This is a genomic window from Mycolicibacterium sp. XJ870, from assembly GCF_053483975.1.
The window spans coordinates 171,220-228,890 of record NZ_JBEFTI010000003.1; the positions used below are offsets into that span (position 1 = coordinate 171,220).

Here is a 57,671-nt window from a genome sequence, read left to right on the forward strand (position 1 = left end):
TGCCCTCCAGATTGGCGTTCTTGTTCACGTCGTTGATGGGCAACCGCGTCCAGGTATCGCCACCGTCGGTGGTCTTGAGGATCGCACCCTCGCAGAAGTTCTCCAAGGAGATGAACCCGACCGTTTCGTCGAGGAAGAAGATCTTCCATCCCCACTCACCCAGTGGGAACTGGGATTCCATACCTGCCAGTCGGTTGGTCCAGGTCTGACCGCCGTCGGTGGTGCGCAACACCACCGGCTTGATCTTGGACCGGGCCAAGTTCCTGCGGCACTGGCGGTCGGCAGGGGTGACGGGGTGCTCCTTGCCGCCCACCACCCAGCCGGTGTCCGGACTCGTGAAGTAGATGTCGATGAGGATGGATGCGTGTGCGGTCATGTCCCGCGCCTGCCAGGTCTGCCCGCCGTCGACGGTCTTCATGATCCGCGGAGTGTCCGTCGGTTCGTTGGTTCCCGATGCGTAGACCACGGATTCGTCGACGACCGAGATGCCGCACACCTTCGCCGGAGCCTCGGCGGGCAGATCGGTGACTGCGGTCCACGTCGCGCCGCCGTCACTGGTCTCGAACAGCTGCGCTTCGCCTGCGGTGGTGCCGACCCAACCGCGGGTATCGGTCGCGAAGCCGATGCTGCGCAGCCACAAGCTTGAAAGGTCGACGGGAGCCTGAAACTGGACCTCCCAGTGCTTGCCGCCGTCGGCGGTCCGCAGTATCTGCCCCGCACTGTTGACCGCCCAGCCGAGTTCGGTGTCGCGGAACCAGATGTCGTCGTAACGCTGTGCCGGTGGCGCGGTCGTCGGCCGCCACGCGAACTCCCCGGCCATCGGCTCGTCGACCTCCGGGCAACCATCGTCGATCCAGGTCTCGATGAAGCCGATGCCGTTGTCGGGCACCGGATCCAGTCCGAGTGGCATCCGGGGCCACCGCGCGCCCGACGGTGGATCGTCGAGATCCTCACCGAACGGGAACTCGCCCTTGAGCGACTTGACCAGGTTGGACGCGGCACCGTCACCGACGATGAGCAGCTGGTGTTGGCCGAACACCTTGAATGCCACGAACTCGTCGCGCGTGAGGCCACGCCAGAACGGACCGTGCCCGGCGAAGCCGGCATCGGGACCGCCGACCGACTCGTCGAGAATCTCGATCACCCGCTGAAAACGGTTCACATCGTGCTCCTGGCTGGGACTGAGCGGTGCGTACCACCAGAGTCAGGCCGAAGGGCATTCGCGGGCACGCGTAGGGGACTACTCGATTTCCGCACCGTCGCGTCGCACCGTTACCCCACGGGGATGGCCGCGGCATCCCGGCAGAGGTGAATCGAGTAGTCAACTACTCGTTCGATGCAGCTCAAGGACCATTACCGTCTGTCACGAGCCCGCGGACAAGGAGTGGCCATGATCAATTTCATTCCCAATGATCCACTTGTCGTCGATGCCGTGCCGATGCGGCGGGTGACAGCCAGACCCGAGCGGGCCGCGGGCACCGCCGGAATTGCGTTGGCAAGTAACACCTCCGAGGGAACGTTCGACCCGGGGAGCCCCGATTTCGTTGTATGGCAAGCACGTCAGGCGTCGATCCTGGCGATCGAGGCGTGGGAGGAAGTGCTCGGCCAACCGTTGGCGTCGTGGGCCCAGGACGCGGTCAATCCCGCCTTGCTGATGCTCATTCCCGACGCCGGCGAAGAGGTCAATGCCTACTACGACCGGGAAAGCCTGTCGTTCTTCCACGCCAACAACGGCCACGGGGTGACGTTCACCGGTGCCAGCACCGACGTGGTGGCCCACGAGGTCGGGCACGGCGTGCTCGATGCACTCCGTCCGGATCTGTGGTTCGTCAATCTATTGGAGGTCGGTAGTTTTCACGAAGCGTTCGGGGACATCACGTCCATCGTCACGGCACTACGCGACAAGCCGACGCGCGAAGCGCTGCTGAGCGTCTCACCGGATCTCAGCAAGCCGAATTTCGTCGAGGCCATCACCGAGGATCTTGCCGACACCGCCCGCAGGCTTTTCGGCGCCAACTTCTCTGCGGCCAAACCTCGCCGCGCCCTCAACACCTTCAAATGGCAACTGCCGCAGACCATGCCACAATCGGGCGGACCCGATGTGATGATCGCCGAGGTCCACAGCCTCGGCCGGATCATCACCGGCTGCTTCTACGACATCCTGCGCGGCATCTTCACCTCCGGGAGCCGGCAGAACCAGGCTGCGCTGTGGAAGGCCACCAAGACCGCCGCGGCCCTCGTCTACGAAGGCGCCCGCACCGCGCCCGCAGTGCCACGGTTCTTCCGTGCGTTCGGACGCGCGATGGTCCTCGCCGACAACACGCTCCACGGTGGAGCCCACGGCCAGCTGATCGGGCAAGCATTCTTCAGTCACGGCATCGCGCTCGGCGCACAAGCTTTCCTCGCCCCAGAACTGGCGCTGGCCGGCGGGTCACCGACGCGCAGTGGCGACGAGGTCTCGCTGGAGCGCGCCACGATCAGCGATCTGCGTAGACGGGTCGGCGCCGGAGCCAGGTCAGCGGCCAGCGTGAGCCTGGTGGAGATGGGCGGGACAACCATGGCGAACGTATCGATTCACGACGAGGTGCCGCTGGACAAGGTCGACAAACGGTTGCGCGGCGTGGTCGCCGGCGTGGACGCGGTGGCATTGGTCGGCGAGTCGGGTGGCTCGGCTGCGCTGATGACCGCACCCCGAGCCGGTGCGACGTCATCGGAGGTTCTCGACTTCGTCGGCAGCCTGGTGAACCACAATCAGCTGGATTTCGGTGCCGCAACCGCCGAGAAGCGCGGTGCCAAGAAGCCCGAGTCGAGCGCAGGAACCACCACGCACGCGGTCAGAAAGCGTGGCCGCAAGAAGGAATTGCGGCGGGTCCGGTTCTCGTGCGGCTTCTCCGGCGGAATCTCAGATCGCTGAAAAACGCTTTCGCACTACCTTGCGCTCACCGGATTCATCGGTCGTGACCTGATGGGTGGACCCGGCGGGCGGCTCGTCGGATTCGGATTCGGATTCGGCGAGCTGGCCGTGCTTACGCAGGGACTTCTCGAAGAGCTCTTCCTCACCAGGTTCATCAGGTTTGGTGGTCAAGTGACTCGCCTCCCACCCATCACGGTACCCACCTATCCGGCTGGGCGGCGGTCCGGATCAAATGCAGCGACCCGCTCGGAAACTGCGAGGTCGGCGGCCGAATCCGAAGCTGCCAACCCGGCAATGACGCCTGCCCGATTTCGTGCGGGCTGGTTCTGCGACATCTTGGCCTTGGCCTCGACCCGCTCGATGGGCAACTCCACCCCGACGATGCCGTTGAGCTGGGCCCGCGTGAAAGACGCCGGCGCGTCGGTGACCCGCCACGGCTGCGCCTGACTGGCTTCGTGGCGGTCGGTCAGCCTGGTCACCAAGCCGAGGACCCACTCGGCGTCGTCATGCACCTCGAGCCGCCCGTACGCGTTCAGCACCTCGTAGTTCCAGGTCGGCACCACTTTGCCGGTCTCGGGCTTGGTCTCGTAGAAACCGGGCGACACATAGGCGTGCGGCCCCGCGAAGATGGCCACCGACTCGGCCCCGGCGGCATGCCAGTGTGGGTTGGCGCGCGCGACGTGCCCGATCAGCGAATGCCGCTCGCCGTCATAGAGCAGCGGTAGCGGCGTCACCACCAGGCCGGATGCGGCGTAAGTCACGAGGTGTGCAAAACCGGCCTGCGCTAGGGCGGCGTCGGTCTCCTCGGCGGTCAACGCGAACTTCGGGGGCAGATACACGGGCGCTCCTATTTCCGGTTTCGAGCCTACCCACGAGGGCCTAGCGGATGGATCCGGATTAGCTGGACTGCGCATCTACGCCGGCGAAGTTGTCTGCGACCGTTGCCGCGAAGTCCAACAGGGCCTTACGGGTACCGCTGGCGACCAACTCGAGGTCGATCTCCGCTCCCTCTGCCAGATGATCGTCATACGGAATCACATGCAGCGCCCGCACGCGAGGCAGGAAGTGGCTCGACAATCGGGCGATATCGAGCCCGGTTGCGCCCGGCCGCGAGGCGCTCACCACCACCGTGGCCCCCGGAACCAAGTGCGCATACCCCTGCCGGTCCAACCAATCCAAGGTGGCCAGTGCGCTACGAACGGAATCGACCGCCGGCGACGCCACGACTACGACTCCATCGGCCTCACCGAGGACCCCGGCCATGGCCGAATGCACCAAACCGGTGCCGCAGTCGGTCAGGATCACGTCGTAGAAGCGCTGCAGTACCCGCAACACCCCGCGATAGTCAGCCTCGGAGAACGCTTCTGAAGTCGCAGGATCTCCAACCGACTTGAACTCTGCGACGTATGGCAACGCATGTCGGAGTACCGAACGATGTTCGGGTCGACCAGCACGTCCCGGCGGAATGTTCCCGTCGTTACGGGGCCAGCAGGCCGGCCAAGCTGAGTTGGTTTATCGCGGTGTCGATGTCGGCGTCGGACCGGTTGGCGAATACCGCTGCCACATCGGCAGGGGTCGCAGCGCGATTGGCAACCGCGACCAGCAAGGACGCGCATTGCGCTTCTGCGTCGGTGCCGATTTGCTCAACCATCGCCCGAATCGTCTCGTCCGCGGTGAGCACAGGTGGCGTGGCCGCACCGAGTTCGCCGGACGTGTCGGTGACACCCCGGCACCACCCGCCGTCCATCCACCAGAAGCAGAAGGTCAACAGGCCGTTGCGGTTTCGATAGTTGATGACACTATCGGTCACCCATGCAGGGGCGCCGGTGTAGAGCTCGGGCATAGACTGGCCACCGTTGTAGGCGGCATCCAGCAGCTCGGAGTTCAACTTGCCCCCCGAGAGCACTGCGCGGTCGCCGGGCAGCACAAACAGGGTGGCGCCACTGCGGTCGTCGTTTTCGTACGAGGCGTAGCCGGGGTGGATGCCAAGCCGTGCTGCTGATCCGGTACCGGCGTGGACCGCAGACAGCACCGCCCAGCGGGCCCACAGGTCGTTCAGGGCAGGCAGGTTCTCTGCCGGAACTGCAACGTGGCCAGCATTGCCGGCCGCCGCGGCGGCCCGGGCGTCGCGACCCTGCGCTTCGGGTCCCGCGACATACCCGGCGAGCCACACCGGAACGTGTGCACGCGGATAGGTTTCCAGATCAGCGCGGTAGTGTTCGGCGGCAACCAACTGTCCCTCAGGGAAAGGTTCGTCGCCGTAGTCGTAGTCAACGGTGGCCTCGCCAGTGTTGGTGGAAGTCAGCAAAAGCCGCCACCACGGGCCTGCTGGAACCGTCGCCGTTCCTTGCCGGTGTTGACGGACCTGTTCGGCAATCGACTGCGGTACCGGAACCAGGCCCGTGCGGTCACCGGAACGGAATTCTAGTTGGGCGACCTCCGAGCTGGCTGTCAAGGCGAACTCCGCGGTGAACTCCTCCCACCCGACCGGGCCGAGTGCGGCCAGTTGCTGCACGATCAGGTCGAGCAGGTCCGGCCCGTCGGCAGTTTGGGCAACGGTGGTCGCCGAAACCGGTTGGCCGATATTCAACTCCCGATCGAATTCTGCTAGGCCCGTGTTGGTTTCAGCAGAGGTGCCCTTCATCGCCCGTTCCTCTGCAGCGAACTCCGCGCGAGCCTGCCGCGGAGGAATCGAGGAGGTGGTCTCCTTGATGCGTCCCGAATCACCGATCAAGAAGATCGACCGACCCACCGGGATCTTGAGGAACGACATCGGATCACTCTCGTCGATCTCCACCGGCGCGTACACACTCCAGCCGACCGAAAACCGCTCGGCTTTCAATCCCTCGGTCGGATAGTGCAGTCCCCGCGACCGGATCCATTTCGTCACCAGCGAGATGGCCTGCGAAGCCTCCATCGGGGCGTCGTGATGCCCGTTGACAGTCGTCGCGTTCGATCGCGAGCGCTGTTCGGCTTCGATCTCCTCGGCCAGCGCAGCGCGCTCAGCCTGGTGCCGAGCCAAAAGTGCCGCGCTGTACGCCGTCCACGCCCCGCCACCCGCCTCGGGATCACCGATGACGTCGATATCCGCATCGGGGTTCTCCTCCAGGAACTGCGTGAACAGCAGCCCCATCTCGTGGGTGTGCCTGCGGCTCAGCTCAATTCGTCGCGGATCCATCACTTCTCCTTGTCGGATTGGTGATCGGCGAACGCTGTGGCATCGGCGACGTCGCCGGCGCCCGCTCTCCCACCGCCGGTGGGTGTCGGGCTGGTCTGCAGGAGTGCCTCGGCCAGGGCAGCACGCTCGGCCCTATGGCGAGCGTAGAGCCCGGAGCTGAATGCGTTCCACGCGGCCTCCTCCGCATCGGTCATCGGAGCGATGATTCCGGATTCATCGGAGATACTGTCTTCAAGAAATTGGGCGAACAGCTGTCCCATCTCGTCGCAGTGCCTGCGGCTCAGCTCAATTCGTCGCGGATCCATCACTTCTCCTTGTCCTGCCCGCTGTGCAGTTCGGCTGATCGCCGCTCGCTAAATGCCGACATTGGCCTCGATCGACGAGTCCTCGATGTCGGCGAGGTTCCGCGTCGTGAAAGCGCTTCCGGTATGCCATCTTTCAGTCATTGCATCAAACGCTGCCCGGGCTGTTTCACCGTTGCGGTTCATGACCCGAAGGGTAAGCGCGGTCTGCGTGTAGAAAACCGGATCGGTGTTAGCGGTATGCAGCAACCCGCATCCGTCGGCATCGTTGGTCCACAGCCGACCGACTGCCACCTTATGAGCCGAGTCATAGAACAGGTCCACATACGTGCCCGCACCCCAACGCGGGTCGGGGTAATCGGGCCAATCGTAGGCCTGCCCCAACCTGGCGTCGATGTAGTCGTAGGCCGCGTGGGGCATCCACCGCATCGGAATCGGACTAGTACTAGGCATGTTGCTCCACCACTTCCACTACCACGTCGATCTCAAACTTAGGATCCTCGCTGTGGAGGATTGACTCCCTGACCTCCAGTACGCGGAACGTCTGGTCCCGAGGCCCGATGACCTCCCGCTCGCCCGGTGACCTTGAGAGAGAATCGCCCCTGTGCGCGCCGCCTACGTAGATGCCACGTTGGCCAGGCTTCATCCTGTAGATCACACGCACTCGACCGTGAACCGCGGGGACTGTCGACAGCGACATCGACAGGAATGCCCGCGACATATAGGTCGCACCGACCAGCACCCGCAGATCCTCAACGGTAGCGGTGGGCGGAAACGTTAGCTCCAAACTGTTCTCGATGAACTCCAACGCCGTCGTACCGCGGGTCAGAACCACCCATTGCTCAAAAGGAGGGTGCGCATCGAATGCTGCATCCAGGCTCTCGATCTCGGGCGGCTCGTTACCAGCCCGGTCACGCAGCCAACCGTTGGCGCGTCCAAAGCCGGTAAATGTATGGCGCTGCACGACGTCGTACTGCCGTGGATCCCAACGAGCGATACCTTGCGGAGTCATCAAGCTACCGAAAGTTTTCCAGTCGCGTAGATTCTGTTTGCGGAAGTAGTGCGGATTCTCCGGGGAACCGACTGGAGCACCACGATCCGGCACCACGCTACTGCCCAGCCGATGGTATTCGTCAGCCACCGGATTCACCCGCAGCGGCGTGTACTGGGTGCCGGGCATTACCAGGCTTGGCTGCTCGACATTGCGTAGCGCCGCAAGCTCGGCCCACAGCCCATCTGGGCTCATCGACACGTACTTGCCGTACTGTGCGGTGCTGCCCGTCCGTTCCGCCGCCAGCCGGACCAACTCCAGAAGCTCGATAGCAAGGCGCAGCCGGTCTTGCGTTGGCGGCTCCGAAAGCGGCGTGGCGTCGAATTTGGAAAGCCAGTGCTCCCAAACCTGCTCCCTGGTGAGCTCGTTCAGTATGCGGCAGAGAACGATATCGCCTGCACTCTCAGCGAGACGCTCTGCCGAAGCGGCAACCTGGCCGGCGAATTCGAGCTCAGGCGCACCGAACCGTGCCACCAGCACCTTGCTACGAAATTCTGCAGCCCGCCAGTAAAGGGCGCTCATGTCGTTACCAAGGTTGTTCTTGCGGAGAACCAACGCCTCCAGAAAAGCCTCGACCTCATTGGCGGCACGCGTCTGCGGATCCAGGTTGTGGTCGCTTCCACCGGTCAAGTCGGTTACCACATCGACCGAACCCAACGACGACAGATCCAGTGTGCCGCCGACCCACAACTTGCCTTGTTCAGCAGCACCTTCGGCATAGCGCCGAAAGATATCCCGCAGATGATCATCCGGAATCTCTTGCAAAGCCTGGGTAAAGGCCGCCAGCTCTCCTTGCGAGGGATCCAGCAGTTCGCCCGGCTCACCATAGGCAAACTCGGCCCACAACGTGTTATAGACATGCTTCGCACCGCCCTGTAGGGGGGTCGGCAGGAAGTACCAGTCCAGCCTGTCCTGATCGACGAATTCGAATGCCTGGCCCTTGCCGGCGGCGACGATCTCACCGGATGGCAGGCGACGGAACTGGCCGGTGTGGGCATCGTGACGTGACATCAGCCAGTCCAGGATCTGATGCTTCTGAATGGTCAGCAGTTCCTCAGCAGACAAGCTGCCCAGCTCCAACTCATGCCCAGGAAATGCCGGCTGATGCTCGGGCCCCGCGAACATGTACTGCACCGAACTACGCGTGCCATCAACCATCATGATGAACGTCGCTGGAGTCTTCAGGCCAGATAGCGCCTGCAGCTTCGCCGTTGCCACATCCAGATCGACCAAGAAATTCTCAGCCTCGTTCTCTGGCCGCCTCACCCGGCACTTCTGACTCTTTCCATCCTCGTAGACCGCAGCGCCATCCATTCCTCGTACTTCACCCGTTGCAGTCAGCACATCCGGTGGCAAGCTGTCTGCCTCAACCACTGCCGTAACACAGCGTGTAAGCGACACCGGGTCAATCGCTCGCCCGCCGTCGATAAGCCCGACACCAGACTCGCAGGGCCCTAACTGGAACGGAACGTCGACATCGGACAGCGCGTCCTCAGACGTAGCGGATGCAAGCTGGGGCACAGATTGTCCCGGTTCTTCCAACTCCACAATCAGGTCGATCTGGAATGGGAACGCGTAAACATCTCCCGCGCTTGAAGAACGAACCTCCAGCACCCGCCACGTCTGATCCCGCGGCAGGATAACCTCTAGCTCACCCGGATTAGACGAGAGAGCATCACCGTCGGGCGCACCGTCTACGTAGATGCCGCGTTGCCCCGGCCTTATTTTGTAGATCACACGTACCCGGCCGGGAATCGCCGGGACTGTCGACAACGACGTCGACAGGAATCCGCGCGACGTATAAGTCGCGCCGACCAGTACCCGCAGATCCTCAAGCGTGGCGGTTGGAGTGAACTGAATTTCAAGGCTATTGTCGTTGAACTCCAACACCGTGGCGGCTCGGGTAAGAACGGTGTGCTCCTCAAACGGATTATGTGCAGACATCGCGGCGTCCAGAACGTCGATCTCTCGCGGCCTGGCACCCTCGCCATCACGGAGCCAACGGTTAACCGATTCGAAGTCGCCATCGGTGTAGTCCTCTATGCCGACGAGTTGCTCACGCTCCCAGTACCCTTCGTCTTGGGGAGTTATCAAGCTGCCAAAGACTTTCCAGTCAACCTCATCCTCCATGCGGAAGTAGTGCGGGTTCGCAGCGGAGCCCACCGGCGCATAGATATCGGACACCACGCTCTGCCCCAACCAGTCGTATTCAGCCACCGGATTCACCCGCACGGGCGTGTATTCCCTGCCCGCCTTGATCGCTATCGTCGACAACGCCTTTGGTCCGTCGAGCGCCGATGCGTCTCCGGTCGACGACGACCCATTTTCGGTAGGCTGTGCTCCTCCACCATCCGCAGGTGTGCGCCCCGTGGTGGAACCGATTACCTCGCCATTGGGGGGACTGCCGATCGCGAGCGCAACATCGTGCTTTTCTGGCTCGGTGACACCACTGGTCGCATCGTGCGCCGGGATCGCCCGACCGTAGTCCTCCACCGATTCCACAATGACGTCGATCTCGATCTGACGGAAATCATCTCCCGCTGTCGATTTGCGAACTTCAAGCACGCGCCACGTTAGGTCGCGGGGAAGAATGACCTCCCGTTCATCCGGCGAGAGCGAGATATATTCGCCGGCTGGCTCACCGCCAAGAAAAATCGCTGGCTGGCCGCGCTTGAGCTTGCAGATCACGCGTATCCGACTTTTCTTGGCTGGGATCGTCGATAGCGATGTGGACGAAAACCCGCGGGTCTTATAGGTTTCGCCAACCAGCGCCTGCAGGTCCTCGACTGTCGCGTCGGGCGCAAACTGAACTTTGCCCCCGTTCTCGTCGTTGAGGCTGTTGTCGTTGAACTCCAACGGCGTGGTGCCGCGGGTGACGACCGCATGTTCCTCGAAAGGACGGTGCGCAGACATGGCCGCGTCAATAGCCGTGATTATGGAAGGGACAGCGCCATCGGGTTCATGCAGCCACGTACTAATGGGCGAGTTGTCGACTATGTACGCTATCACCGCCTGAAGTTGTATTGGATCCCATGCGTCCCGACGCTGTGGCGTCATCGAGCTGCCGAAAGATTGCCACTCCGTCGCGTATCGGTGGTCGAAGTAGTGCGGGTTTTGCTCGGTGCCGACCGGCGCTGCCGGGTCAGGCACCACGCTGGGTCCCAGCCTATGGTGCTCGCTAATCGGGTTCTCCCGTACCGGCGTGTACTGGGTGCCCGGCTTGATCTCGATCGGCTTGTTGTTCAGCTCAGTGTCAGTCGGCGCTGTCACATGTGTCCAGCTTGCCCAGAAGGCGATTGGGCTCATCGCGTCGTACTTGGCAACTGCGGCATCTTCACCCTTGGCGAGTGCTTCCTGCTTTGCCGCCTCCAGGGTGGCCGCCGCGTACTCCAACTCCGCCTTGTCCGGCAACGTGGCGAGCTTGCCCCACAGCCCCTCCTTAACGGCCTGCAATGCCGTCTCTGCGATGGAAGCCAACGTTGACGCGTCCAACTGGGCTGTGGGCGGCTGGGCGTCGGTCGTCCCCGACCTGTCGGACGCGGTACTGGTGTAATAGGCCTCCATGTCGGCAGCCAGATTGTTCTTGCGTGCTACCAACGCGTCGAGGAAGGCGTCAACATCGTTGGCGGGCAATGCCGGTGGTGTCGAGAAGGTCTCCGACCCAGCGGTGGCCGCCCCCGCAAAGAAGGACAGGTCGAAATGGTCGGAAGTTCCTATCGCCAGTTTTCCGTGAGCCGCGGCAGCTTCCGCGTAGGGCCGGAACATGTCGCGTAGCGATTTGTCCGGAATCGCCTGTAGACGCTGAATGAAATCAGCCAGTTCGCCTTGCGCCGGGTCCAGCAGCTCCCCCGGCTTGCCATGTGCAAACCCGGCGAACAATGTGTTGTAGACCGGCGTGCCTTCGATGGGTGGTGTCGGCAGATAGTCCCAGCCAAGCCTGTCCTGCCCGAAGAATCTGAAAGCCTGCCCCTTGTCGATACCGACGATTTCACCGGACGGTAGTTGCAGAAACTGGCCGGTATGAGCGTCGTGATTCGATAGCAGCCAATCAAGGACATGATGCTTCTGTATGGTCAACAACTCGTGGGCTGACAGCCTGCTCGCGTCAACGATCATTTCAGGAAAGGCTTCCGAGGCCCCCGGAAACATATACTGGACCGAGCTGCGTATGCCCTCGACCGACATGATGTAGGTCGCCGGAGTGGTCAAGCTGGCCAGCGCCTGGAGTCGCGCGGTCGCTGCATCGAGGTCGACACGGAACTGCTCAGCGTCGTTCGTCGGCGCCTTCACGAGCCACCGCTGACCGTTATCGTCCACATACACGGTCGCACCATGCGACCCAAGCGTCTCTTCGGTGCGGGACAACACATCTGGTGACAAACTCGCCGGTCCGACGACGGCCGTGGCATCACCAGTCGGCACGTCTCTGCCCCCGGGTTGCCCGCCCTCGGCATCACTTGGCCCAGAGCTCGATTCCCGCGGCAGACCCTCACTACGCGGGCCGCCTTTGAAGTTGGGGAAGACGTCGAGAGCTGAGAGATCACTGCCTCGGGTGATCGGTTGACCGTCGGGGCCAAGGTAGGCCGCGACGGCCAAGGCCACCTGGTGGCGCCAGGCCGGCGGGAACGGTTCATGGCTGCCGTCGCTGAACTCGAGATAGAGCTGGCCGTGTTCTTTCACAACCGTCACGACGTGACCAAAGGCGCCGTCGAGCCAGGACACCGCCAACACGACCACGGACCCATCGGGCAGGCCGTGATCGTCCGGATCCTCGAGGCGACCCAATATCGTGTCTTCGATGTCAGCGAGGGTGACGAAAACGACCTCGGCACCGAGCTCGGCGAATACCCGGTCCGGCCGGTAACCGCCGTCGTCGTCTTCGCGCCGCAACAGTAGGGGATCGGGGTCGGGCTCCAGGCTCCTGAAGCGCCGGCGCAGGTTGGATTTCACTGCCACAGCACAATTTACGTCGTCGGAATGCACTCCGCCCGGCACTGAGCCGTCCGCGGCCCCAAACACCCAGTCGATATCCGAGAGGCGGTAGTAACCGTCCATGGTGGTGCGCAGCGCCCGCTCAGCGGCGCGACGCAGGTCCTCGGACGGAGAACTGTCAAAGGTGAACTGCTGCTCCACAACCCAGCCCAGTTCATCCTGATGGGTCATCCGCACCGTAATGCTGCCGTTTTCCTGGCCGACGGCGAATGATCCCGTCAGGTTGAGCGAGGATTCCGTCGCCTCAGCGGATGTGAAGTGAAGTTTCACATTCGAGTGCTCGTGGCCGCATACACCGGATAGGTCCCACCGCAGCTGACGGAGGGCTGCTTCCAGCCTTTGTGCTCCGTCGGCTTCGCGGGCAGCGGCCATGATGTCCGCGCGGCGCGGGGCGAACTCCGGTTGGATGACGCGCGACTTCGGATCCTGCGAACGGTATGTGGCCGGGTCGCGGTCGCCATCTCCGAGAATATCGTTCGGTAGATCCGGCAGTGGTTCCAGCCCGAACAGCGCGTAGGAAGCGTGGGGCGGATTGACCAGCCGTGCGGAGTGGACGTGGTAATTCAGGCCGTTTCGCCAGGCGTGACCCACGGCCTTCGCCCCCTCGCCGTAACTGACAACGATGGTCGTGGGGCCACGGTCGTCCTCGCTCGCCCTGGCGCTGCGGCCGGCATTGCGTCCAGCTATGTCGCTGAGCAGTATCTGACCGGCGGTCTCCGCATGCTCGGCGCCGTTGAGCGACACAATCACCGCGACCGGTTGGTCGCCCGGCGCGGAGTTCACCTGCTTGAGCGCAGCGGTGGTCAGCGAGTCAAAGTTCTCGAACGTCGGTATAGTTCGGCCCGGCGCCAGCCAGTACTCCAATGGGGACTTGGGGGACTTGTCGGGATCGACATCGTGGACCGCCTTGGCGACCCCGGCATCCTGGCACAGCTTGTCCGGATTGCCGAAGCTGACCAAAGCATGGGCATGCCGGTCCGGCGTGGCGGGTTCATATCCCAGCAGATACAACGGAGTCTTCAGCTGACGAGACCGCTCCTCCGCTTCGTACAATGCAAGGCCAAACTGCTCGTCGGGGCTGAGTCGCTCATTCGCGTCATTTCTGGCCCGTAGCTGCTCAGGGTGGAGAAGAAAGCTCACCCCTATTTTTCTCCGGTTGGCAGTATCACGATCGATCGCCGGAATACCCTCGGCGTTACCGATGAACTCCGGATACGCCATGATCAGCGCGTCCTTCTCGTCGTCTGTCAACTCGGTGGTCCACCAGATCGCGTTGTCCCGCGCGCGACGCTGAGCCAACTCCACATCGCCCAGCGGACGCAGCAGCACGGCGACGGCGATGTCCGGTCGCTTACCGGGAAACCTGCGCGCCAACGCCGCATTGGCCAGATTCTCCATCCGAGCCCAGTCGGGATCGCTGTCGTTCTGCGCCGGCGCTCCATCGGTGTCGGAGGGCTGCCGATCGACGTCTCCCCGGCGAGCGTGGAGTTCGACAGTCTCACCGGTCGCCGGCCCGATACCGAACAACGCCCACGCGTCGTCAGGGGGCTCGATCCCGATCACGCTCTCGACATAGTTGGAGAGCCCGTCACGCCAGGCGTGTCCGACGGCCCGCACCGCCTCCTCGGCGTAGACGACGATGAGATCGTGACCCATAGTGCGAGAATGTGTTTCGCTACTGACGGCGTCCGTGAGTAGCTCGCGGCCGGCATAGAATCCGGCCACGTCGCACTGCAGGAGCCGGCCGATCGATTCCGGGTCCGCCTGGGCGTCCCAGCACATCCAGGCGATTGTGGCGCTCTCGTCGGGGTTTTCGCTCAGATAGTCGACTGCCTGATGCACGCCGGTGAATAGCACATCTCCGACAGTCGAATCGATATCGACGTGCCAGGACAGCGGTTCGACCACATCCAACGCGGACAACTGCTTCGCCGCACCGTCGGCGTCATCCGTTGACTTCGTATATCTCTCGAACCCGACCATCACACGCCTGATCCCACTCGAACCTGGGTTTGGATGCGCCAGCAGGCGCATTCTCAGCCCGGACTGCTCGGCTAGCCGTGAGGCAGCCCGCAGCGCGACGACCATCTCCTCCACGGCGTCAAGCTGCTCGAGACGCATCTGCTCGAAGTCGTCAAGCGACTCACCATTCTCACGCAGCGCCTCACGTTTCTCGCGCAGCGCCTCCAGCTCCGCCATAAGAATGCGAAGCAATAATTCGTTAGCCCAATGGCGATCCTTGGCGTTGATGCCCGCGGCATTGCCGATCTCCGACGGAAAGATCAGCTGTAGCTCCGATTTGTAGTCCTTACCCAAGAGGGGCCACCACTCAGCGTTGGCACGGGCTGCCTCGACCGACAACTCCACGTTGTCTGGCGAGCCGACCAACTTATCCACGCTGTCCGCGGCCAGGGCGCCGGGCGGCACGTCGGGAAACCGCTGCCGCAGCGCCTCTTCGGCTCGTTGGGCGGGACCTGCGTCACCCAGCTGCAACATTAGATACACGTCGGTGTCGGCCAGCAGTTTGGCACGCAGATCGAGAGCGCCGGCACTGCCCAGCGTCGCCACCTTCTGGAAAGAAGGGAAATTGTCGTCCGACAGCAATTCACCACGTAGGTTCTGCAGTTCAGCACGGTCAGCGTCGCCGAGTGATGAATCGTCCTCTAGGAGCCTGTCAATCCCGCTCAGCAGATTCAGCACCGTCGCGCCCAGTTTCGCCGGATGCCAGACGTAGCCGTGTCCCGCCAACGACGAGGCGTTGCGCGCACGAACCTCGATGCGATCGACGTTTCCTTGACGGCACCAAGGCACCCACGGGTCATTCAGTGTGGTAGCAAACCGCTCTTGTTGAGCCAGCTCTTGAGCCCAGGGCGCCACGTCCGTGAGCCAGTTATTGACGATGATCTGCTCATCTTGGGCGCTGTAGTACACCAAGCGCACGACCTCACCCGCCCGTCGGCCACCCTCAGACCGGATCTCGCCATGCAGCACCAGAACGAACCCGAGCGGCTCCGACAGCGCGTGGGTGCCGAACTGCGGGTACAGTTCATCTATCTCGGTCACGGCGATGACACGCACCTTGAACTCGACAGAAAACGGCCCATAGCGGTTCGACAGGTCGTTGCCTAGCTCGCGCAACACCTGCTCCGCGGCCGCTGGGTCACCGTTCGAGTAGGCCTCCCCCACGATTTCCAGCACGACATCCAGCGAGTGGGCGAATGACAGGTCGGCGTCACGGTCTCGGTAGTCGAGCCGATGCAGCCCGTGGGTGAGCTCGGAGAGCGGCGGGGCGTCGATGCGCTGGCCGTGGTCGACGGCGGCGGCGACGATCGCGGTGCCGTAGCCATAGCCAGAGATCTTGTTGTTGGTGAACTGGCTGCCGTCTGCGGCCCAGGCGTCACGCCCGGCGTTGGACGCCGAAACCGCGCCGTAGAGGCTCGCACCGGCGATACGCGCCAGCTCCGGCGACTCCTCCAACCGGGTGTCGTAGACCGCCCAGGCCACCGTGGCCCGCTTCTCGGCCCCTTTAGCCAGCAGCGTGCGGTCCTGGTGGTGCTCCAGCGTCGCGCGCAGCCGGGTGGTCAGCTGCTCACTGTCAGTCATCGTGGTGCACGCCCCGACAAGCCAATCTTGGGACTGCTGCAGCTCATTTGGGTCGTCAAACTCATAGGGGTCGTCGCCGAACACCACGCCGATTCGCCCGTCCCCGCCATCTTCGACGGGATCGAACGCCACCACATACATCGGGACGCCCGCCCGGTCGGCGGCCTCCGTGGCCTGCTGCAGCGCAGCGTCGCGCTCGTTGAACAGGGCTGTGGGGACGGGGTCTAAATCGGGAAGGACGCTTTCCATATATTGGTGCCGCCAGGCTTCATACGCCCGGTGACGATCCTTTAGAGGAATACCCTCCGCATTGACGATGTCAAGCGGAGCCGCCGCAATCAGCCGGTCCCGGTCCTCAGAGCCCAATCTCCTCCACCACGGTGCGTTGGCCTGCGCACGCGCAACGGACTCCTTGGCGTCCCCTGGGACGTGCCGCAACTCCTGCGTGAAACGCACCCCCCGCCGGCGCAGCAGCTCCGCCACCACCGGATCGTTCTCGCCCCACCAATCACCTTCCCCGTCGTCGGGGTGTCCGGCGGCGAGGCCGATGGCGTCGGCGGCTCCCAGCTGGTTCGGCGCATCAACGCTAATCCCCTGCACCGCAACGCCATAGCGATCGAAATAGCCAACAACGGTTCGCGATACGGCAGCTTGACCCCAGTGCGGCGGCCACAGCGAAAAACGTTTCGTTCGAGTGTCAAATAGCCAGATCGTGCCCTGAACATTCTTAGCGAGATAGAGGTGGCCGGGCTTACCGCTGCCCGCCCAACGTGACGCCAATAGCGCCGCAGCCCCGTGGCCCAAGTCCAGCAGCGTGTTTTCTACGTCGGCATATGTCGCGAACTGCGCGCGCGATCTAAGGCCTGCAAAGACCGCCCCAGACCGCAGGCCCATCGGGCTAACCGCCGCCGTAAGTTTCGCAAGCGCGCGCTCAAATCCTTGCCTAGGAAACCACTTGGCAAATGTCTCGACCGCAATGTAACCGCAATTCGCCCTTGCGCCGGCCTCATCGCCCCGTGACAACGCACCCCTGCCAGCAACTGGGATACCCCCCAGATACTTCACAAGGTGAAGGGAAGTGTTGGCGAGCCACTTTTGGCCGAGGTCCTCATGGCCGTCGGCGCGAAGATTGAGAAGATCGATGGGCTCAGGCAGCACCACAACCTCGCCATCCTCACCGCGCCGTGGAAGACCAATTTCCAGCGTCTTCACCGTGGCGTCGAGAACAGCCTGAGCCTCGGCATTGACGTGATCGCGCAACTGATACGCCGATCGTTTGATGTTGACCAGAGACTCCTGGAGCCGGTCTGGGTTCCAGGTCAAACCCCGACGGGCCCAGACGATGCTGCCCTCCCAGTCAGAGTTCAGCTCGATTCGGTCTACGCCAAAATATGCAAAGAGCGACTCTAGGTCGGACAGGTGCGCCTTGGAGAACCCCTTGCGCCGCAAATGTTTATTGGCGGCATTGATCTCCAAATAGCTGAGATCGGCGACGAGATTACGGTCATCGTCACGTCGCAGGTTCCATTCGATCGAGCCGATGTCCCTACTATTCCGGTTGAGGATCACTCCCTCGAGACGAACGCTGTCGCTTCCGGGTACCGCGTCTGCACGAAACTCGACGCGGTACGGCCCATATGGGCGTGAGAGAAGCCCCGCCAGCATCTGACCGCGCCGCGAATCGGGGTGGTCGACAAGCTCACCCAGGAATGCGGGGTCAATCTCGTCGTATTCGCTCGACAGCTCGCCGTCAGAATGCAATCTCGTCCACCACGGTGCATCGGCCTGCCCATGCGCGACCGACTCTTCGGCATCGCCCGAGACGTATCGCGACCCGTGCCGGTCTGCGTCAACGCTCGTACGGCTAGCGTCGCCGGGGTGCCCAGGGAGGGCATTTCCTCTCCGTGAGGACCGGCCCGAACGTTTCCCGGGAAGACCCGCGACGGCCGTCGTCGGGACCGCCTGGCGGACCGCGTCTTGGAGATGTCCGATCGAATTTCCGTCGTGGTCGAGATAGGCCGCAAGCACCTTAGAGATGGAATGGCGCCTATAGGGCGGCCATTCGTCAACCAACTGGCCATCGATATAGACGTTCTCGCCCTCGCCCAGCTCCAGGTGGAAGGCATGCGCGCCGTAGTCTGAACGCGCGTCCCCCCAGTAGACGATGACGACAGCCGACGACCCCGGCGCCATGTCTTTTTGGGACAGCCGGGTCTTCACGCCGTCGAGCGTCGTCTCGTGCACTTCGGCTTCTAGTTCCGTGAACACATCCCAGCCCTCGGCCACCGTTTGGCCAGGCGCTAACGAAAGGCTGAACTTGCGTCCCGGGTACGCCTCAGACAATCGCGTCATGAGCCGATACGCACAGTCGTTCTCGACACGAGATTTGTTGCCGCCCAGGACACTCTGGAACGACGAGCGCACCAACCGGCCCGCGGCATTGACCAGATTGAGCGGGCCACGCATCAGTGAACTCGCGCGCGGCTTGTCCTCGCCTACACGTGCGACTCGGGCCTCGGCGAGGCCCTGGTCTGCCACCGGATCCTCCAGCTGCGCGGCGATGGGCGCCGCTGCGCCAGTGTCGCCTAGGCGACCAGCCGACGTGATGGCGGTGACAGCGGGTCGCGTCAGCACCGCGGCCAGTTGTCCAGGATCGAGTAGATGCGGATTTGCGACGCCCAACCGCTCGGCCGTCCGAAAACGCTCCACCCCTGCGGAATCGAGCCGCGGCATTCCCCGCAACGCGCGATACAACGCGTACTGTGGGGACCTCCAGTCCGAATCCGGGTTGCCAAGCATATAGACGGCGCTCTCGGCCTGGGCTTCGCACTTGTTGAGCCTGAATGTATCGGCAGGATCGCGGCTGTAGCCCGAGCACTGCAACTCCCACCCAACCCGGTCATGGGGAGTTTCACCTGCCGCCGTAACGGCGTCGAAAGCAGCATCGAGGTGCTCGTCGATGCGCCGCTCCGCCCACGTGACCGGATCGGCTCGGCGCACCCCGGCGACGGATCCGTCCCAATTCCCGCTAGCGCGCTGCCAGCCATGACCGCAGATTTCGTGCAGCATCACATCGGTCCATGCGTCGCCGGTGCCCTTCTCCGCCCGTCCGCTCGCCTGGTCTCGGGCGTGTGCATCGACGAATCCTTGCGGTTGAAGCACTTCCCGCACGCTGATGTCAACTGCAAAGACATTGAGCGCGAAGTCCCCGTACGCCAGCGACCACGTGCGGGCGGCGGTACGAGTCCCTTTGGAACTAGAAGAGCCAAACTCACCGAAGCTGATCTGGTGTAGCGGGAGCGTCGGGTCGTGGGCCAGCGCGTTGCGGATTGCGCGCACGATGCGCTCGGCAGTATCGACAAGAATCGGAGGCTGGCCTTGCGGCGCTGCCGCGAGCGCGGCCTCCAACTGCCAGAGGCCATCGATCTCGACCCAGTTCGGATCCTCTGGAACGGTCGCGCCACGCACACCAGTCAGTTGCCCGATGACCTCCCAGAATGTGCGCAGGTCAGGATCGACGACCCCGACCTCGTCCTGACCCGGCATCAGCAGGCTCACCAGACCACGCTTGAGCGAAACAACGTCAACGCCCCGCGCAGCCAGCCACCGCGATCCGGATTCGATATGGGACGGCATCTTCTCCAGCGCCGAATCCCCCAAACCGCGTTTCGCGCCAAGGAACCGAGTAAGCATCCCCTCGTGGTCGGTTTCAACCTGCTCGATCCGAGCTCGCAGAGCCTCTAGCCTGGCTTCATCCTCAGCACTCCGCTGCGCATCGTGGCTCAACGAGGATCGCACCGACGCGATCTCGCCTCTGATTGCAGCGATCTCGGCTTCGAGTTGAGTCCGTTCGGCTTCGGTAACGCCATCGAAGCCGGGTTGGCCTGCCTCGCCGAAGCTGCCGTCGCCTTGCCCGGGAAGGCCTTTGGCGCCAGGCAAGATGTCGCCGTACGCTTTTGCGTCCGGGTCATCAGCTCCGAAGAACCGCGGATGCTCCGCTGACCCCTTCGACGACCGGATCCTGCCGACCACCTTTGGATCCAATGTGTCGGATGGATCCTTCGGCGACAAACGCGCCTCCCTGCCCTCATCGGCGGGTGGGGTGGGCGTGCCGGTGACATCGCGGTGACCGGGGTGCGGGCCGCCGCGTTGCGGGAGCTGCGGACGGCCGCGGGCGTGGCGCCTGGGAGGGGCGGAGTTCTCCTCCATGTCCTGCCGAACAGCCGGCCAGCCCGGGCGCGAGAGCGGCACTGTCGTGCGTGTCTGTGCGTGGGCGTTCGGCGCTTGAGGCTGCGGCCGTTGCTGCAGGCCCAATTCCGGGCCTGGCAAACCATCGACGTCGCCGTCGGCGCTGTCACCTTCGAATTGGGGCCACCCGGACGGTACAGGGCCGAACAGAAATTTCACGCCTTCCTGTGGAAACACAATTCCGAATTCGGCGAATTTAGGAAGACCGTACAACGCCAATGAGACAGTCGAAGGATGGTAATGGCCACTGTGGTTATCAATAATGATCCCTTGGTAGCCTTCATCGGTCTTTTTGATTTGTGCGTATCCGGCTGCCTTTACGAAGTCTTCCTCCGCTGGTACGTCTCCAGTCAACGTGCCATGAGAAGTTGGGATCTCAGGGCTGCTATTGCCGAACAAAGTCCAGCGCAGACTGTCAAGCTCGTCCGGTTGAGGCGTCGAGCGCCCATCCATTCCAAGCTGTGCCGGCAAAGCCATCAGACGGCCATCCATCAGGACGGCCCACTTAATCTTCTCCTCGCCATTACCAATGTACGAGTCGAACTCAGTTGTTCCGGGTTCTGCTGGAGCAAGTCCGGCAGCACGCATATCTTCGAGATCCAGGCGCTTTATTTCACCATATTCTCGATTAGGGAATGGTCCTTCGAGGATCCCGTCACCAGCGCGTGCCGCATCCTCGGCGCGCGGGTAGCTGAACCGGACGATCAACGCCTCCGACGCTATTGGATCCGGCGGCAAGGTGGACTCCAGTCGGTTAAGCGCCCGCCCCAGGAACGGCCAAAGGACTTTGCTGTCAACGCGCCGTCCGGGCTCAACAACGTCGCCAGCAGAACGCGGATCTAGATCGGCGCCGACAATCACCGCGCCCTCAAACGAAAGTGGGTCAAACTCAACCAGACGCGGACCACCCACCCCCTTCTGGCTGGCGCGATCGGCGGTCCTGCGCAGCACATGATGAAGCTCGTTGAAGCGATCCAGCAACAACTCTTCCTCGAGGCTTAGACCAGTACCAACGCCCAACCTAGACTGCAGCTCATCGCGAAAACGCCCAAGCGACAGCATATTGGCCTCGTGGCGTTCCCACGTCGACTCATCTGCCACAGGATCACGCTGCGCTGCACTAGCTTTCGGTGCCGTCTCTCCCAAATCCGGGTTTTGCTGGTTGCTTTGGTGTTCACCGACCCGCCACGACGAGCCCGCCAGTTGGCCCTCGCCCTGATCGTCATCACCACGACCAGGTCCGGGCAGACCCGCGACGTTGCCATATGCGGCCAGCTTGAGCGGAATACCTTGCCACTTTTGTTGCGAGTCGCCGCTATCGTCAAGATAGCCAACCCATACATGAGACACCGCGCGTTCATCCAAATCACGGTCTGGATCCTTGACCTGGACCTCACCGGGCTTATCGCCCCTAAGCATCGTAAAAACGTGCCCACCCGCAAGCTCACCGATGTCGTCGTCAGACAGCCGCCGCGCCGCCAATTCGTCTTCCGACCAGAACACCATCACCACAGCGCGCGAGCCAGACGACATCCCGCCCAGGTGATCTCTCACCTCCTGAAGCGTCGATACCGGCATCGCACGGCAGTTCAGCGCTTGATACAACTCCCAACCGGGCACTCCCGCAGCGGTAGGCTCGTTGGGCAGCCGAAAGTCCCGACCCTCATACGCCTCGTTACACTCCTCGACCACACGCACCGCGCAGTTCTGCCGACGACGATTCCCCTTGTCGCGCAGATCGACACGCCACGTCGAGCCAGCAAGACCCTCGGCCACAGGCTTGCCATCGGGCGCGTCCTCGGAGCGCGCTGCGCTCTTCTCGGGGGTGTTGGGAGGCGGGTGTAGTTTCTCCGCGGTCGGTGCTTCGTGGGTTCGCTCGCGGTCGAAAGCCGGTGGAGCATTGGGCAACTTGCCGGTAATAACCGTCGAGGCACGCAGTTTTCGGGAAGCGGCCTCCTGCAGTTGCGGGGTCAGCGCGCGCAGCCCGTCGGCTGCGGCCTCGACCTCGACGCGGCGTTGATCGCTGGGTTCGACTGCATGCTCGGCGATGGCGTCGGTGTAGCGAACGACAGCGACCTCGACGTCGGAGTTGTGCGAAAGCTGTTGATATAGGGCATCTTCGGGCGATGTGTAGTACTGGGCACTGCCGTTCTGTCCATTCCGCGCGGTTCGGTTCTCGGCCTGGACGTCGATATCCCGCGTCTCCGCCGACCGACTTGTCACCACCACGTGCAATCCGCCGTCGGCATTAACCTCGTCGCTCACCGGGATGTCGACTCCCCGGCCGCCCTGCCGGTTGATCACCAGCACCTTGCCCGCTTGTCCGGCGTCGTCGAAGATCGCCTGTAGGTCGGCCTCGGCGTTGATGCCGTGCTCGAGGAACCACTTCGCGTCCACCGCCACGTGCTCGACGCCCAAATCTGTAAGCAAGCCCGACAGTTTCGCCACCTCGGTGTTCCGGTTGCTGATCACCAGCTGTGGCCGCCCACTCTTCTGCATCGCGGCAACGTCGCGGGCGATGTCCTGATGTTTCGCCGCTTCGTCGGGCGCGACCCGATCATCGCCGGTCTGCAGCTGCGACTCCTTGAAACGCGGGACCTTCACGACGGGTTTCATCCCGTAACCGTGTTCCAGCCGATCGGCCACACCGACAGCTGTCCCAGACGCACCGGTCAGCGAGTCGTAGTTCTCCGACGAGAACAACTTCGTCGCGGTGACACTCTTCGAGGTGCCGGGATCGTCGCGGATGACCAGGCCGTGCTTGGCTTCGATCGCCTGGGCCAGCCCGCCGTTCCAGCGGCTCTCGGTCGAGGTCTCCGGATCGAACATCACCTTGTGGGTGGTCTGGTCGATGATGAAGACCTTGCCGTCGTGCACGACGTAGTGGTCGCCCTCGACGTACTCCCATCGGGCGGTGGCGGCCATGTTCAGCCGCTTCAATTCGCTCCCAGTCAGTTCCCGGCCCAGAATTTGTTCCGCCTTGGCTCGCCCCGCTTCAGTCAGTGCCGCCGGTCCCGCTATCTGACCGGGTTCGCGACCGAAATCCTGCTCGGTCATCGTCCGAGTGCGCAGCCCTTGGTCCAGGAAGCCATCGGCCTGGGTGGCCTCGGCCGCAATCTCGGGACTCGCGTGTTTACCCGCCCCCTCGGAAAGGATGTAGTTCGTGTTGGCGTGTACGAGCGCCTCGTCGATCTCGTCGAGCGCAGCGTCCCTCCCCGGCACCGCATGATCCTTCAAAACTCCGAAGCCCGCGTCGTTCTGCGTGCCGATATAGATCGTCGGCGTTCCGCCCACCGGATCCGGGTGCGGCGCATCGGGATTCATTCGGACAATCTCGAACCCATACGCGCCGAGCACCTTCACGTACCTGTCGAACTCGCGGTTGGCCAGCGTATCCCGCGTGGTGAACACCTGTACCGATCCGTGACGAACCGCCGCCCACACCGCATGCGCCAGAAAAACGAGCGACTTACCCTCTCCCGCATCCATATTCACCGGTGCATACCGCATCGCCAGAGTCGCCATCACCTGCGTCCACCGCAGGGTCTTACCCTCCTGACGCCGGATCACCTCGACCGTCGCCACCAAAGCGTTGCCCTGATCACCGCGCAGCATCTGTGCCAGTTGCTCATCGGACACGACACTCCAATCACGTGCCGCATGATCGGCGAGCACCTGCTCAGCCAACGCCTTGTAGTCCTCCTCACTGGTGAGGCCGTCCAGCGGCCGGTGTGAGTTGCCGAACCCACCGACGAACGGCCGCAGCGACGAGCTCACCAGCCGGCCTGCCGCATCCAGCAGACGCCCCAACGCCGTCCCACTATTGGTCTCGCCGTCGTGGTCGCCGACGGCGGCCGGCCCGGCCGGCTTGGCGGACGTGCCTGCGAGGCGGGCAGCCGGGGTTGCGACCGCAGACGATGACGGTGCAGCGCTCGACGGCGACGAAACATGCGCTGAGACAGGTGTTTTGTCGCCCGTTGGGGTCGCAGTCACGATAGAAACCGGAGCATTCGGGATCGGTCCGGTTACCGGAGCCTTGCTGCCCACCGGCCCCGGTGTGGGAGCCACGGGCGCCATGACCGTGCCCGACTCGCCCGGCCCGGATTCAGGGACCACCGGCGCGTCCAGGGCGGGGGCGCCGGCCACAGCCGCAGGTGCCGGGTCAACCGCCGAAGCTGCGATCACGGGGTCGACTAACGGGGCGGCAGAGACCGGGTCGCCGGCGTCGACAGCGACCGACACTGGGTCGGCGACCGGGCCCTGCTCTGCCGACACTTCGCCGACGCTGTGCGCGGCGACCGGCGCCGCGCCTACCGCGGACGGAGCGCCGCGATCCCCAGCGTCGGGCGCGGCGCGACTGGCGGCGCTGTTGTCGGCCAACCCGGCCGGAGCCAGCCCTGCAGAAGGGGTGACGTTTGCGCCCGAAAACTGCTGTGTGGCAGTTCCGTTCGTATGTTGCGTCGAGGACAGCCCGCCGCCCGCACCGACCGGGACGGCACCACTGGACCCCACATCGTTATCGTGGCCGGCGATGGCCTGTTCGACAATCCCGGGGCCGGCGGTGGGGCTTTGGGGCCCCAGGTCGCCGAGTGGCGGCGGACCGTTACCAAACGGGGGCATCGACGCGCCGGTCGCGGGACTGCCGTTGTGGGCCGGCGTTACTCCGGCGCCGCGCAGCCCGCCGATACTGGAGAACGCCGCGCCGCCGAGCATCGACCACGGGTCCAATTGACCACCGACCGCATAGGTGCCCGCCAGGTTGCCGACGATTCCGGCCGAGAACATCACCGTCGCGCCCTTGGCTGCAACGCCCCACCGGGTTTGCGCCGGACCCAGCCGGCGCCCGACGGGGACCGCGAACGCTCCGCCGGCGGCGCCGCCGAACGCCGCGGCTTTCAACGATTGGCCGATCCGCTCTTCGTCCAGCTTGTCGCGGTGGCCGCTGTGAATCTGGATCCCCTGAGCGGTCAGCTCCGTAGTCAACGCGATCGCCGGCTCCTGAAAAAGGCCTTCCTGCACCGCCTCGTAAGCTATCGCCCGCCCGATGGGGCGCGTGGTGACTCTCTGTCCCGTCTCACGGACCAGGCGCGGCACCATGGTGCGCGTCGATATCTGGCCCAAGTTCTGTGAAACGCGTCCCTCCGCCTTCGTCACGACCTGGCGGATCGAGGCGGCGGTCACCTTCTCGATCGCTGGTATCGCCGCCGTGGACGCCCCGAACGTGGGAGTGGACGCGGCCAGGCACCAAGCGATTTCGACTGCAGCCAACGCGAGCCCCACCAAGATCGACAGCTTGGAGTATTCGATTTCGACGGCGAGGTTCTCAGCACCCTCCCCGAGTGCCGACAACGCGTCGACCAGTCGGCCGACCGCGTGCTCCCCGTCGAACAGCATTGAGAACTGTTCGTCGGCGGCCTGCGCGGTCTGGCCGAACAATACCGAAAGGGTCTCGTTGCGAACCTTATTCAGGTCCGGTATCAGACTTTCCAGGTCGTCGGCAGCATCGTGGTAATACTCGCCCATGCGAAACATGCCAGTTTCGCTGCCTTGGGGCCACTGGCCGCCGGCTAGATAGGACACCCACTGCAAGCCGGGTGGAATCTGAATGTCGCCCATAGGAAGACCGTTGTGGCACCGTGCCACAGATGGTTGCGACTAGGTTTGATCTTGTTGCTCGAAGGAATCCGCAGCGACTTTCAGGCCGCGCGAATAGTGGTCAAGCAAGTCGGACTTGGCTACCACCGAACCGTCGACCCAGTCCAACTGTGGAGAATAATCTTTGACGAACTGATCTCCGATCCTGTCATCCCCCCACGCGGCACCCTCGGCGCTGAGTTTGCCCCGCAGTCCCGACAGCACGTCGTTCATCCGGTTGCTGACGTCGTTGAGACGTCTGGAGGTAGCCCGAAGTTCCGATGGTGTCACTCCTAATGATTCGGACATCGGGTCATCTCCTCAACGTGGGAAACGCGTCGCCATTCTGGCCACGGTTGTCGTGGTTGCTCCGAGGCTCCGCGCGGTGTTGGGGCCAGGACGGTGCCAGATTCCGCAGATCGGGTGCACCATCTACGATTTCGGCCAACGATGGAAAGCGACGTCTCCGCTCACCGATCGGGGCCATCATGTCTGCCACACGTTGGGCTACGTCCCGGAACGCGGCTTGCGCGGCCTCGGTGATGTGATCGGCAAGTTGGTCAAATTCGTACTCGTCGAGGTAAGTCTCGTCGATTACAGTTTTGAGCAACTGGCCGTGGGCATTGACGGTCACCTCGACCAAGCCGTCCGCCGCGGTCCTCGCGACCGTGAGTTTCGCCTGCTTGGTGCGTACCGCAGCAATATCGGCCATCTGCTTTTGCACGAGGCCCAACACCTCAGTCAACTGATCGCGCATCGCTTCATTACTCAACCCGACTCACCTGTCCTCTCGAAGTTTTTGATGTCCCGCAGCACCGCGACGTCCTCGGCGATCAGTTCGTCGATGCGCTCTGCAAGCGATGGCCTCGTCATCGGTTTTGCCCGATCGAAATCAACCTCGAAGCGGTACTCGCCGTCGTCTTTGATCCGTACCCACACGGCGGCGTTCTTCCCGCGATCCAATCCCCAGCGGCGGGTGGGACGCCAATGGGTTTGCACACTGCCGAAAGCCGTCACCTCAGCGCGGCGAACCACTCTGGCTGTCGATTGGTCGGCCACCTGCCGAAGATTGAAATGTTCTGGCTGAGTGTCGGTTCGGGAGGACGACTTGTACTCCGGAATGACAATCTCATGGTGCCGACCCGGTTTGACGAGCTCTACCGAATCGGCGATGGCGTGACCAAGATCGTAGGGCGACACTTCGTACACGTCGATGATGTCCTCGTCGGACCGTTGCTTAGCCAGGTAGCCCAGGCCACCCACCCGGTTGCCGACTACCCGGAGACTGGGAATGCTGGAGGGAATGAATTGGACGTGGCATTCGACGCGAATATCCGCGTAAGCGTATGACGCTGCCCAGCGTCGAAATTTCTGTAAGTCGCCATGGTTGAAACGGTCCGGCACAGAGTTGGAGTAGCGAGTGTATTCCTCATGAAATGAGAACCTCGTCGGCCGTGTCAGCATGAACGGATAGGGCAGGAAATCTCGGCCGTAGAACCTGCAGATGATGTCGAGGTCGATCAACTCGATGCTCCCGATGTGGCGCGGAGCAGGTCGACGGACAGTCGAGCGTTGCCGGTACTTGGTGGGCATCAGGTTGCCTCGCGCAGCGAATGGATCTGCCCGATGGTCGACACCGTCGGAGTCCGCACAATGTGCAGCACGACCGCGGTCGCGCTGAGTTGATATTCCGAAGCAACAAGCAAGACAATCGAATCGGCAGCCAAGTTCCCCGCCCGGGCAAGGCTCATTAGCCCCGCCGCTTGCGTGCTGACCCCGAGATACCCGTGTTCAAGCCCGTTCTCGTACAGCAATTCTGACCAAGGCACGTCGATCGCCCGTGCAAGCGAGCGGTACGGTTCTCCGCTACCAGTGCCGTGCGGTACGAAATGCGTCACGTACTGCGGACTGATCTGTGCGTTCTTGAGCGCCGCGGTAACCGCGCCGATCAGCATGTCGAAAGAATCACGCGCTGCATCGTGCGTTCTGGAACTGGCAACCCTGGCGACGGTGTCTCGGAAGTCGCTCATCGTCGCGTGCTCCCAGAACTCGTTTCGAGTTCTCCATGGCTGCGACTGCTCGGGGCGACTTGCGGTGCCAGTACCCAAGATCTTGGCGAACCCTCCGCTTGCCGAGAGGACCGAGGCATGGGCGGCATCGGAGAACGGTTCGCCGCCAATGGATCGAGCGGTGGCAAACCGGTCTCCCCACGACCAGTTGTCGGCGCCGGTGCAGACCACCGCGCCGCCCGAGCGCACAAGTCCTTCGGCGACCAACCACGCCGTCAATCCGCCGGCACAGAGCTGCCGAATCTCAAAAGCGTTGCCATTACTTCCGATAATTCCGTGTTGGATGTGGTGATGTATCGGCCACCCCACGCTGCCCTGATATCCCGACCCGCCATGAACCACCCATGCCACGTCTGAAGGGGGCAATGCGGCTGCCTCCAGCGCGGCTCGGCCGGCCCGGACTGCCATGTCGGCGGGCGGATCTGGGCACTCGCACACCGCCCGCCACTGCGATGCCGACCCCACCTCATCGGGGCTAGCTGGCCTCGCGGTCGGCAACACCAAACTCAGCGATCGGATGAATGTCATTGGCTGACCACCTGGATGGGCCGCTCGACACTCTCCGGGCCCGGGTACGGGCTCGGACGCGGTATTTCACCCATTGGCTCAGGCCACTCGGGATCACTACGTTCAGGATCGGTGGCTTCGGGGGCTTCGTCCGCCCCGATCACTGGCACGATTGCATCGGATTCACCGACGACGTCCTGCCCATTCTTCATGCGTTTCAAAGCCTTGTTGACCTGATGGCCCTTGGTGTTGTTGTCGCCGCCAGGATTGGCGGCCGCCGGTGCTCCCGCGGCAGGTGCACCCATGGCGCCCAATCCAGCACCGACCGCAGGCGTGGCCATCCGTGCCACCGCAGGGGTCGGTGTACCACTGATCGCTCTGGCGTTCGGCAATCCGCGCGGCAGACTGCTTCCGGCGCCGCCACCCGCCTTGAGACCTGCGCCACCTGCAGTCGGTCCCGCACTGCTCAGACCCGTAGGCCCGAGACCAAGCACGCCCTCCGGCGGCCCCTCGCCGGCAGCATCGAGATTCTGCAGCGCCTCCTTGGCAGCGTCCGCCGCTTGCTTCGCTGCGTCGCCCATTTGTCCGAGCGCATTCGTCGCGGCATCAGTGATGCCATCGAGGTTGGGCGATGTGGTCGGGCTGACTGGTTCGGTCGGGATGGTGGGTTCGGGCATCTCCGGCAGACCCAGATCCGGCGTTTGCGGTCCACTACCCGGAACACCACCACCGGGCGTTCCCGCGCCTTGCGGTCCGCCGGGGTTGTTCCCCAAGTCGGGCGGACCGCCTCCTGTGAACGATGGATTGTTGTTGGCGATGTTCTCGATGTTCGGTCGATACGTTTCCTGCATCAACTTCCGCGCGAAGGTGTCGTATGCATTCTTGATTTCATCGCCACTCTGGGGGTACGCGTCCCAATCCGATTGATACTGCTGTCTGTTGGGCACGATGTTGTCGTATACGAAGTCCATGGTGCGCGTGAAACCATCGATCAGAACCTCCATCGCGCCTGCGCCAAGACTCACCTGAACCGGTTCGCGAAACGAGTCCCTGACGTTCTGGAATGCCGCTCCTTTGGTTTCGCCATTCCAGTGCTGTGGATCCTTCACCAGGCTGTCGAGCGCACCCGCGAAATCCGCTGCCGCTCTCGATATTGCGTCTCTCACATTGCCCCATCCCGCCGCCAAACCCGCGCCGGTGTCTCCGATGCGTGGTCCGACGACGTGATCAGAAACCTCCTCGAACGTGACGTGGCTGAAGTTCTCTGGAACTACTGGAAAGGCCGCCTTCTCGTAACGCTGCCGGTTCAGATCGTCGAGTCCAGTTTCCGGCGCATGCAGATCGTCGTCGTCGACCTTGGAAGGATCATTCCCCCAGTCGCCTACCCAGTGGGCCCAAGATCCGACGATCGGGATGACGATGAGATAGGGGCTATCCGCCAGGAAGTTGCTTGTGCCTTCGATCGCGTCCTCGCACATGTCGCTTTTCCGTCCTGCACCTCAGGTTTCGGCCAGTATTCGCCTGATGGCGGTGTCAACAGTGGCCTTGAACTCGTCGAGGTACGAGATATAGGCGTCGAGTGTTGTGATCACGTTCTCGCGAGCGAACTGCGACAACTGCTTATTGGTTTCGACCGCCGAAGTGTAGGTAAGGACTTCGGGCAATGAAGCGAACCCCTTTATCGCCGTCCGCTGTTGGTCGAAAGCGGCGCGATACTTGTCGAATGCCGCCGTGAAGTAGACGAGCGCCTCTGTGGTCACCGCCAAGTCAGGATCACCGATGCCCGGCCACAGTGATGTCGAATGACGCAGCTCGGGACCCTGTCCATCCAGCCCGTAGATGTCCCCGATGATGCCGTCCAGAGTGTTTGACACGACCCCTCCCCTTCGACTCAGGCCACAAGCTCGCACTCGCCGTTCACAGTACTTCCGCATCCGGTAAATTGCCCCCTGGCGGTAACTTTACACTGGCATTGGCCACCGATGCATGTCAACCTCCGGCAAGCAGGTCGGCATTGGGTGTGTGCTCCCACGGGTCTGCACTGGGCATTGCCCTAGCGGTTTGGCCCCACGTCAGAAGTCACCAGAAATTGGTCGTTACGCGGCAAGCTAAATCGCGCTCGGGCGCGCCTAGGATCATTCGGGCACCCACCTGAAAGGCACTGATCTCGGCATGCCCGAATTCATTGACACCACACGGAACTTCGACAACGGGCACAACGAGGCAGCTGCCCTGGGCAACATCACGAAGCCCTTGCTTCCTGCCGCCACGTTCTTCGCTGCAGACACCACCGACGATGTCATTCGGGCGTATACGGCGACCCATCGCGGACCACATGCCGACGCACCCGGGGCCGATTCTGTGGCCGCCGGACCGATTGCCCGGTCGGCCGCGGAGGATGCGATGTCGCCGTCGGTGGTGGCCGCGCACTACCAGGTGGGTCGGGTCAGGCCTCCGGGCGAGACTCGGGTGGCGGTGTATGCGCCAGACGACTCGGCTGGTTTCGGCCCAGCGCTGCAGATTGTCACCGACCGCGCGCCGATGCTGATGGGCTCGGTCGCGGTGCTTTTGCATCGGCTCGGAATCAGCTACCGGGCGATCATGAATCCGGTGTTCCGGATCCGCCGAGGATCGACCGGTGAACTGTTGGAGATCGGACAGGCCACCGACACAGTGGCTTTCGACGGTATCGATGAGACCTGGATGCACGTGCAGCTGTCGAGTTCAGCGAATCGTCAGGCCTTGGCTGAGGCTGAACGGTTGTTGCCTGGCGTTGTCGCTGATGCCCGCCAGGTCGCCGTCGACACGGGGGCCTTGGTGTTGACGATGCGCAGACTGGCTGACGGAATCGACGGGGATACACGGGACCGGTTCGCGGGACCGGACCGGGCCGAAGTCGCGGCGTTGTTGCGATGGCTGGCCGATGGCAATTTCGTGCTGCTGGGCTATCAGTGCTGCACGGTCGGCAATGGTAAGGCGCTGGCTTATCGGTCGAGCCGGCTCGGAGTGCTGCGGTTGCGCAGTGACGCCTTGCCGCAACTCACCGAGGTCGACGACTTGCTGGCATTGGCGCAGGCCACCATTCCGAGTTACCTGCGCTATGGCGCTTACCCGTACATGGTGGTTGTGCGCGAACAGCGCAATGCCTCGGCGGTCGAGCATCGTTTCGTCGGGTTGTTCACCGTCGCTGCGATGGGCGCCAATGTGCTCGACATCCCGCTGATTTCCCGTCGAGTCAACGATGCGCTTGCGGTCGCCGCGCGTGACCCCGGCCATCCGGATCAGCTCCTGCTCGACATCATTCAGACCATTCCGCGTTCAGAACTGTTCGCGCTCGACGCCGACGAGTTGCTGGACATGGCAACAGCTGTCATCGATCTCGGGGCCCGCCGCCGGACGCTGCTGTTTCTGCGCGCCGATCCGCTCGCGCATTTCGTGTCCTGCCTCGTGTATCTGCCACGTGACCGCTACACCACCGCGGTACGGCTGACGATGCAGGACATCCTGCTCCGCGAACTGGATGGAAGCAGTATCGAATACACCGCGCGGGTAACTGAAGCTCCCTGGGCTGTAGCGTATTTCACTGTTCGTCTGCCAGAGGACAGCTGGCTGGGCGACAGCGACCTGTCTTCGGCGAACCACGCCCGCATTCAGGGCTTGCTAACCGAAGCGGCCCGTACCTGGGGGGACCGGCTGCTCGGGACGCGACGAACAGGCAGCCTCGACCAGGACACCGTGCAACATTATGCGGAGGCATTCTCCGAGGTATACAAGCAGGCGATCGCACCGGTCGATGCGATCGACGACATCGCGATCATCGAAGAGCTGACCGAGGATTCGGTCAAGCTGGTACTCGCCGAGAGTGGTGAGGAAGGGGTCGCCCACTTGACGTGGTATCTCGGTGGCCACTCGGCTTCGCTGAGCCGGCTACTGCCGATGCTGCAGTCGATGGGTGTGCTTGTGCTCGAGGAGCGGCCCTACACGGTGACCCGGCCCGATGGTTTGCAGGCGTGGATTTATCAGTTCAAGATTTCGCCGCACCACACTGTGCCTGCCGTCCCGCGCCCGGATCGCGACGCCTATGCGCAGCGGTTCGCCGACGCGGTGGAGGCGATCTGGCATGGCCGGGCGGAGATCGACAGGTTCAACGAGTTGGTGCTGCGTGCCGGTCTCACCTGGCAGCAGGCCACGCTGATCCGGGCCTACGCCAAATATTTGCGACAGGCCGGTTTTCCGTACAGCCAGGCGCATATCGAAGCAGTCGTCAACGACAACGCGAAAACCGCGCGGTCGCTCGTCGAGCTGTTCGAGGCCATCTTCGATCCCGCTGCCGACAAAGCCGGTCCGCCGCAACGGCGCAGTGCGCAGCTTGCCGCAGCCGCGGTCGCCGCCGATATCGATGCCCTGGTCAGTCTCGACACCGACCGCGTGCTTCGGGCATTTGCGTCGATGATTCAGGCCACGCTGCGCACCAACTATTTCGTTAGCAGGCAGGATTCCGCTCGGCACCAGAACGTCCTGGCGATCAAGCTGAATCCGGGGTTGATCGACGAACTGCCGCTGCCGAGACCGAGATTCGAGATTTTCGTGTACTCGCCAAGAGTTGAGGGGGTACATCTGCGATTCGGTTTCGTGGCCCGCGGCGGGCTGCGCTGGTCGGACCGCCGGGAGGATTTCCGGACCGAGATCCTCGGACTGGTCAAGGCGCAGGCGGTCAAGAACGCGGTGATCGTGCCAGTCGGCGCCAAGGGCGGATTCGTCGTCAAACAGCCGCCCGAGACGTCCGGCGACCGGGCCGCCGACCGTGACACCCTGCGCGCCGAGGGGGTGGCCTGCTACCGGTTGTTCATCGCCGGCCTGCTCGACGTGACCGACAACGTCGACAAGGCTACGGGCGCTGTCGTCCCACCACCCGGTGTGGTGCGCCGCGACGGCGACGATGCGTACCTCGTCGTCGCCGCGGACAAGGGCACCGCAACCTTCTCCGACATCGCCAACGACGTCGCGAAGTCGTACGGATTCTGGTTGGGTGACGCCTTCGCGTCGGGTGGTTCTGTGGGCTACGACCACAAAGCCATGGGCATCACCGCAAAAGGGGCGTGGGAGTCGGTCCGACGGCATTTCCGCGAGATGGGCGTCGACACTCAGGCTGAGGACTTCACCGTCGTCGGCGTGGGCGACATGAGCGGCGATGTGTTCGGCAACGGCATGCTGCTGTCCAAACACATCCGACTGCTCGCGGCATTCGATCACCGGCACGTGTTCCTCGACCCCGACCCCGACCCGGCGCGGTCCTGGCAAGAACGCAGTCGACTGTTCGCGTTGCCCCGGTCCAGCTGGGAGGACTACGACAAGTCCTTGATCAGCGTCGGCGGTGGCGTATACAGCCGCCAGCAGAAGGCCATCCCCATCAGCCCGCAGGTGCGCGCCGCGCTGGGCATCGAAGGCTGCGTCGACGAGATGACGCCGCCTGCACTGATGAAGGCCATCCTCAAGGCGCCGGCCGACCTGCTGTGGAACGGCGGTATCGGTACCTACGTCAAGGCCGAGACGGAGTCGGACGCCGACGTCGGTGACCGCGCCAATGACCTGGTGCGGGTGAACGGAAACCAGTTGCGCACCAAGGTGATCGGCGAAGGCGGCAACCTCGGGGTGACGCCGAGGGGCCGTATCGAGTTCGATTTGGCGGGCGGCCGGGTCAACACCGACGCGCTCGACAACTCGGCCGGCGTCGACTGCTCCGATCACGAGGTCAACATCAAGATCCTGATCGACTCGCTGGTCACCGCAGGCAAGGTCGACGTCGACGATCGCACCGAACTACTGGTGTCGATGACCGATGAAGTGGGCCGGATGGTGTTGTCGGACAACGCCGACCAGAACGACCTGATGGGCACGAGCAGGGCCAACGCGCCCGGCATGCTGAATGTCCACGCCCGCCAGATCAAGCAGCTGGTCGCCGACCGTGGCCTGAACCGCGAGCTCGAGGCACTGCCGGCGGACAAGGAGATCGCCCGGCGCGCCGAAGCCGGACTCGGCCTGAGCTCACCGGAACTCGCGACCCTGATGGCCCACGTCAAGTTGGCACTCAAGGATGACGTGCTGGCCAGCGACCTACCCGATCAGGAGGTGTTCGCCGCCCGGTCGCCCCGGTACTTCCCGACGGTGCTGCGCGAGCGGTTCGATAGGGACATCCGATCGCATCGGCTACGCCGGGAGATCGTCACCACCATGGTGGTCAACGATCTGGTGGACACGAGCGGCATCAGCTACGCGTACCGGATCACCGAGGACGCCGGAGTCGGTTCGGTCGACGCCGTCCGTAGCTATGCGGCAACCGCCGCCATCTTCCGGGTCGGCGACGTATGGCGGCAGATACGGGCCGCCGGTGACGGCGGGGTCGCGGTAGAGGTGACCGACCGAATGACCCTGGATCTGCGCCGACTGATCGACCGTGCCGGGCGCTGGCTGTTGAACTACCGCCCCCAGCCGCTGGCCGTCGGCGCGGAGACCAACCGATTCGCCTGGAACGTCGCGGAATTGACCCCGCGGATGCAGGAGTGGCTGCGCGGGGACGACAAGGTGATCGTGGCCGACAAGACCGCCGAGTTCACTTCCCAGGGAGTCTCGGACGAGTTGGCCTACTTGATCGCGACCACGCTGTATCAGTTCAGCCTGCTCGACATCATCGAGATCGCCGACATCGCCGACCGCGAACCCACCGAGGTCGCCGACACGTACTTCGCGTTGATGGACGCCCTCGGCACCGACGGCCTACTGACTGCGGTCTCCCAGATGCCTCGCGATGATCGATGGCATGCACTGGCGCGCTTGGCGATTCGCGACGATATCTACGGATCGCTACGTTCGCTCTGCTTGGATGTGCTCGCGGTTGGTGAGCCGAACGAAACCGGCGAGGAGAAGATCGCGGAGTGGGAGCTGACCAACAGCTCCCGAGTCGCGCGGGCACGCCGCACCTTGACCGAGATCTACCAGACTCACGCCCACGACCTGGCGACGCTGTCAGTGGCGGCCCGCCAGATCCGCAGCATGACGCGCAGCAGAACAGGCATGGGTTAGACCGGTTGATGGGACTCGACAGGGCGGCCGTGCTATTTCGTGGCCGGGAACTTGTCCGCCCAACCTGCATACTGCCGCCAGGCGTCGATTTCGTCCTCGGCGAGCAGTGGCGCTGACAGTGCCGGGATGTCGAACGCCGCGGTCAGCAGGGGCAGATCATTGGCCAGGGCCTTGCGCCGCCGGGTGAGTTCTTGGTCAACCAGTGTGGCCCGTGGACTGCTCATCAATCCGTGCTGCGTGTACCACAGACTTTGCGCTGCAATGCGTTCCAGCGCCCACACCGCGGCCAGGTCCAGGACAAGCTCGCGGGCGGGCTCATCTGCCACCCGATGCGCGGCGGCGAGCATGGAATCTGCGGCAAGGCGTTCGGCGGTCGCTGCCGCCAGGTCGAACGCCGCCGAATCTTGCCCGAAGGCGTGCGCGGCGCGGCCTTCCCGCGCATCTACACCCATGATGTCCGCGCGCTGGGCCAACATTTCGTGCCACCACTGGCGCTCAGCAGGGACACCGGGAATCCGCAGTTGCGTGATGTCCAGCTCAACCGGTGCCCTGCCCTGAGCCACCCGGCGTGGGAAACCCCCAGCGGTGACCCACATGATCTGGTTCTCGCCCTCGGCAGTGATAGTGCCCTCGCAGTTGCTGATCCAGTCCGCGAGGTAGTTGTTTCGCAGCGCTCCCCGAGCCGCCGACCGTTGCCGGCACATCTGCAGCACATCGAAGGCGTTGTAGGACAGTAGAGGTTTGGCCAGCATGGCCCATGCCCCGCTGGGCTGGTCAGGTTCAGTGTCGGCGATCGTCGCTTCAACGACCGCAGCCCCGAACACCGTTGTCGCATACACCGTCGCGGCCGCCGATACGAAGTCCCGCTGCACGAGATCGCGGTCTGCCATGCGGATGCCGCCGATCGGTCGCCGCCGTTGCGCCCAGTGCACGAGCATCGCCAACGCCGCGCGTGCGGTGGCCACCGCCGCATTCGGCAGGTCCACCCGGCCGCTCGACAGCACCGAGATCGTGCGATGGAAGCGCTGTCGCAGGCTCAGCTCGCACAACGCGTTGCCTGCTTCGTCGATCCGCGCCCAGTCCCCACCCAGCAGGGCGTCGACCGGCAGCTCCAGATCGAGTGCGATCAATCCGTGATCCATCTCTGCGCCGGCCTTGTCAGGCAGAGCGACCACATCGACACCGTCGGCCATGCCTTCACTTGTCGCAAGTTCCAGGACGAAGGCGAACACACCCTCGTCACGTCCGTCGATGAGCAGGCGCGCGGTGACGACCACGATGCGTGGTACACCGTCGCTGAAATTCGCAACGTTGGGCATGAACTTCGCCGCAGCCAGGTCCGGTGTGTGTAGTCGGATGCTGCGGCTGTGGCGGTTGACGATTGCCTGCGTCCGCACATCGGTCCCGTTGGTGCCGCCGAGTTCAGTGTGCGCGAAGACGCCCAATGCTGTGCCGGTTTCGAGTTTGCCAAGCAGATGTCGTTGATATGGCGTGCCGTTGCCCAACCGCAGCACAGCGGAGGTGGCCAGGGAGAAGTGACCACTGAACACCCTTAAGAATCGCGGGGCCGCAACCGCGGCTGCTGAGCACACCTCGCCGCGCAGCCATGCATCGGATACCAATGCCGACGACGACCCGCCCAAGCCGGCTATCGCAGGGCGCAGCAGCCGCGGGCCCCTGGCGGCATTCTCGGCGTAAGTGAGACCGGATTCAAAATCGTCGTTGAGGGTGAGTACCGAATCACATACTCGCCTGTACATAGCGTGGCGATCGCTGAAGAGCACGCGGCGCAGCGCGACTAGGGTGGGGTCGGCATGGTCGTGCATCACGGCCGTGCCAGCCGCCCCGGGCGCCTCGGGGTCGAGAATCGTCATAGCGAGCCCTTTCTTCCTTCATCGTTGCGCCGAACGTGCCTGTGACGCTGTGTGAGTGCGCTTCTACGATGTGGACGCGAACTGTTCGTATCGACGCTGCCCGCTGTTGGCCGAGGCGACCCCCGATAGTGGTAGGCGGGCTTCGATGAAAGCCCGATGGCAGCCACGTCCCGCGTGAGCCTATGGCGTTGGCGTTCACTGCGCGTCATTCCGTGGGCTGGTTGGCTTGTCATCCTGCGGGAGTAGAGGCGTCCTCCTTTGGCAGGATGAGCAGATGCTCTGTTAGCAAGCACGAACCACCTTGGTGCACTTCGAGGTTCGGTGCACAGCGTTAGTGATGATGGGTTTAGATCTCGGCGGTCCGAGTCACGCCAACGGCCCGAGTTGTGGGTACAGTGATATGCACCGTCATCGGATCCCATGGGCTGCAGTAACTCATCGCGCGTTGGGGTTTCGACGAAAATCGTGGGAGGAATCCGAGTGGGGACGTCGTCTGTCAGTGTCGTGATCGTCGGGGCCGGGTTCGGCGGTTTGGGGATGGCCGCTGCCCTCAAGCGGGCCGGTATCGACTCCTTTGTGGTTCTGGAGAAAGAACACGAGGTGGGCGGAATATGGCGGGACAACACGTATCCCGGGTGCGGCTGCGACGTACCGTCACATCTGTATTCGTTCTCCTTCGAGAAGTATCGGAGCGCAACCTCGCGGTATCCGGCCCAGCCGGAGATCCTGCGTTATCTGGTTGGTGTGTCGGAGAAGTTCGACCTGCGCCGCCACTTACGGACCGCGACCATGGTCATCGCTGCGGATTACGATGAGGCGAAATGCAAGTGGACTGTGACCACTGATACCGGTGAGACGATTGTCGCCGACGCGGTGATCTCGGCGGTCGGCCAATTGCATCGTCCGAAACTGCCCGAGATACCGGGGCGGCAGGAGTTTTCCGGCGCAGCCTTCCACTCCGCGCGATGGGATCATGATCAAGAATTCAGCGGGCGCACCGTCGCGTTGATCGGCACCGGTTCGAGCGCCGCGCAGTTGCTGCCTCATGTGGCGGAGCAGGCGCGCCAAGTGCATGTGTTTCAACGGACTCCGAATTGGGTGCTACCGAAACCCTCGGCCGACTTCGGCACGCCCACCAAGACGGTGTTCAAGTGGTTTCCGCGCGCCCAAACCGCCTACCGGTCACTTGTCTATCTTGCTGCCGATCTGGCACTTTCACCGGTTATAACTCGGGGCTGGTCGGCCAGGCCCGCGCGGTGGATTGCCAGCTGGAACTTGCGCAGGCAGGTTGCCGATCCGGTCTTGCGGGCGAAACTCATCCCGAGTTACCCGATCGGCTGCAAGCGAATCGTCATCGACAGCTCGTTCTACCCCGCCTTGTCCCGGGAAAACGTCGAATTGGTGACCGAACCGATTGCCGAAATCACCGGCGACGGCGTCCGAACCGGGGACGGTGCGCATCGCCCCGTGGATGCAATCGTCTACGCAACCGGATTTCGGACCACCGAGTTCCTCGTTCCCATGCATGTCCGGGGCAAAGGCGGCGTCCGGTTGGCCGACGTGTGGAAGGACGGTGCCGAAGCCTACCTCGGGATCGCGGTCGAGGGATTTCCGAACTTCTTTCTCGTACATGGACCCAATACAATCCTCGGCCACAACTCCAACGTCTTCATGATCGAGTGTCAGGTGCGTTTCATCATGAAGTGCCTCGAAATGCTTCCGGGGGCAGTCGAACTACGCGCCGACGCGATGAGCGACTACCGCAGGTGGCTCGACACCGCGGTAGCCAACACCGTGTGGCCGGCGGGCTGCAACAGCTGGTATAAGACCGAGTCCGGGCGTGTGACCAATCCGTGGCCGCAGTCGACGATGAGATACCGCAGACTGCTGCAGCAGAACCCGCAGGCGGCTTTCACCGTGGGCTAGATCCGTCGATCGACGATCATTCCTTCACCGAATCGTGAGAATAGCGCTGCCAGAAGGCGATTGCCTGACGTGCTTGGGCAGCGCCTGGGTGGTGCGCGCCGAACAGACGTGTTGACGTTTCCACAAGGGCTTCCCAGACCGCTATGGCTTGCGGCACGTCGTCAGTCCAGTCCCGCCACAACGCGTGGTTGAACTCGGCGGCGAAGGTTGCGGTGTGATCCTCGCCGAGGACGCGATATAGAGACGGCACGAGTGCATTGAGTTCCGCGGCTGCAGTTGATGTGTCACCTGAGAGCCCACACCAGTACGCCATCTCGGTGCGATTGAGTAGAACGTCGGGGTGCTCGGGACCGGTGGCCCGTTCTCGGATGGCGACGATATCAGCCGCGAGCGCCAATGCGCCTGCGAAGTCACGTCCGAGCGCGTGCAACCTGGCGAGCATGTAGCCGACGCCGAGAGTCGTAGGATTGCTTTCGCCAAGGGTGTGTGCGCAGTCGTCATACAGTGCGTTCCAGCGCTGTCTCGCTTCGGCCAGATTGCCGTCTTGGATGTTGCGTGTTTCCAGTGCGATTCGCACCGACAGGATGGCGGGATGCCGTGCGCCCAGCTCGGAGGCCAACGTCGTGATGGCCGCTGCCACGTCGGTGCGCGGTTGGGGCGGGCTCATCGGGGGGTCGTGGTGTTTACCACGAGGCTCGCGGCTGCGAGGGCGGATAGATCCCTGGTGATGTTCTCCAGCGATGCGGCGGCCAGCTCGTTCTCGACGACGGCGACGAAGGCGGACGTGTCGATTCTTTGGCTGCTACGCAGGGAATTCTCGGTCAGGTTCTGTAGCGACGTTGCGCATTCGTGCAGTACCACCAGGCGGTGGAACAACGCCGCGGTCAGCTGGTCGCGTTCGATGCTCATGACGTCAGGTTCCTCGGCATCACCGCCAGTCCCGACGAGGTACGTTTCGAGTTCGTCTAGACGTTTTGCCGCACAGGCGATCTGAAAAAGCTCCTCTTGGCCGTCGAACCTGCCGCGGTGCGCCTGAACCGGGGCAAGATCCCAGGCGGGAGAATGCTCGATCGTGTTGACCAGTCGGGTGCCGGTCAGAGCGTAGGCGCAGCCGGTGGAGACTTTGCCGGGTCCGGCCAGTGGATTCCACGTTAACCGTCGGCGCGCGCCGACGATCGCCGATCGTTCTTCCGCATTGAGTCGCAACGGGTCGCTGCGGACCCAGAGCCAGCCGCCCAGTGTCACCCCGGCCAGCACCGCGCACACCGCCGCCGCGGCGCCGGCGTAGGGAAGGATTCCTAGCTGATCGTCGTCGGACCGCCAGAACACGAGGGCGACCCCGCCCAACATTGCAGCCAACCACGTCCACCCGCGAATCCACCGCGCAGCGTGCAGTGGTGACGGCAGTAACCAATACCGCGGTCCCGGGCTCCAAAGCCATGCTGCTGGCGGCACTTTGCGGCTACGTTCGCCGAGTTTGTCCTGCACCGACAGCGGCAAGTCGGCGTCCCGCAATGCGGCTTCGAAAGTGCCAGAGCGCATCCAACCTGGTGCCTCAGCGACACTGCGCCGGTCCCCCGCCTGCCAGAACGCCAACGTTGTTCGAAGTGACGAACGCGCCACCTGGTGCGAATTCACCGCTCTCCTGCCTCCCTTACGCCTGTGCGGCACGCGGGTGCATTCTTCGAAACCGACCTGGCCAGCGAAACTGCCGTCGCTGTTCATGCTAGGGGGCGTGATGCCCTCCACCCAGATGTGCGTCACGTCGATTTCCCGGGATATCCCTCTCCGCGCGGGAATTGGCGCGACCGCCGTCTTTGTGGCGGGGTTCGCGGCTGCGTTCAGTCGGTCACACCCTCCAACACATCGGCGGCATTGAGTAGCGCCGCGGCGAGCTTTCGGGCGTCCTCACCGGTCGACACTTCGTGTTCGTCGGTGGAGATCCACGGCGCAGTACGGATCACCCGGCCGCCGGCGATACGGTCCTCGGCCGTGATCCAACACAACGCGCTGGCTGGATCTTGCGGTTCGGGAAAGTGACGCGTCCATGTGCAGAGCACACCGACGCTGCGCCCGGACCCGATCACGTCCCAATGGGGCTGGGTTCCGGGCAGGCACCACGCCGGAGGGGGCACTGTCGGTCCGAGGTCAGTCGTCGGGAGGCCGTCGAGTTTGTCTGCTGTCAGCGACATCGTGCTCGTGCTCCTTTAGTTCGGTGACTGTTTCACGGGTGGACAGTTCGGCTTATCGCCGAGGTAACCAATCACGACCGCCGATCGGGCAGGTCGACATGACTGGCCGCTGTGCCGGAGCGGCACCACGGTGTGGCCGGTTCGCGAGCGGCGTCATGCGGACAACACTATGGATCGCCTCGGAGTTACGCGTCGTCCCGTGGACCGAAATGCGTGTACTACCACGGGCGGAGGTCCCTCCTGGAATTCATCCTTGGGCGACGTCAGGGTTAACGTGGCCAACCGGTTTGTGACACGCGTTGATGCCGAACGCGTGGTAGAAGCCGCAACGACCGCCCATGCCGATACGATGTGCTATCGCTCAATCGGATCTTTTTCATTGTGCACCGACTCCCGGCCCCGCCTCAGCCGACCGGGTTCGGTGCGGCATTCCTGATGGTGCGTTAAGGGGTACAGCAGTCTGGGATGCAGGACTGTGCCGTTTCCTGGTCGGCGACGCTCACCGCTGGTTCTCTACAATTGCGCTGGACCGTGTTGGCCCAGATTCCGCTATCCCCAGACGATTCGGAGTCCTATGAGCTCCTCGACAGGTCGCAGTGGCGACGAGCAGGCGATCGGTGTGCTGTTGGTCGACGACCAAGAGTTGGTCCGGCTGGGCCTGCGACGCGTGCTTCGGCGCGAGGAGGGGTTCGTCATTGTCGGCGAGGCCGGTGATGGCGCGGACGTGCCGGCCGCGGTCGCTCGTTGGCGCCCCGATGTGGTCGTCATGGATGTGCGGATGCGCAATGTCAGCGGCATCGAAGCTACCCAGTTGCTCACTGAGTCCGGGGGCCCCCCAGTGTTGGCTCTGACCACCTATGACGATGATGAATTGGTCGCCGGAGTTCTCCGCGCCGGTGCAAGGGGGTTTGTTCTCAAGCACTCTCCAGCCGAAGGCTTGATCCGCGCCGTACGCACCGTTGCGCGTGGCGACTCGTACCTGGACTCCGCGGTCACTGCCAGTGTGCTGGAGACTTTTCGGCGCGCGCCTGCGCCGATCATCGCTGAGGTACAGCCCCGAGAACTCACCGAGCGTGAGCGCGATGTGTTGATCGTGCTCGCTCGCGGCCTGACCAACGGTGAAATCGCTGAGATGCTCGGTATTTCGGATACGACCGTCAAGACCCATGTCCGCCGCATCTTCGCCAAACTGGATCTGCGCGATCGGCCGGCGGCCATCGTGTACGCCTACGAGCACGGCATCGTCACCGCCACCAGCCCCGACGACACGTATCGTCGGGGCGGGTCCTCGGCCTCGATGTGAGCTGGAGATGCCTATGAGTCAGCCTGAGATCCGCCGCTTAGCCGACGCAAGTGTGCGGCCATACCATGTCGCAATTCGAGCGATCGCGGACTTTTTCCGCCGACGTTTCGACGGCGAGGTCAGTCCGCTCGGATATCCGTGGGGCGTAGGGATCGCCTGGCACGCGGGACTGTGGATCGTCGCGGCGGTAGCCATCATCCAGCGCGGCGCGGATCCGTTGGGTTGGACGATCGTTGCCGGGCTGTTGGTGGTCGCGCCCACTCTGGTATTCCTCGCGAGAGGCACGGTGCTGATGGGTTTTCCGCTCGCGGCCACAACACTCTCGGCGACTGCGGTGTTTATCTGGACGCACCCTGTCGAGTTCGATATCGCGCCGCTGATTCCAGGATTCGCATTAGGGGCGATAGCGGTTCAATTGTCCTCTTTAGCGACCGTCGGCATTGCGGTGGCTTATTCGGCCGTGTTGGTCGGCGCGCAGCTCACTGATCGCATCGACGGTGTGGTGATCTTCCTGGTATTGATGGTCGTTTCCCTGCTGATTCATCACATGCTCAAGACTCAGCAGCGGCTGATTGCGGTCGAACAGCAAGCCAAAGACAGCGTGCGTGAGCACGCCACAAGCGAGGAGCGCCGCCGGATCGCGCGTGAGGTCCACGACGTCGTAGCTCATTCGATGAGCATCACGCTGTTACACCTGACCGCGGCCCGCCATGGGCTGCAGCAGCAAGCAGACGTGTCGGAGGTAATCAGCGCCCTGGTTGACGCTGAGCGGATCGGCCGAACGGCGATGACCGACATCCGTCGCACTATTGGCTTACTTGAGACCGGCCCGGCCAGCGCCACCTCCCAGCCGAGTATCGACGACATCATCGGTCTCATTCACGATTTCGAAGTGGCCGGCCTGGTGCTGGATTACCAGATCAACGGGACTACCGACCATGTCTCACCCAGCACCGGGTTGGCGGTGTACCGGATCTGCCAAGAGGCCCTGGCCAATGTCGTCAAACACGCACCGCAAGCAAAAGCCGATATGCTTCTGGACATCTCGCCGAGTTCGATCGTGGTGTCTATCAGCAACGATTCTCCGCGTTCACTGACGGGCAAAGTTCGCGGCGCCGATGACGGCAGGGGAATTTCGGGCATGAAGCAGCGGGCCGAACTCCTCGGTGGGTCGGTCATCGCTGGACGGCACCGATCTCACTGGACGGTGGAGGCCCGCATTCCGCTCGCGACCTACCAGTCGGAGGTGCGCGACCAGACTGCGGGATCGGAATAGCCGCCGGAAAACCGGCGGACTGGTCAGTCCGAGGTGTCCGGCGGTAGGAATTCGCGCGGTGACACCCCGAGCAGCGCGGCCAACTCATAGACGACGTCGAGGCGCGGCGGCGACTCACCGTGGTAATAGCGGTAGATCTGAGTTTGTGACACGGGCAGATCCGGGGCTTGCTCTTTCAGGAGTTTCTGCAACCGCAGCGGGGTCAGTTTTCGGACCCGACCCGATCCGTCGAGGTTGCGGACGTTGAGGTTCTGCGAGAGCTCCTGAAGGCGCTGCGCGAAATACAGCGTGGCCGGATGCGGAGGCTCGAACGGCGCCTCGACGCTGGGCTCGATGCGCACCAGCTCATGTGGACCCGTCACTCGTAACCTTCCCTGGTTGATGTTGCCTTCGGCGTCCCGCGATCTTCGCCGAGCGTTGGAGGCAATTGCTTCTCCGCCAGTGTAGATCTCGACCGGCCACAGCTACCTCTTGACATTTGCGGCGGGGCGCGCATTGGCATCATATCGCGGCAACCGGCTTAGCTAGCGCGCAGCGCCACGGTTACGGATCTCCTTTCTGGTGCACTAGCCGGAGGGGGGCGGCGTTGGGGGCAGTTTCGGTCGACGGCGCGGTGCGGCGGGCATGGCCGGGCGCGGTTGGTCACGATGACTGCGTCGTGGCTGGGCGAACCGGAACGGTCGCCCGCTGTCTGCACGATGTGGTGTTGCAGTGCTCGGCGGTGGGGCTGCCCTTGTGCGGTGGGCTTGTTCGGTGTGGGCCGCCGGCACGTGCGGGCGAGGCGAGCGGGTGAGCACCGGCTCGGTGTGTATGACGCGCCGCGGTTGCGCGCTTTGAACGTCGATGCCGAGATAGCGGTCTTCTTCTCGGGTGCGGATGATGCTCACCGGGACCGGTGGCTCGTCGCGAACCGTTACCTCCATCGTCGACCCGGCTTCCTGCGTCAGCACCAGGTCGGCGCCGCCGGTGAAGCTTTCCCCGGAATCGGACAACGTCAGGACGGTCCGCGCAGGCACGGTGTTCACCGGGGAGCCGTCGAAGACGGCGATATCGCAGTCACGCGCGCCGGCCGTGGCATAGAACAAGCGCTGCGGATCGTCGACCGTGGCGACCAATCTGTCCCAGCGGGTGCGGTCGTTGGTATGTAGGGCGACCACAGAGCCGGTGACCACGGCTCGGAGTACCAGTTGGTGCGCCAGCGGCAGCTCGATTCGGGCGTCGACGCGCAATCGTTCGGGTCTGCCGCTGTGGTCGCACAACGAGAGAGCCACTATCGCCCCGTCTGCGTGGCCAAGGATTTGGCCGGCGGGACCGATGGGCACTCGCACATCCTCAATAGCCGATGCGCATGTGGAGGGAATGTCGGTCGCCAAGCTGACGTCCCCGCCGGGCAGCGCGGCCTGCAGCAACGGTTCCTGGATCCCGGCAGGCACATTGAGGGCACCGCTCGGTGGGCGCTGGACTTCGCCCAGGGTGGCATAGCGAACAAGCGCGCCGATGCGTGGGCCGTCCGCGCCTGCGGTGAGTCTGATCATCATCGTGGTGTGCTCGGTGCGCCAGGCCCACCACTGGTGCAGTGCGGCGGTGCTGATCTCGGTCGGGTCAGCCAGGTAGGTTGTCACGTAGCTGGTGTCTGTCTTGATCGTCGACCATCGTTCGCGGCATCGGTTCGCCGGGATGCCGCCGAGGAGGAGGTCGGCGAGGCTGTTGAGCTCGGTGCCCGACAACACATAAGCCCGGATCTGTTGTTCGCCCAGCCGCTGGACCACCCGGTGGGCGGCAGTGGCCAGCGCCCGTGGCGCTGTGGTGAGCGAAGGGCCCCGCGCCGAGATGCCGTCGAGGTTGTCAGTGACGTTGAGGCGCAGCACGAGCCAGGATCTGCGCTGTGCGACGATCGGGCGGGATCCGACGAACTGCGAATACACGGTTCGGTACGCCGAACCGGCGGGCACGTGCTCGCCGGCGCAGACGATGTCGATGTCGATGTCGAGGCCGTACCGGTGCATCAACCCCGCGACCATCCCCACCGGCAGTTCGCTTGTGGTGAGTGCACACCCGTCATCCTCGCGGGCGACGGCCAAATTGGGCGCCACCTCTAACGCGGCGACCAATATGCCGCCGTCCCAGCGGATTCCGGCTTTACCCGCCAACACCTCGACATCAGTTGCGGCGGGCAACTGCCGTAGTGGGCTTCGCCGCCGCCGAAGGAACCCGACCACCACGATCAGCCAGCCGGGCAGCACGGTGCGGCCCCCGAACGTCGCGAACAACATCACCGCTGACAACGACACCGTCAGTCCGCCGGCCCCACGCGGCAGTTGATGTCCGGCGGCCAGCGGCGCGACGACACATGCGACCAGGGTCAACATCAGTGCGGCACCGAGACGTGGTGTGCGCCGCCGTCGCTCAGCTGTCATGTTCGGCGGCTTCCGCTTGCCCGGACGGTAATGGCAATAATCCACACACAGACGGCCAACAGTGCAATGGCTGCCGAGACGATGCCGGCCACCATCTTCGGCCGCGCGTCCGGTGGTGGCGGCGGCGCCGGGATGGCCAGTTCCGAGGCGGACACGGTGATCTCCGGCTCACCGGTGATTGGTACGTCGTAGGTCAAGGCGGCCAGTGGATCGATCATCCCCCGCCCGACGACGTTGTCGATGCCGCGTGCGGGCGCGTGAGCGGTGTTGATGATGCGGGTGGCGACTTGGCGGGCCGAGAGCTGAGGGAACCGGGACCTCAGCAACGCGGCGGTGCCGGACACGAACGCCGCGGCGAACGACGTGCCGGCGATGGGCACCAATCCGCCCTTGTCACTTGCCATGCCGTTGATGACCTGGTGCGCGTCGCCGTTGGTCAACGACACGATCCCTGATCCGGGTGCGGCGACATCGACCCAGGGACCGGCCATCGAGTGTTGGCTGCGAATGCCATCGGGAGAGACGAATCCGACCGACAGCACCAGTTCGTCGAACCAGGACGGTGTCGACACCGCGGTTGCCGCCGTCCAGTTGCGGGTGTCTTGTGGGTTGGCCGGATCCATCGGCGGGTTGCTGGTGCAGCCGGTGTCTGTGCGGCCGGCCTCAAGGCCACCCACGTTGCCCGCAGCGGTGACGACCAACGCGTCTTTGACGTCGACGGCGTAGCGCAGCGCACCACCGAGTGAGGATTGGTCGATCAACTCGTCGGACTTCAGGCACGTCACGACGCTGATATTGATCACCTTGGCGCCGAGATTGGCTGCGTGCACGATCGCCCGGGCCAGCGACCGTATATCACCTGCGGTCCGAGACTGGTTGGGATCGTTGGTGTTCAAGCCCACCGATTGCGGAGCGAAGGCTTGCGAGGTTTGGCGGATCGCCAGGATCTGTGAGTTTGGCGCAATGCCGACGAACCCGTCGTCGGGGGAATGTGACGCGCCGATGAGGCCGGCCACGATGGTGCCGTGACCTTCGCAATCGGTGAATCCGTCGCCTGCGGCGTCGACGTAATCTCCGCCGGCCACCATCGCCGGCAACCGCGGTTGTGGCCGCACGCCGGTGTCGATGACGGCCACCAGCACTCCGGCACCAGTAGAGAATTTGTGGATCTGGTCGAACTGGAGGGCGGTGGCGGGCGGGGGTGATTTGGCCAGATCGGAATTGGGCAGCACTCCCCCGACGATGCAGCCACTGTTCTGGCGCATCGGCACTTCGGGGCCTGGCGGCCCATCTGGTGGCGCCGCGGCGAGGTCGGACCGCGGAGGTGTGACGGCGTGGGCGGGCGCGACGGGTGCGGTCGCCAACACCAGCGCGGCGGCGAGCGCCGCCGCGCGCCGCCAACACCGACGGGTGTCGACCGCTCTCACCACAATCCGTTTCGCAGGGCGGCGTAAGCGCCGACGATCCAGAACGCCAATGGTGCGACCGCCAGGATCGCGACGAACTCCAGTTGTTCGATCCGTCGCAGCGTGATGGGCGACATCTTCGCCCCGGGAAGTAGCAAACCGGCCAGGACAGCAAGCACACCTGCTGCGGCCACCGCGGCAAGCACACCGAGCTGCGCACCGGGGGTGTGCACGCCGACCACGACGACAACGGCCACGCCGGCGGTCAGGGCGAAGGCGCCGCTGAAGAACACCACCGAGTGCAGCCGGTCGGGGAGCGACCGGCCGCGCAGCAGCATGATCAGTACCGCCAGCAGCGCGAGAGCCAATTCGCCGTAGAAGTAATGGGTTCCGGGCCTCAGGGCCGCCACCGCACCGACCACGAGTGTGACTGCTGCGGCAATGAACAGTCCGGTCAAGTACTTGTTTGCGATCCGAGATCGCCGTTCCAACTGGCGATCCTCGTCGTCGGACAACGCCACCGAACGCACATTGTCTGCATCGTCGAAGACCTCCACCTCGAGGGCGGCTTCTTCCAGCTCGGCACGGTCGATGTCTTCGCCGGGCACCGGCAGGCTGGGTGGGCGAACCTTGGCCCGCAGCAGCGAGAGCGCGGGCGCGCCCACGATCACGATCATTCCGATGACAACCGCACCGGTGCCGACTTGGCGGCCATCGAATCCGGTGAAGGTCAGCAGTGCGGCAGCCACTGCGGCGATGCCTGCTCCGGTCACCGCGGCGGTGTGCACGGTGATCCCGATGCCGGTCAGCCGGACCACCAGCAGCGACACCACCCCGGCCGCCACCGACGCGACGGTTGGATTGGCTGCAGTCCAGGCGCCGTTGGCACCATCGACCGGAGGCACGGCCACCCAGCCCGCGGCGAACGCCAAGGGCAGCGCCGAGATCCCCAGCACGTAGGACAGCGCGGTGGCGCGTCGCTGCGCGACCGCGGCGCCGACCACAGCCAGCAGTGCCGGCGCCGCCACGGGTGCAAGCCACCACTGCACTGTCGAGTTCGACCACCAGGCCAGCACCGTCAGCGTCGCCAGCAGCAACGCGAACGCCACCAGTGCGGTCAGGGCCAGTGCGCGCGCGGTCGCCGCTGTGAAAGACGGGAACCGCACGGCGTTGAACTCGGCCAGCGCGTCCGGGCCGTCCTCGATCAACGGTTTGAAGACTTCGGTGGAGTGCACTTCCCGCAAGATCAATCGATCCCCGTCGAGAACACCCAACTCGGCGAGGGCCTGGGAGCGGGAAAAGGGCATGCCCCCTTCGGGCGCCAGCGAATACACACCAGTCGGGTTGAATTGAACCGAAAGGCCTTCGTCCGCCAGAGTGGTGGCAAGGAATCTGGTGAGACCCTCCATGACCACCGACAGCGGGGCGTGCGCCACGAGAGACGTCTCCACCAACCAGGTACCGACGTGGATGGCGACGCGCACCTGTTCGGGGACGGCCGCGACCGGGTCCAGTGCTGCGTTGCGCTGCTGGGGTGTGTCGTCGAGGACGGGCAGTACCACTGACATAGACGTTTGCCCTCAGTCCTTGGCGGACGGCTGCGCCGGTGGTTGCGGAATCAGAAAATCGTCTGCGAGAACTGCGGCCATCTCTTCGAATGCGCGCCGTGTCCGGCGAGACAGCTTGGTCAGATCCACCGCGACGCCTTCGTCGAGGTGTTGGTCATAGGCGATGTGGTGCATCTTGATCTGTTGGCGGACGAAGAACTTCTGCAATTCTGCGATGCGCATCTGAGGTCGGGCCGACGATTCGTTGATGAGCAGCACGGTGCGGGAGAGCAGGCCCTCGTGGCCGTGAAACCTCAACCAGTCAATGGTTTTGGCGGCGGCCAATGCACCGGAGCGGGTCGGCGGGATCAGCAGCACCAAGGCGTCGGACTTGTTGAGCAGTTCGCGGCTGACCGGCGTGTGCAAGTCGGTGCCGCCGTCCCAGATCAGCAAACTGTAGTAGTGCGAGGCGATCTCGTGCACGTCACGGATATCTTCAGGTACCAGCACCCGGTCGCTGTCTGCCCGCCACCCACCGGTGAGAACATGCAGGTTGGTGTCCGTGGTGGATAGGTACCGCTGTACGAAATCACGTTGGGACAGATCGCTGGCGTTGAGAAGATCCAACATGGTGTGATGCTCCGGATGGATCGCGGTGCGCGTGTCGAGGTCTCCGGCAGCCGGGTCGACGTCGACGGCAAGCACCCCGTCCGGCCGCAACGATGCGAACACCTGGCCCAGCGTCGAGGAGACAGTGGTCTTGCCTGCTCCGCCTTTGAGCGTGAGAACCGCGACGGCATACATGGCGTTCTTCGGCGCCCGGATGCGTCGCACAAGGTCGCGGTGCCGTCGCTCTTTCACCGAAGGACCCAGCCGCAGGCCCATCCCATTGAGCGTCCCTCGCCATCCAGTCATGGCGCGTGGAGATTGCTCGTCTTGAGACACCGTGACCAGTTCGGCGTGCAGACCCGCGGTGGCCGCCTGGATCGGAGCCGAGCGCCGGTAGTCGTTGTCCGATCCCCCAGCGGTATTCGGCCGGATTGCGGCAGGTGAACCTGCACTGTGCCACCCTTCGCTCAATGGTGGCGGCGAACCGCCCGCGAGGTTCACCGGTCCCGGATGGTGCCGGCGCGGCGGGCCCTGAGCCGCACGCACATTGGCGTCGTCGGCTCCAGGCGGGGGCGGCAGTGCTGCCCCCCCTCGGCGGTCGGAAGACGTTGGCGCGAAACCATTCTGCGATGGGGAATACGTGGCTTGCCGACCCGCGTCCGCGATCGGTGTTGACCAGCCTGCCGGTGGCCCGGGCAGGCTCTGCACGCGATCGGCCCCGGAGCGGACGAATACCGTCGTCACGTCATCGGGTGACAACGCGGATGGGGGCCACGACTCCTGGTCTTGGCCGGACTCGGCTTCTTCAGCCATGCCATTTCTCCTTCCCCGCAAGGGATTGCGGGTATCGTCGGCTCTGCGTTCGCTCGCCGCTATGTTGCTGCCGTCGCAGCGAACCACGTTCCCGACGGTGTCATCGCGATCAGGTCGTCCACGGCGGCCCGGAACCTTGCGTAGCTTCCGGAGCCGAACGTGGCGAAGATCTGTGACCCCTGCTTGCGCGCACCGGAAATCACCCGGCCGAAAGAGGTATCGGCTACGGCGATTCCGGCTGGGGTCATCACCGATTCCGTCCCCCGATTCTCGTGTATCACGATCTCGCAGCGTTGGCCGCTGTAGGACGACAGTTCATTGAGGATCCGCGCCGTTGCCGGATCCACACCCATCTGGCGCAGCGGTCGCTGGATCTGCCCGGGGGCGTTCTCTGCGATGCGTCGAAACTCGGCCAGCGGTGCGGTGACGGTTTCCATCCGCGCCGGCGGCGGCGCCGCAACCGTTTCGGATTCCCGCATCGCCGCCCACAACGGCGCGGCGACAACATCTTCCACCTTCTGCCCATCCGACCAGATCGCCTGAATGACGACTTCGTCGTTGCGCCGCACCGCCATCACGTGTTCGTCGCCGCGACGCGCGACGACCACCCGGCGCATCCGCTCGCCGTTCATCGCGCGTAGCGACACTTCCATGTCGGGGCGTTCGAGCACGCGAAGCCATCGCTTCAGGTCGGGCTCGACGTTGCCCTCCGCGTCGAGCAGGCCCGACTGCACCAGCACAGGCACGGTGAGGTCATCGACCAGGTTCTGTTCGGCGCGGTAGTAGACGTTCGAATACAGCGCCAGCACAGTGGGAAAACCCTCGATGCCCAGCAACCGTTGGAGGAACAACGCGCCGTCGACGTTCAGGTAGGCCGCCGCCAACATCTGTTTTCCCACCACGATTACGACTTCCCTTGGCTGGGTCGGTCAAGTCACCCGAGCGCCCCACACCGAGAGTTGTCCCGGGTGGGGCGCTTACTCGGGCGATCAACCACCGATCTGTGCAGCGTGTCGTAGCTCGGCCGCGCGCATTGCATCGGCAGCCGCTCTCATCTTGGGCGGGGTCGCCCCGCACACAGCGGTAACCTCCGCCTTGGTTTGCTGAAGCTTCAGTGCGGTGACCGCACGCGTGTCCGACCCGTCACCGGACGAAGTGCCGTCCAGCGATGCGTTGCTGGCCTGGAACTCTCCCAGGAGCCTCTCCAGGTTGGCCCGCACCGCGTCCAAACGGGTAGCCAGAGCGTGGATGCCGTCGAAGTCGTATCTGAGTAGATCTGCCGAAATTGCCATGGTGTGCTCCTCGTTCTCGTTTCTCGCCGTTATGAATCGTGGCTAGTTCTCAGACAACCCGCGGCAACATGCCGGCATTTTCAGTGTCCGCAGCGTCGTACTGGCCAATGCCCTGCTGCAGCACGTCAGTGTGGTCACCGAAGCGCGCGTTGATTCGCGTTGCCGTGGCAACGATTTCGTTTCCGAACTGCTCGAATGCGACGGAAAATGCGCCCGCTGCGACCAACTTGATGTCGGCCGCGATCTGCGCCATTTCCCTGTTGGCGGCCAGCAATTCGCCGACTATGTTGTCGTGAACACCCACCTGTGCCGCTTGATTGCCCTGGTCCTGACTGAGTGCCTGAATCGCCATTGTTGTATCTCCTTACGGTGCAAAGCTTTCGGGGACGCTGTTCCTAGTCGACACGCACTCGTGCGCGTTGCACCCCGAACAACCCTGAGCGCAAGTTCTGTTGTGGTCGCGTCTCATGAAGCCTCCTGTCTTTCGCGGGTCAGATCGCCGACCGAAACAGTTTCGACCGGGTTGTTGTCGCCGTTCCCCCACACCGGGATGAGTTCGGTCACCGGCCGTTTGATCGTGTGGTCCTGATCGCGGCCGTGGTTGGCACCGGCCAGCGGTGCCATCGTGGGACCGATCGGCCGCGCGGCGGCGCCAGAAGGCGCCGCTGCCTGCGGCGGGGTCACCGCGGTTGCCGGCGGAACGTCCCAGGACGCCGGGAACCGGAAGCCGGTCGAGGCGCCGGACAGTCCGCCCAGCCCCGTCACATTAAGCCCAGCGACTGCTGCACCACTTCCCGAGCCAACGCCCGAAAGTCGGTCCAGGGCCGGGGAATCCGCTCGGGTATCGAAGAATCCCGGTTCATCGATGCGGTACTCCGGCGAGATGTTGTTCGTAAGGTTGCCCATCAGGGAGCCGACTATCTGCTGCGGAACCTGAACGACCTGTTGACCAACCTGCTGCGCCTGCTGAAAGAGCATGCCCGCGGCCGCGGCGGCGTATTGGGGGGCTTGCTGGAGGGCCTGTTGCGCGAGTTGATCAAGCTGATCCAAATGTGTCTCTCGAAACCGTGAGATCGCCGCTTCGGCGTCGGCCTGGGCGCGAATCGCCGCCAACTGTAGCTGTTCTGCCGGCGTCGCTACGTCCTGCGATTGTCCCGGGGGCACCGACGCATCGGTGGTCACCAACGGTGCCGGTGAGGAGAAGGGTTCGAAGGCCGTGTTGGCCATCGTTGCCCCCAGATACCCCGCCTGCACCGCCATGTTGTGGAAGCCCATCAGGGCGTACTCGATTTCCTTGGCGGTGATGATGGGAAAGTTCTGCCCGATGAAATTGGTGGCGATCGCGACCGCTTTGGTGACCTTGTTCTGGACGATTCCGGGCATCGGGACAACCGAGCTGTAAGCGGTGGTGAACGCCGCAGCCTGATTAGCCATGCGCCCCGCGGTTGCGATGAGCTGGCCGTGCAGCAGCCGCAGCCACGCGATGTGGCGGGTAAGCGTGACCGCAACGACCTCCGACGCCGGTCCCTGCCAGCCGATCATCAGCCGACCCAGGTGGGCGAGTAGCACGTTGATGTTCGCTTCATAGGCGTTCGCAAAGGTGGTGTACGCCTGCGAAGCAGCCAGCATCGGTCCCGCACCCGGGCCCGACATCAGCCGGCCGGTGGTGATTTCGGGCGGAGCCCACATGAACGCCCCCTCTCGATCGGCACGCGTGGCATCAAAACGCGCGGCTCAGAGAAACATCGACGCGTTGGCCGCGTCCTCGAGGCCGTAATTGACGCCTGTCGCACCCAACACCTTCGCGTAGCGAGTCTGTTCGACGGCGAGTTGCGCGGCGACAGCGAGGAATTGGGCGGTATGAGCGCTGGTGTTCACCACGGCCAGGGCGGAAGCCTCGTCCGCGGCGGCTGGCGCCAGCGCGGTACCGGCCGGTGCCCCACCTGCCACGACGGCACCGGTGCTTTCGACGTCGCTTGTGACCTCGGCCGCCCCGGTGATGAGTACTGGGATTTCAACCTGGGTGATCATGAGCAAACCTCCGTCGGGAGTTACCACTACTACCGTCGTCGGTAACTTTACCTATGTTGGGAAGTATTGCAACCGGTTTCACACCGATTTGCTGTACGTCTTCGTGACGGCGAGGTTAATTCCTGGCGGCGTTGTCCCATGCGCGGGTCGAGGCCGGAGTATCCGTTGTCAGTCCGGAAAATCGGCGAAGTCGTCGAACTCGGCTTCGGGAACACCCGACCACGCCGCCTGGATCCGTTCCGTGCGCCCGAATGCGGTTTCCACGTAGCGCGCGCGGCCGGGTATCCCGAATCTTTCGAACTTGGTTTCGCCGACCGCGCCGTCGAACTTGTCGGCCGACAGCAACACAGCCGGCGCCCGGTCCTCAGCGAGTTGTTTGAGGATGGGATCGCTATGTTCGGACATCATCAACCCTTGGGAGTTGCGCGCAATGACAAAGTGGAATCCACGCGCCAGCGCGTCGTTGCGCATCCACGGCGCCAGCTCGTGGACCGGAGGACTGGAATGTCGGGGCGCCACGATCTGGTAATCGTCGATGACGATGAAGATCTCGGGCCCCTGCCACCAGGACCGCGCCTTGCGCTCGGCAGCGGTAATCCCGGCCGGTACGGTCCGGGACGTCAAGTCGTAGCGGTCTATCAGCGCATTGATCGCAGGTTCCAGTTCCTCATCGCGGCGCACGGTGGCGACCACATTCTTCTCGTCTATGCAGCCAAGATGGCGGCTACGCGGGTCCACCAACACGATCACCGCGTCGTCGTGGGTGGCGAACTGCCGGGAAATTCCTTCGACGATCGTCCCGATCAGCTCGCTCTTGCCGGACTTCGGTTCGCCGTAGATGGCCAGGTGCGGCTCGCGGTACATCTCGGCATAAGCCACGCCCAGCGTCGACTCCCGGATACCCAACGGCAGCCGCAGCCGCCGCCTCGGATCATCGCCCATCGGCGGCACCATGGCGGCCAGGTCGTTGCGGACCAGCGAAATCGGCAGCGTCCGTACTCTTTCCGCACCCGCCGCGAAGCTGCGAGCGACGGTGCGCACCAGCTCGGCCAGCCCGTCACCAACGCTGGCCGCGTCGGACACCCCGTCGATGCGCGGCAGTGCGATGAGCCCCTGTAGTTCGGAGCCCGTCGTGATGGCGTGCCCAGGCTCGTGCCTGCGGAGTTTGGCCAACGCGGCTTTGATTCGCGACATCTCACTGTCGCTGTGCAATTCGACGAAGGTGTGGATGTGCGGCTCGATGCCACGCATCTCCACGGTTCGCGCTGTGGTCAGGACCAGGTGCACGCCGTAGTTCAGCGCACCGGAGATCAACGCCTCGACCTCCCCGCCGCGGAAGTGAAGTACCGCGCCGGCGGCCACGGCAGCGTCCCAGCCGTCGATGATCAGATATACGTCGCCGTAAGGGTCTGTGGCCGGGTACGGCGAGTCCGGCTGGGTCCGGAGCTTGCGATACTCGGCGATCGTGCCGATGCCATGTTCGCGAAACAGCCGTTCCCGGTCGGTGATCAGGGTCTTCAGCTGCACCAACATCCGGTTGATCGCGTCGGGTTCGGCGCGGGTTGCCACCGTGCCCACATGGGGCAGCAGGGCCAGCGGTCCGAGCCCGCCGCCGGCATAGTCCACGATGTACATCTGGACCTGCTGCGGTGTGTTGCTCAATGCCAGCGAGGCCACCAGCGTCTTTACTGCGGTGGACTTGCCCATCTGGCTACCGCCGGTGATCAGCGCGTTTCCGGTCACGTCCAGCAGCCATTGTGGTTGGGCGTGGTGGGCCGGGTCGTCGAACAAGCCGAACGGCACTGTGAGTTTGGGCAGCGAACTGTCAACCGGCGCAATCCATTCCTTCAAGCCCGGGTCGACCGCGTCGAGGGGATTGGTGATGAGCGGCGGCAGCCACATCCGGTACGGCCGCTTGGCGGTGCCAAGCTTCAGCCGTTCCACCACAGTGGTGAAGACCGTTGGAGCGGCGTTGATTTCGTCTTCGCTCCGTTCCGGCGTAGTCAACTCGACGGGTATGCCGGTGCTGGGCAGCGGCTGGGCGGCCGCGGTGAACGGCTGGGGCCCAAATGCGTCCGAATTCAGCGACTCGCCGTTACGCTGGAGTCGGTCCTCGACCGGTGCGGCCGGAGGGAAGTACGCAGCGCCGGTCCAACCGGAGTAGAAGGTCGCCATGTCGCCCCCGGTCACCTTCAGCACACCGTGGCCGGGTTGGCCCGGCAGCCGAAACGCCGCATCCGAACCGTCCAGCAAAGCACGCGAATCACCCGCGGTGAGCGTCTTCAGACCGATCTTGAAGCCGATGTTGGCTTCCAGCCCGCTCGTGCGTCCAGCCGTCTCGAGTGTCTGGGACGCGAAGAACAGATGGATGCCCACCGACCTACCGACCCGGCCGATCCGTTTGAACAGATCCCCGAAATCGGGGTGCGTCTGCAGCAATTCGGCCCATTCGTCGATGATCACCACCAGTGACGGCAGCGGCGGCAGATCAGCACCACGTTCGCGCTGGATCTCGTAGTCCCGGATGTCCTTGATGTCGGACCGCGCAAACCTTTCGTTGGCTTCGCGCAGGATCACGTAGCGGCGCTCGATCTCGCCGTTGAGCATTTCCCGCATGCGTCCGACGAGATGTGCCTCTTGCTCCATGTTGGTGATAACCGCCGAAACATGCGGAAGGTCGCCCATATCCAAGAACGTCGCGCCGCCCTTGTAATCGACAAGAAGCCAGTTGAGCATGTCGGGGCTGTGCGTGATCGACCCGTTGGCCACGACATTGCGCAGAAACTCCGACTTTCCCGACCCGGTGGCGCCCAGCAACTGCCCGTGCGGGCCGGTCCCGCCCTCAGCGGCCTGCTTTATGTCGAGTTCGAGCCGATCACCGGACTGGGTGAACCCGATAGGTATCCGAAGCCGCCGCCGGTCGGTGTAGCGGGTGATCACGCCCCAGGTCTCCATCGGATCCAGTGCACCGGGATCGCGCAGCCTCATCAACGATCCCCAGTCCCGGCCGCGCTCTACCTGTTTGGTGGCCCGGGACATGTTGCGTAACGTGGCGACCTCGAACCTCGCGAGCTGGCGCGCAACCGTGCGCGCATCGCCTACAGAGACCTGATCGGCCATTGCCACCCTGATCGGCTCGGCCGTCGGCCGCTCGGCCTCGCTACGCCAGACGCTGCCGTCGGTGTCGCAGCGCAAGGTGATGCCGTCGTCGGCGGTCAACGCATTGGCCGGCGGGTCGATGAGCAGCCATGTGACGTTTCCCAGTGGCGTGATCGCGGAGTCGATCAGCTTGTCGGGCACCGCCGAATCGACCACTACCAGCACATGACGGTAGCCGTCGCTGGTGATTTCACGATTGGGATCGAAGTTGGTCTCGAAGTCCGCCACCCCCTCACGGCCGCTTTCTT

The 57,671-nt window shown here is 63.8% G+C and carries 33 protein-coding genes and 1 pseudogene (2 of these 34 only partly in view); 5 read left to right on the forward strand and 29 right to left on the reverse strand.

Annotation, left to right across the window (positions count from 1 at the left end; all coding sequences use genetic code 11):
* Positions 1-1,162 carry the 5' portion of a YCF48-related protein gene (locus tag ABQF30_RS15725; protein WP_448465304.1) on the reverse strand. Its footprint begins 545 nt before the window's first position, so the window shows 1,162 of its 1,707 coding nt (coding positions 1-1,162); the start codon lies at positions 1,160-1,162; its stop codon lies beyond the left edge, outside the window.
* Between the two features lie 228 nt (positions 1,163-1,390).
* On the opposite strand from ABQF30_RS15725, the gene ABQF30_RS15730 reads away from it, so the two are divergent.
* Entirely contained in the window at positions 1,391-2,914 is a 1,524-nt protein-coding gene (locus ABQF30_RS15730) for a gluzincin family metallopeptidase (protein ID WP_448465306.1), read from the forward strand.
* Here ABQF30_RS15730 and ABQF30_RS15735 read toward each other — a convergent pair.
* The 13 genes and pseudogenes from ABQF30_RS15735 to ABQF30_RS15795 all read right to left on the reverse strand — a co-directional run bounded on the left by ABQF30_RS15735 (position 2,903) and on the right by ABQF30_RS15795 (position 30,372).
* Entirely contained in the window at positions 2,903-3,085 is a 183-nt protein-coding gene (locus ABQF30_RS15735; RefSeq protein ID WP_448465308.1) for a hypothetical protein, read from the reverse strand. The two genes, ABQF30_RS15730 and ABQF30_RS15735, sit on opposite strands and share 12 nt — an antisense overlap.
* A 32-nt stretch (positions 3,086-3,117) precedes the next feature.
* A complete protein-coding gene (locus ABQF30_RS15740; protein ID WP_448465310.1) occupies positions 3,118-3,753 on the reverse strand; it encodes an FMN-binding negative transcriptional regulator in 636 nt (211 codons plus the stop codon).
* Positions 3,754-3,811: 58 nt separating this feature from the next.
* A pseudogene (locus tag ABQF30_RS15745) lies at positions 3,812-4,401 on the reverse strand (MinD/ParA family ATP-binding protein); the annotation flags it as partial.
* Positions 4,392-6,092, reverse strand: coding sequence for a hypothetical protein (locus ABQF30_RS15750; RefSeq protein WP_448465312.1), 1,701 nt, complete (start codon positions 6,090-6,092; stop codon positions 4,392-4,394). The gene ABQF30_RS15750 and the pseudogene ABQF30_RS15745, both read right to left, overlap by 10 nt.
* On the reverse strand, positions 6,092-6,397 hold the full coding sequence (locus ABQF30_RS15755) for a hypothetical protein (RefSeq protein ID WP_448465313.1): 306 nt from the start codon (positions 6,395-6,397) through the stop codon (positions 6,092-6,094). Before ABQF30_RS15755 ends, ABQF30_RS15750 begins: the two co-directional genes overlap by 1 nt.
* A gap of 48 nt (positions 6,398-6,445) precedes the next feature.
* Positions 6,446-6,847: a hypothetical protein gene (locus ABQF30_RS15760; protein ID WP_448465315.1), complete on the reverse strand. Its 402-nt coding sequence runs from the start codon at positions 6,845-6,847 to the stop codon at positions 6,446-6,448.
* On the reverse strand, positions 6,840-25,904 hold the full coding sequence (locus ABQF30_RS15765; RefSeq protein ID WP_448465317.1) for an ADP-ribosyltransferase: 19,065 nt from the start codon (positions 25,902-25,904) through the stop codon (positions 6,840-6,842). Before ABQF30_RS15765 ends, ABQF30_RS15760 begins: the two co-directional genes overlap by 8 nt.
* Positions 25,905-25,943: 39 nt before the next feature.
* Positions 25,944-26,156, reverse strand: a complete 213-nt coding sequence (locus ABQF30_RS15770) for a hypothetical protein (protein WP_448465319.1) — start codon at positions 26,154-26,156, stop codon at positions 25,944-25,946.
* 79 nt (positions 26,157-26,235) lie between these two features.
* Complete coding sequence (locus ABQF30_RS15775; RefSeq protein ID WP_448465321.1) at positions 26,236-26,694, reverse strand: YbaB/EbfC family nucleoid-associated protein; 459 nt, start codon at positions 26,692-26,694, stop codon at positions 26,236-26,238.
* Positions 26,691-27,515 (reverse strand): hypothetical protein, encoded by an 825-nt coding sequence (locus ABQF30_RS15780; RefSeq protein WP_448465323.1) that lies wholly within the window; start codon positions 27,513-27,515, stop codon positions 26,691-26,693. The genes ABQF30_RS15775 and ABQF30_RS15780 overlap by 4 nt, the downstream gene beginning before the upstream one ends.
* Positions 27,515-28,342 (reverse strand): hypothetical protein, encoded by an 828-nt coding sequence (locus ABQF30_RS15785; protein WP_448465325.1) that lies wholly within the window; start codon positions 28,340-28,342, stop codon positions 27,515-27,517. Before ABQF30_RS15785 ends, ABQF30_RS15780 begins: the two co-directional genes overlap by 1 nt.
* A 173-nt stretch (positions 28,343-28,515) precedes the next feature.
* Positions 28,516-29,976: a hypothetical protein gene (locus tag ABQF30_RS15790; RefSeq protein WP_448465327.1), complete on the reverse strand. Its 1,461-nt coding sequence runs from the start codon at positions 29,974-29,976 to the stop codon at positions 28,516-28,518.
* Between the two features lie 21 nt (positions 29,977-29,997).
* A complete protein-coding gene (locus ABQF30_RS15795; protein WP_448465329.1) occupies positions 29,998-30,372 on the reverse strand; it encodes a hypothetical protein in 375 nt (124 codons plus the stop codon).
* Between the two features lie 298 nt (positions 30,373-30,670).
* Here ABQF30_RS15795 and ABQF30_RS15800 point away from each other — a divergent pair, with 298 nt between their 5' ends.
* Complete coding sequence (locus tag ABQF30_RS15800) at positions 30,671-35,578, forward strand: NAD-glutamate dehydrogenase (RefSeq protein ID WP_448465331.1); 4,908 nt, start codon at positions 30,671-30,673, stop codon at positions 35,576-35,578.
* A 32-nt stretch (positions 35,579-35,610) separates the two neighbouring features.
* Here ABQF30_RS15800 and ABQF30_RS15805 read toward each other — a convergent pair whose 3' ends face one another.
* Entirely contained in the window at positions 35,611-37,452 is a 1,842-nt protein-coding gene (locus tag ABQF30_RS15805; RefSeq protein ID WP_448465333.1) for an acyl-CoA dehydrogenase family protein, read from the reverse strand.
* A 480-nt stretch (positions 37,453-37,932) separates the two neighbouring features.
* On the opposite strand from ABQF30_RS15805, the gene ABQF30_RS15810 reads away from it, so the two are divergent.
* The gene (locus tag ABQF30_RS15810) at positions 37,933-39,378 is read left to right on the forward strand and encodes a flavin-containing monooxygenase (RefSeq protein ID WP_448465335.1); all 1,446 of its coding nucleotides are present in this window, start codon (positions 37,933-37,935) and stop codon (positions 39,376-39,378) included.
* Between the two features lie 16 nt (positions 39,379-39,394).
* On the opposite strand, the gene ABQF30_RS15815 is transcribed toward ABQF30_RS15810, so the two are convergent.
* The 3 genes from ABQF30_RS15815 to ABQF30_RS15825 all read right to left on the reverse strand — a co-directional run bounded on the left by ABQF30_RS15815 (position 39,395) and on the right by ABQF30_RS15825 (position 41,570).
* The gene (locus ABQF30_RS15815) at positions 39,395-40,045 is read right to left on the reverse strand and encodes a tetratricopeptide repeat protein (RefSeq protein ID WP_448465337.1); all 651 of its coding nucleotides are present in this window, start codon (positions 40,043-40,045) and stop codon (positions 39,395-39,397) included.
* A complete protein-coding gene (locus ABQF30_RS15820) occupies positions 40,042-40,737 on the reverse strand; it encodes a hypothetical protein (protein WP_448465339.1) in 696 nt (231 codons plus the stop codon). The genes ABQF30_RS15815 and ABQF30_RS15820 overlap by 4 nt, the downstream gene beginning before the upstream one ends.
* Positions 40,738-41,219: 482 nt before the next feature.
* Entirely contained in the window at positions 41,220-41,570 is a 351-nt protein-coding gene (locus ABQF30_RS15825) for a hypothetical protein (protein ID WP_448465341.1), read from the reverse strand.
* A 574-nt stretch (positions 41,571-42,144) separates the two neighbouring features.
* Between ABQF30_RS15825 and ABQF30_RS15830 the strand changes: the two genes are divergently transcribed.
* Positions 42,145-42,873 carry a response regulator gene (locus ABQF30_RS15830; protein ID WP_448465343.1) on the forward strand — a complete coding sequence of 243 codons (729 nt, stop codon included), beginning with the start codon at positions 42,145-42,147 and terminating at the stop codon, positions 42,871-42,873.
* Between the two features lie 13 nt (positions 42,874-42,886).
* Complete coding sequence (locus ABQF30_RS15835; RefSeq protein WP_448465345.1) at positions 42,887-44,149, forward strand: sensor histidine kinase; 1,263 nt, start codon at positions 42,887-42,889, stop codon at positions 44,147-44,149.
* A 23-nt stretch (positions 44,150-44,172) separates the two neighbouring features.
* On the opposite strand, the gene ABQF30_RS15840 is transcribed toward ABQF30_RS15835, so the two are convergent.
* From ABQF30_RS15840 to eccCa, 11 genes are all read right to left on the reverse strand, one after another.
* Positions 44,173-44,511 (reverse strand): helix-turn-helix domain-containing protein, encoded by a 339-nt coding sequence (locus ABQF30_RS15840; protein WP_448465347.1) that lies wholly within the window; start codon positions 44,509-44,511, stop codon positions 44,173-44,175.
* A 204-nt stretch (positions 44,512-44,715) separates the two neighbouring features.
* Complete coding sequence (gene eccE, locus ABQF30_RS15845; protein WP_448465349.1) at positions 44,716-46,566, reverse strand: type VII secretion protein EccE; 1,851 nt, start codon at positions 46,564-46,566, stop codon at positions 44,716-44,718.
* Positions 46,563-47,993 carry a type VII secretion-associated serine protease mycosin gene (gene mycP / locus ABQF30_RS15850; RefSeq protein WP_448465351.1) on the reverse strand — a complete coding sequence of 477 codons (1,431 nt, stop codon included), beginning with the start codon at positions 47,991-47,993 and terminating at the stop codon, positions 46,563-46,565. Before mycP ends, eccE begins: the two co-directional genes overlap by 4 nt.
* On the reverse strand, positions 47,990-49,540 hold the full coding sequence (gene eccD / locus ABQF30_RS15855; RefSeq protein WP_448465353.1) for a type VII secretion integral membrane protein EccD: 1,551 nt from the start codon (positions 49,538-49,540) through the stop codon (positions 47,990-47,992). Before eccD ends, mycP begins: the two co-directional genes overlap by 4 nt.
* A gap of 12 nt (positions 49,541-49,552) precedes the next feature.
* The gene (locus tag ABQF30_RS15860) at positions 49,553-50,941 is read right to left on the reverse strand and encodes a MinD/ParA family ATP-binding protein (protein ID WP_448465355.1); all 1,389 of its coding nucleotides are present in this window, start codon (positions 50,939-50,941) and stop codon (positions 49,553-49,555) included.
* A gap of 59 nt (positions 50,942-51,000) precedes the next feature.
* A complete protein-coding gene (locus tag ABQF30_RS15865) occupies positions 51,001-51,843 on the reverse strand; it encodes an ESX secretion-associated protein EspG (protein WP_448465357.1) in 843 nt (280 codons plus the stop codon).
* 87 nt (positions 51,844-51,930) lie between these two features.
* Entirely contained in the window at positions 51,931-52,233 is a 303-nt protein-coding gene (locus ABQF30_RS15870) for a hypothetical protein (RefSeq protein ID WP_448465359.1), read from the reverse strand.
* Positions 52,234-52,282: 49 nt separating this feature from the next.
* Entirely contained in the window at positions 52,283-52,585 is a 303-nt protein-coding gene (locus ABQF30_RS15875; RefSeq protein WP_448465361.1) for a hypothetical protein, read from the reverse strand.
* 113 nt (positions 52,586-52,698) lie between these two features.
* On the reverse strand, positions 52,699-53,922 hold the full coding sequence (locus ABQF30_RS15880; RefSeq protein WP_448465363.1) for a PPE family protein: 1,224 nt from the start codon (positions 53,920-53,922) through the stop codon (positions 52,699-52,701).
* A gap of 45 nt (positions 53,923-53,967) precedes the next feature.
* Positions 53,968-54,264: a PE domain-containing protein gene (locus tag ABQF30_RS15885; protein WP_448465365.1), complete on the reverse strand. Its 297-nt coding sequence runs from the start codon at positions 54,262-54,264 to the stop codon at positions 53,968-53,970.
* A 168-nt stretch (positions 54,265-54,432) separates the two neighbouring features.
* Positions 54,433-57,671 carry the 3' portion of a type VII secretion protein EccCa gene (gene eccCa / locus ABQF30_RS15890; RefSeq protein WP_448465367.1) on the reverse strand. The gene runs 895 nt beyond the window's last position, so only the last 3,239 of its 4,134 coding nucleotides appear in the window; its start codon lies off the right edge, out of view; it ends in the stop codon at positions 54,433-54,435.

Excerpts from the sequence above, each read along its gene's own strand:
- ABQF30_RS15730 (WP_448465306.1), top strand. The coding sequence starts at position 1,391 with ATGATCAATTTCATTCCCAATGATCCACTTGTCGTCGATGCCGTGCCG.
- ABQF30_RS15750 (WP_448465312.1), bottom strand. The coding sequence starts at position 6,092 with ATGGATCCGCGACGAATTGAGCTGAGCCGCAGGCACACCCACGAGATG.
- ABQF30_RS15755 (WP_448465313.1), bottom strand. The coding sequence starts at position 6,397 with ATGGATCCGCGACGAATTGAGCTGAGCCGCAGGCACTGCGACGAGATG.
- ABQF30_RS15760 (WP_448465315.1), bottom strand. The coding sequence starts at position 6,847 with ATGCCTAGTACTAGTCCGATTCCGATGCGGTGGATGCCCCACGCGGCC.
- ABQF30_RS15765 (WP_448465317.1), bottom strand. The coding sequence starts at position 25,904 with ATGGGCGACATTCAGATTCCACCCGGCTTGCAGTGGGTGTCCTATCTA.
- ABQF30_RS15770 (WP_448465319.1), bottom strand. The coding sequence starts at position 26,156 with ATGAACGACGTGCTGTCGGGACTGCGGGGCAAACTCAGCGCCGAGGGT.
- ABQF30_RS15780 (WP_448465323.1), bottom strand. The coding sequence starts at position 27,515 with ATGCCCACCAAGTACCGGCAACGCTCGACTGTCCGTCGACCTGCTCCG.
- ABQF30_RS15790 (WP_448465327.1), bottom strand. The coding sequence starts at position 29,976 with ATGTGCGAGGACGCGATCGAAGGCACAAGCAACTTCCTGGCGGATAGC.
- ABQF30_RS15800 (WP_448465331.1), top strand. The coding sequence starts at position 30,671 with ATGCCCGAATTCATTGACACCACACGGAACTTCGACAACGGGCACAAC.
- ABQF30_RS15805 (WP_448465333.1), bottom strand. The coding sequence starts at position 37,452 with ATGACGATTCTCGACCCCGAGGCGCCCGGGGCGGCTGGCACGGCCGTG.
- ABQF30_RS15815 (WP_448465337.1), bottom strand. The coding sequence starts at position 40,045 with ATGAGCCCGCCCCAACCGCGCACCGACGTGGCAGCGGCCATCACGACG.
- ABQF30_RS15825 (WP_448465341.1), bottom strand. The coding sequence starts at position 41,570 with ATGTCGCTGACAGCAGACAAACTCGACGGCCTCCCGACGACTGACCTC.
- ABQF30_RS15830 (WP_448465343.1), top strand. The coding sequence starts at position 42,145 with ATGAGCTCCTCGACAGGTCGCAGTGGCGACGAGCAGGCGATCGGTGTG.
- ABQF30_RS15835 (WP_448465345.1), top strand. The coding sequence starts at position 42,887 with ATGAGTCAGCCTGAGATCCGCCGCTTAGCCGACGCAAGTGTGCGGCCA.
- eccE (WP_448465349.1), bottom strand. The coding sequence starts at position 46,566 with ATGACAGCTGAGCGACGGCGGCGCACACCACGTCTCGGTGCCGCACTG.
- eccD (WP_448465353.1), bottom strand. The coding sequence starts at position 49,540 with ATGTCAGTGGTACTGCCCGTCCTCGACGACACACCCCAGCAGCGCAAC.
- ABQF30_RS15860 (WP_448465355.1), bottom strand. The coding sequence starts at position 50,941 with ATGGCTGAAGAAGCCGAGTCCGGCCAAGACCAGGAGTCGTGGCCCCCA.
- ABQF30_RS15870 (WP_448465359.1), bottom strand. The coding sequence starts at position 52,233 with ATGGCAATTTCGGCAGATCTACTCAGATACGACTTCGACGGCATCCAC.
- ABQF30_RS15875 (WP_448465361.1), bottom strand. The coding sequence starts at position 52,585 with ATGGCGATTCAGGCACTCAGTCAGGACCAGGGCAATCAAGCGGCACAG.
- ABQF30_RS15880 (WP_448465363.1), bottom strand. The coding sequence starts at position 53,922 with ATGTGGGCTCCGCCCGAAATCACCACCGGCCGGCTGATGTCGGGCCCG.
- ABQF30_RS15885 (WP_448465365.1), bottom strand. The coding sequence starts at position 54,264 with ATGATCACCCAGGTTGAAATCCCAGTACTCATCACCGGGGCGGCCGAG.